The 57,671-nt window shown below is 60.3% G+C and carries 51 protein-coding genes and 1 pseudogene (2 of these 52 cut by a window edge); 33 read left to right on the forward strand and 19 right to left on the reverse strand.

Going from position 1 to position 57,671, the window contains the following annotated elements; translation table 11 throughout:
* The 4 genes from kdgD to HU736_RS05330 all read left to right on the forward strand — a co-directional run.
* Positions 1-181: the end of a 5-dehydro-4-deoxyglucarate dehydratase gene (gene kdgD, locus HU736_RS05315; protein WP_103437499.1), read on the forward strand. Its footprint begins 731 nt before the window's first position; only the last 181 of its 912 coding nucleotides appear in the window; its start codon lies beyond the left edge, outside the window; it ends in the stop codon at positions 179-181.
* A 99-nt stretch (positions 182-280) separates the two neighbouring features.
* Positions 281-1,648 (forward strand): MFS transporter, encoded by a 1,368-nt coding sequence (locus tag HU736_RS05320; protein ID WP_103437500.1) that lies wholly within the window; start codon positions 281-283, stop codon positions 1,646-1,648.
* A gap of 78 nt (positions 1,649-1,726) precedes the next feature.
* Positions 1,727-3,280: a galactarate dehydratase gene (garD, locus tag HU736_RS05325; protein ID WP_150569135.1), complete on the forward strand. Its 1,554-nt coding sequence runs from the start codon at positions 1,727-1,729 to the stop codon at positions 3,278-3,280.
* An 85-nt stretch (positions 3,281-3,365) separates the two neighbouring features.
* Complete coding sequence (locus tag HU736_RS05330) at positions 3,366-4,946, forward strand: aldehyde dehydrogenase (NADP(+)) (protein WP_103437502.1); 1,581 nt, start codon at positions 3,366-3,368, stop codon at positions 4,944-4,946.
* Positions 4,947-4,978: 32 nt separating this feature from the next.
* Here HU736_RS05330 and HU736_RS05335 read toward each other — a convergent pair whose 3' ends face one another.
* The gene (locus tag HU736_RS05335; RefSeq protein WP_103437503.1) at positions 4,979-5,728 is read right to left on the reverse strand and encodes a FadR/GntR family transcriptional regulator; all 750 of its coding nucleotides are present in this window, start codon (positions 5,726-5,728) and stop codon (positions 4,979-4,981) included.
* 205 nt (positions 5,729-5,933) lie between these two features.
* Between HU736_RS05335 and HU736_RS05340 the strand changes: the two genes are divergently transcribed.
* Positions 5,934-6,263: a hypothetical protein gene (locus HU736_RS05340; RefSeq protein WP_186697914.1), complete on the forward strand. Its 330-nt coding sequence runs from the start codon at positions 5,934-5,936 to the stop codon at positions 6,261-6,263.
* 42 nt (positions 6,264-6,305) lie between these two features.
* Here the strand turns inward: HU736_RS05340 and HU736_RS05345 are convergent, their stop codons facing one another.
* Together HU736_RS05345 and HU736_RS05350 are read right to left on the reverse strand one after the other, a co-directional pair.
* A complete protein-coding gene (locus HU736_RS05345) occupies positions 6,306-7,232 on the reverse strand; it encodes a LysR family transcriptional regulator (protein ID WP_186697912.1) in 927 nt (308 codons plus the stop codon).
* Positions 7,233-7,252: 20 nt separating this feature from the next.
* Positions 7,253-8,227 carry a quinone oxidoreductase family protein gene (locus tag HU736_RS05350; RefSeq protein WP_186697910.1) on the reverse strand — a complete coding sequence of 325 codons (975 nt, stop codon included), beginning with the start codon at positions 8,225-8,227 and terminating at the stop codon, positions 7,253-7,255.
* A 207-nt stretch (positions 8,228-8,434) separates the two neighbouring features.
* Between HU736_RS05350 and HU736_RS05355 the strand changes: the two genes are divergently transcribed.
* From HU736_RS05355 to HU736_RS05415, 13 genes are all read left to right on the forward strand, one after another.
* Positions 8,435-9,316 (forward strand): DMT family transporter, encoded by an 882-nt coding sequence (locus HU736_RS05355; RefSeq protein ID WP_186697908.1) that lies wholly within the window; start codon positions 8,435-8,437, stop codon positions 9,314-9,316.
* A 199-nt stretch (positions 9,317-9,515) separates the two neighbouring features.
* Positions 9,516-11,699 (forward strand): type VI secretion system Vgr family protein, encoded by a 2,184-nt coding sequence (locus HU736_RS05360; protein ID WP_186697906.1) that lies wholly within the window; start codon positions 9,516-9,518, stop codon positions 11,697-11,699.
* Complete coding sequence (locus HU736_RS05365) at positions 11,696-12,583, forward strand: DUF4123 domain-containing protein (RefSeq protein ID WP_186697904.1); 888 nt, start codon at positions 11,696-11,698, stop codon at positions 12,581-12,583. The genes HU736_RS05360 and HU736_RS05365 overlap by 4 nt, the downstream gene beginning before the upstream one ends.
* Before the next feature lie 10 nt (positions 12,584-12,593).
* The gene (locus tag HU736_RS05370) at positions 12,594-15,236 is read left to right on the forward strand and encodes a T6SS effector BTH_I2691 family protein (RefSeq protein ID WP_217862377.1); all 2,643 of its coding nucleotides are present in this window, start codon (positions 12,594-12,596) and stop codon (positions 15,234-15,236) included.
* Positions 15,236-16,477 (forward strand): DUF6708 domain-containing protein, encoded by a 1,242-nt coding sequence (locus HU736_RS05375; RefSeq protein ID WP_186701003.1) that lies wholly within the window; start codon positions 15,236-15,238, stop codon positions 16,475-16,477. Before HU736_RS05370 ends, HU736_RS05375 begins: the two co-directional genes overlap by 1 nt.
* A gap of 24 nt (positions 16,478-16,501) precedes the next feature.
* Positions 16,502-17,884, forward strand: a complete 1,383-nt coding sequence (locus HU736_RS05380) for a hypothetical protein (protein WP_186701002.1) — start codon at positions 16,502-16,504, stop codon at positions 17,882-17,884.
* Entirely contained in the window at positions 17,884-19,071 is a 1,188-nt protein-coding gene (locus HU736_RS05385) for a DUF6708 domain-containing protein (protein WP_186701001.1), read from the forward strand. Before HU736_RS05380 ends, HU736_RS05385 begins: the two co-directional genes overlap by 1 nt.
* Entirely contained in the window at positions 19,037-19,294 is a 258-nt protein-coding gene (locus tag HU736_RS05390; RefSeq protein ID WP_103437512.1) for a PAAR domain-containing protein, read from the forward strand. The genes HU736_RS05385 and HU736_RS05390 overlap by 35 nt, the downstream gene beginning before the upstream one ends.
* A gap of 68 nt (positions 19,295-19,362) precedes the next feature.
* Positions 19,363-20,046 carry a class I SAM-dependent methyltransferase gene (locus tag HU736_RS05395; RefSeq protein WP_186701000.1) on the forward strand — a complete coding sequence of 228 codons (684 nt, stop codon included), beginning with the start codon at positions 19,363-19,365 and terminating at the stop codon, positions 20,044-20,046.
* 137 nt (positions 20,047-20,183) lie between these two features.
* Positions 20,184-21,164 (forward strand): aliphatic sulfonate ABC transporter substrate-binding protein, encoded by a 981-nt coding sequence (locus tag HU736_RS05400; protein ID WP_186700999.1) that lies wholly within the window; start codon positions 20,184-20,186, stop codon positions 21,162-21,164.
* Positions 21,165-21,182: 18 nt separating this feature from the next.
* The gene (locus HU736_RS05405) at positions 21,183-22,544 is read left to right on the forward strand and encodes an LLM class flavin-dependent oxidoreductase (RefSeq protein ID WP_186700998.1); all 1,362 of its coding nucleotides are present in this window, start codon (positions 21,183-21,185) and stop codon (positions 22,542-22,544) included.
* Positions 22,545-22,680: 136 nt separating this feature from the next.
* Complete coding sequence (locus HU736_RS05410) at positions 22,681-23,517, forward strand: bifunctional allantoicase/(S)-ureidoglycine aminohydrolase (protein WP_103437516.1); 837 nt, start codon at positions 22,681-22,683, stop codon at positions 23,515-23,517.
* Positions 23,518-23,674: 157 nt separating this feature from the next.
* Positions 23,675-24,001, forward strand: a complete 327-nt coding sequence (locus HU736_RS05415; RefSeq protein ID WP_186700997.1) for a hypothetical protein — start codon at positions 23,675-23,677, stop codon at positions 23,999-24,001.
* 16 nt (positions 24,002-24,017) lie between these two features.
* Here the strand turns inward: HU736_RS05415 and HU736_RS05420 are convergent, their stop codons facing one another.
* The 3 genes from HU736_RS05420 to HU736_RS05430 all read right to left on the reverse strand — a co-directional run bounded on the left by HU736_RS05420 (position 24,018) and on the right by HU736_RS05430 (position 26,375).
* Entirely contained in the window at positions 24,018-24,284 is a 267-nt protein-coding gene (locus HU736_RS05420; protein ID WP_186700996.1) for a DUF1652 domain-containing protein, read from the reverse strand.
* A gap of 216 nt (positions 24,285-24,500) precedes the next feature.
* A complete protein-coding gene (locus HU736_RS05425; protein WP_186700995.1) occupies positions 24,501-25,385 on the reverse strand; it encodes a pirin family protein in 885 nt (294 codons plus the stop codon).
* Between the two features lie 108 nt (positions 25,386-25,493).
* Positions 25,494-26,375: a LysR substrate-binding domain-containing protein gene (locus HU736_RS05430; RefSeq protein WP_101319788.1), complete on the reverse strand. Its 882-nt coding sequence runs from the start codon at positions 26,373-26,375 to the stop codon at positions 25,494-25,496.
* 156 nt (positions 26,376-26,531) lie between these two features.
* Between HU736_RS05430 and HU736_RS05435 the strand changes: the two genes are divergently transcribed.
* Both HU736_RS05435 and HU736_RS05440 read left to right on the forward strand, forming a co-directional pair.
* Positions 26,532-26,933 carry a MerR family transcriptional regulator gene (locus HU736_RS05435; RefSeq protein ID WP_103437520.1) on the forward strand — a complete coding sequence of 134 codons (402 nt, stop codon included), beginning with the start codon at positions 26,532-26,534 and terminating at the stop codon, positions 26,931-26,933.
* A gap of 20 nt (positions 26,934-26,953) precedes the next feature.
* Positions 26,954-27,853: a hydroxymethylglutaryl-CoA lyase gene (locus HU736_RS05440; protein WP_186700994.1), complete on the forward strand. Its 900-nt coding sequence runs from the start codon at positions 26,954-26,956 to the stop codon at positions 27,851-27,853.
* Between the two features lie 542 nt (positions 27,854-28,395).
* Here the strand turns inward: HU736_RS05440 and HU736_RS05445 are convergent.
* On the reverse strand, positions 28,396-28,917 hold the full coding sequence (locus HU736_RS05445; RefSeq protein ID WP_103437522.1) for an MgtC/SapB family protein: 522 nt from the start codon (positions 28,915-28,917) through the stop codon (positions 28,396-28,398).
* Positions 28,918-29,045: 128 nt separating this feature from the next.
* Here HU736_RS05445 and HU736_RS05450 point away from each other — a divergent pair, with 128 nt between their 5' ends.
* The 4 genes from HU736_RS05450 to HU736_RS05465 all read left to right on the forward strand — a co-directional run bounded on the left by HU736_RS05450 (position 29,046) and on the right by HU736_RS05465 (position 34,409).
* Positions 29,046-29,285: a DUF3203 family protein gene (locus HU736_RS05450; RefSeq protein WP_103437523.1), complete on the forward strand. Its 240-nt coding sequence runs from the start codon at positions 29,046-29,048 to the stop codon at positions 29,283-29,285.
* Between the two features lie 120 nt (positions 29,286-29,405).
* A complete protein-coding gene (gene ccoG, locus HU736_RS05455) occupies positions 29,406-30,815 on the forward strand; it encodes a cytochrome c oxidase accessory protein CcoG (RefSeq protein ID WP_186700993.1) in 1,410 nt (469 codons plus the stop codon).
* Positions 30,816-30,854: 39 nt separating this feature from the next.
* Positions 30,855-32,264, forward strand: a complete 1,410-nt coding sequence (gene mapR, locus HU736_RS05460) for a GntR family transcriptional regulator MpaR (RefSeq protein WP_186700992.1) — start codon at positions 30,855-30,857, stop codon at positions 32,262-32,264.
* A gap of 57 nt (positions 32,265-32,321) precedes the next feature.
* Complete coding sequence (locus HU736_RS05465; protein WP_186700991.1) at positions 32,322-34,409, forward strand: PAS domain-containing hybrid sensor histidine kinase/response regulator family protein; 2,088 nt, start codon at positions 32,322-32,324, stop codon at positions 34,407-34,409.
* A gap of 12 nt (positions 34,410-34,421) precedes the next feature.
* On the opposite strand, the gene HU736_RS05470 is transcribed toward HU736_RS05465, so the two are convergent.
* The 9 genes from HU736_RS05470 to HU736_RS05510 all read right to left on the reverse strand — a co-directional run bounded on the left by HU736_RS05470 (position 34,422) and on the right by HU736_RS05510 (position 47,257).
* The gene (locus HU736_RS05470) at positions 34,422-35,168 is read right to left on the reverse strand and encodes an SDR family oxidoreductase (RefSeq protein WP_181107549.1); all 747 of its coding nucleotides are present in this window, start codon (positions 35,166-35,168) and stop codon (positions 34,422-34,424) included.
* A 58-nt stretch (positions 35,169-35,226) separates the two neighbouring features.
* The gene (locus HU736_RS05475; RefSeq protein ID WP_186700990.1) at positions 35,227-36,762 is read right to left on the reverse strand and encodes a DHA2 family efflux MFS transporter permease subunit; all 1,536 of its coding nucleotides are present in this window, start codon (positions 36,760-36,762) and stop codon (positions 35,227-35,229) included.
* Positions 36,759-37,952, reverse strand: coding sequence for an HlyD family secretion protein (locus tag HU736_RS05480; RefSeq protein WP_186700989.1), 1,194 nt, complete (start codon positions 37,950-37,952; stop codon positions 36,759-36,761). The genes HU736_RS05475 and HU736_RS05480 overlap by 4 nt, the downstream gene beginning before the upstream one ends.
* A 30-nt stretch (positions 37,953-37,982) precedes the next feature.
* Positions 37,983-38,456, reverse strand: coding sequence for a MarR family winged helix-turn-helix transcriptional regulator (locus tag HU736_RS05485; protein WP_101323035.1), 474 nt, complete (start codon positions 38,454-38,456; stop codon positions 37,983-37,985).
* 198 nt (positions 38,457-38,654) lie between these two features.
* Entirely contained in the window at positions 38,655-40,292 is a 1,638-nt protein-coding gene (pgm, locus tag HU736_RS05490; protein WP_186700988.1) for a phosphoglucomutase (alpha-D-glucose-1,6-bisphosphate-dependent), read from the reverse strand.
* 86 nt (positions 40,293-40,378) lie between these two features.
* On the reverse strand, positions 40,379-42,640 hold the full coding sequence (locus HU736_RS05495) for an ATP-dependent DNA helicase (RefSeq protein ID WP_186700987.1): 2,262 nt from the start codon (positions 42,638-42,640) through the stop codon (positions 40,379-40,381).
* Positions 42,637-44,289: a VRR-NUC domain-containing protein gene (locus HU736_RS05500; protein WP_186700986.1), complete on the reverse strand. Its 1,653-nt coding sequence runs from the start codon at positions 44,287-44,289 to the stop codon at positions 42,637-42,639. The genes HU736_RS05495 and HU736_RS05500 overlap by 4 nt, the downstream gene beginning before the upstream one ends.
* Before the next feature lie 25 nt (positions 44,290-44,314).
* The gene (locus HU736_RS05505; RefSeq protein WP_186700985.1) at positions 44,315-45,724 is read right to left on the reverse strand and encodes a hypothetical protein; all 1,410 of its coding nucleotides are present in this window, start codon (positions 45,722-45,724) and stop codon (positions 44,315-44,317) included.
* Between the two features lie 510 nt (positions 45,725-46,234).
* Complete coding sequence (locus HU736_RS05510; protein ID WP_101319824.1) at positions 46,235-47,257, reverse strand: zinc-dependent alcohol dehydrogenase family protein; 1,023 nt, start codon at positions 47,255-47,257, stop codon at positions 46,235-46,237.
* A 212-nt stretch (positions 47,258-47,469) separates the two neighbouring features.
* Here HU736_RS05510 and HU736_RS05515 point away from each other — a divergent pair, with 212 nt between their 5' ends.
* Together HU736_RS05515 and HU736_RS05520 are read left to right on the forward strand one after the other, a co-directional pair.
* Positions 47,470-48,384, forward strand: coding sequence for a LysR family transcriptional regulator (locus HU736_RS05515; RefSeq protein ID WP_225912974.1), 915 nt, complete (start codon positions 47,470-47,472; stop codon positions 48,382-48,384).
* Positions 48,385-48,720: 336 nt separating this feature from the next.
* Positions 48,721-48,936: pseudogene (locus tag HU736_RS05520) on the forward strand (transposase); the annotation flags it as partial.
* A 141-nt stretch (positions 48,937-49,077) separates the two neighbouring features.
* On the opposite strand, the gene HU736_RS21765 reads toward HU736_RS05520, so the two are convergent.
* Genes HU736_RS21765 through HU736_RS05530 form a run of 3 tightly spaced genes read right to left on the reverse strand, consistent with a single transcriptional unit; the run spans position 49,078 to position 52,483 of the window.
* On the reverse strand, positions 49,078-49,764 hold the full coding sequence (locus HU736_RS21765) for a hypothetical protein (RefSeq protein ID WP_225912975.1): 687 nt from the start codon (positions 49,762-49,764) through the stop codon (positions 49,078-49,080).
* Between the two features lie 56 nt (positions 49,765-49,820).
* On the reverse strand, positions 49,821-50,522 hold the full coding sequence (locus tag HU736_RS21770) for a hypothetical protein (protein ID WP_225912976.1): 702 nt from the start codon (positions 50,520-50,522) through the stop codon (positions 49,821-49,823).
* Positions 50,522-52,483, reverse strand: coding sequence for a hypothetical protein (locus HU736_RS05530; protein ID WP_225912977.1), 1,962 nt, complete (start codon positions 52,481-52,483; stop codon positions 50,522-50,524). Before HU736_RS05530 ends, HU736_RS21770 begins: the two co-directional genes overlap by 1 nt.
* Before the next feature lie 223 nt (positions 52,484-52,706).
* Here HU736_RS05530 and HU736_RS05535 point away from each other — a divergent pair, with 223 nt between their 5' ends.
* The 7 genes from HU736_RS05535 to HU736_RS05565 form a co-directional block, all read left to right on the forward strand.
* The gene (locus HU736_RS05535) at positions 52,707-53,024 is read left to right on the forward strand and encodes a type II toxin-antitoxin system PrlF family antitoxin (RefSeq protein ID WP_186700984.1); all 318 of its coding nucleotides are present in this window, start codon (positions 52,707-52,709) and stop codon (positions 53,022-53,024) included.
* Positions 53,024-53,485 (forward strand): type II toxin-antitoxin system YhaV family toxin, encoded by a 462-nt coding sequence (locus tag HU736_RS05540; RefSeq protein ID WP_186700983.1) that lies wholly within the window; start codon positions 53,024-53,026, stop codon positions 53,483-53,485. Before HU736_RS05535 ends, HU736_RS05540 begins: the two co-directional genes overlap by 1 nt.
* Positions 53,486-54,165: 680 nt before the next feature.
* Positions 54,166-55,368, forward strand: coding sequence for a zinc-dependent alcohol dehydrogenase (locus tag HU736_RS05545; RefSeq protein ID WP_186700982.1), 1,203 nt, complete (start codon positions 54,166-54,168; stop codon positions 55,366-55,368).
* A gap of 18 nt (positions 55,369-55,386) precedes the next feature.
* Positions 55,387-55,620, forward strand: coding sequence for a PLD nuclease N-terminal domain-containing protein (locus tag HU736_RS05550; protein WP_103437539.1), 234 nt, complete (start codon positions 55,387-55,389; stop codon positions 55,618-55,620).
* 186 nt (positions 55,621-55,806) lie between these two features.
* Positions 55,807-56,664: a glucose 1-dehydrogenase gene (locus HU736_RS05555; RefSeq protein ID WP_186700981.1), complete on the forward strand. Its 858-nt coding sequence runs from the start codon at positions 55,807-55,809 to the stop codon at positions 56,662-56,664.
* Between the two features lie 70 nt (positions 56,665-56,734).
* Positions 56,735-57,241, forward strand: a complete 507-nt coding sequence (locus HU736_RS05560) for a hypothetical protein (protein WP_186700980.1) — start codon at positions 56,735-56,737, stop codon at positions 57,239-57,241.
* 9 nt (positions 57,242-57,250) lie between these two features.
* Positions 57,251-57,671 carry the 5' portion of a DUF421 domain-containing protein gene (locus HU736_RS05565; RefSeq protein WP_186700979.1) on the forward strand. 23 nt of this gene lie beyond the right edge of the window, so the window shows 421 of its 444 coding nt (coding positions 1-421); the start codon lies at positions 57,251-57,253; its stop codon lies beyond the right edge, outside the window.

The raw sequence follows: 57,671 nt of genomic DNA on the forward strand, positions 1-57,671 counted from the left end.
CTTCTTCCTGCCGTACCTGGACATCCGTAACCGCAAAGCCGGCTATGCCGTCAGCATCGTCAAGGCCGGCGCCAAGATCGCCGGTTACGACGCAGGCCCAGTGCGTTCGCCACTGACCGACCTGACCGGCGAAGAGTATGAAATGCTCGCCGCCCTGATGGACAAGATGGGCCCGCAATAAGCGACCCGGCGGCCTGCCAATGCCGCAACCGGAGCGAGGCCACGCCCGCTCCGGTTTTATCGATCCCCGCACAAAAATAACTAGTGGGAGTACACCTTCATGCAAGCGACGAAAAAAACGCATGTACGTTATCTGATCTTGTTCATGCTCTTCGTCGTGACCACGATCAACTATGCAGATCGAGCGACCATTTCGATCGCCGGCTCCAGTCTGCAGAAAGATTTAGGGATAGACGCGGTCACCCTCGGTTATATCTTCTCGGCCTTCGGCTGGGCCTACGTGCTCGGGCAAATTCCCGGCGGCTGGCTGCTCGACCGCTTCGGTTCAAAGAAGGTCTACGCCTTCAGTATCTTCACCTGGTCGCTGTTCACCGTGCTGCAGGGCTTTGTCGGTTACCTACCGGTGGCCAACGCGATCATCGCCCTGTTCATGTTGCGCTTCATGGTCGGTTTTGCAGAGGCGCCGTCGTTCCCGGGTAACGCCCGCATTGTGGCGGCCTGGTTCCCGACTGCTGAACGCGGTACCGCATCGGCCATTTTCAACTCGGCGCAGTACTTCGCCACTGTCCTGTTCGCACCGCTGATGGGCTGGATCGTCCACGCCTGGGGCTGGGAACACGTATTCGTGGTCATGGGCGTACTGGGTATCGCCTTCTCGGCGGCCTGGATGAAGCTGATCTACAACCCTAAAGAACACCCGATGATCAGTGCCGAAGAACTCGACCATATCGAGCGCAACGGCGGCTTGGTCGACATGGATAAACCCAAGGCAGCCGGCGCCAGCGGGCCGAAGTGGGCCTACATCAAGCAGCTGCTGAGCAGTCGCATGATGGTCGGTATCTATCTTGGCCAGTACTGCATCAACGGCATCACCTACTTCTTCCTGACCTGGTTCCCGGTGTATCTGGTGCAGGAACGCGGCATGTCGATCCTCAAGGCGGGCATCATCGCCTCGTTGCCAGCGATCTGCGGCTTCGTCGGCGGTGTATTGGGTGGCGTATTGTCTGATGGTCTGCTGCGTCGTGGTCATTCACTGACCTTCGCCCGCAAGGCACCGATCGTGGTCGGCCTGTTGCTCTCTACCAGCATGGTCATCTGCAACTACGTCGACGCCGAATGGATGGTGGTGGCGATCATGGCCCTGGCGTTCTTCGGCAAAGGCCTTGGTGCGCTGGGCTGGGCGGTGGTATCGGACACCTCGCCCAAACAGATCGCGGGGCTGTCCGGCGGCATGTTCAACACCTTCGGCAACATCGCCTCGATCACCACGCCGATCATCATCGGTTACATCATCAGTGCTACTGGCTCGTTCAAGTGGGCACTGGTGTATGTCGGTGCCAACGCCCTGATCGCGGTGCTGAGCTACCTGGTGATCGTCGGCCCGATCAAACGTATCGAGCTGCGTGACGTGCCCAACGATGAACCGGCTCAGCCGGCCAGCAGCGAACTGGCCAGCTCGCGCCACTGAGTGATTGCGCCTGCACCTGCTGAAGCGGGTGCAGGCGTCTCGAACAAAGCCTGAGATAACTACAAGAAGGGCCTGAACATGCAGCTGATCGAAACTTCCGACTCGCCCCGCTACGTGCGTCTGCACGAGGATGACAACGTAGTGGTGGTGGTCAACGACGGTGGCCTGGGCGAAGGCGCCCGCTTTGCCGACGGCCTGACCCTGGTTGAAGCAGTACCACAAAGCCACAAGGTCGCCACTCTGGATATCGCCCAGGGCGAACCGGTGCGGCGCTACGGGCAGATCATCGGCTATGCCCTGGAACCGCTGCGCAAAGGCAGCTGGGTGCAGGAAAGCCAGCTGGCGATGCCCGCCGCCCCCGAACTCGACAGCCTGCCGCGCTGTGACGCTGTCCCTGCCCCTCTGCCGCCGCTGGAGGGTTTTACCTTTGAAGGGTTCCGCAACGCCGATGGCACCGTCGGTACGCGTAATATTCTTGGCATCACCACCACCGTGCAGTGCGTGACCGGCGTGCTCGACCATGCGGTCAAGCGCATCCGCAGCGAGTTGCTGCCCAAATACCCCAATGTCGATGATGTGGTGGCACTGACCCACAGCTATGGCTGCGGCGTGGCAATCAATGCCCGTGATGCCTACATCCCGATCCGCACCGTGCGCAACCTGGCGCGTAACCCGAACCTGGGCGGCGAAGCCCTGGTTATCAGCCTCGGCTGCGAGAAACTGCAGGCCGGCCAGGTCATGCATGAAAACGACCCCTCGGTAGACCTCAGCGACCCGTGGCTGTACCGCCTGCAGGACGCCAGCCTCGGTTTTGTCGAAATGATCGAACAGATCATGGCGCTGGCCGAAGCGCGCCTGATCAAGCTCGACCAGCGCCGCCGCGAGACCGTGCCGGCCGCAGAGCTGATCCTGGGCATGCAATGCGGCGGCAGCGATGCCTTCTCCGGTATCACCGCCAACCCCGCGCTGGGTTTTGCCGCCGACCTGCTGGTGCGCGCCGGTGCCACCGTGCTGTTCTCGGAAGTAACCGAAGTCCGCGATGCCATCTACATGCTTACTTCCCGCGCGCAAACACCGGCCGTAGCTGATGCACTGGTGCGCGAAATGGACTGGTACGACCGTTACCTGGAGCAAGGCGCGGCCGACCGCAGCGCCAATACCACCCCGGGCAACAAGAAAGGTGGCCTGTCGAATATCGTCGAGAAGTCGCTGGGCTCGATCGTCAAGTCCGGCAGCGGCGCCATTCAAGGGGTGGTTGGCCCGGGTGAACGGGTCGAGCGCAAGGGCCTGATCTTCTGCGCAACCCCTGCCAGCGATTTTGTCTGCGGCACCCTGCAACTGGCGGCGGGGATGAACCTGCACGTGTTTACCACCGGCCGCGGTACGCCGTACGGGCTGGCCATGGCGCCGGTGGTCAAGGTGTGTACCCGCACCGAGCTGGCCCAGCGCTGGCCAGACCTGATCGACATCGACGCCGGGCGCATCGCCACCGGCCGCTCGAGCATCGAAGAGTTGGGCTGGGAGCTGTTCCATTACTACCTGGACGTGGCCAGCGGCCGCAAGCAGACGTGGGCCGAACAGCACCGCCTGCACAACGACATCACCCTGTTCAACCCGGCACCGATCACCTGATCGCTTTGCCCTCTGCCGCCGCGCTTGCAGCGTGGGCCGCAGAGGGATCTGTCCTATCCATTGTGTACTTCAACAGGAGCAAGACATGCCTGAGATTCTCGGCCACAACTTCATCAACGGTCAGCGCAGCGCAGCTGGCAGCCAACGCCTGCAAAGCCTGGACGCCACTACTGGCGAAGCGCTGCCGTACAACTTCGTGCAGGCCACCGAAACCGAAGTGGACCAGGCCGCCCGCGCTGCCGCCGCAGCATTCGTCGAATTCCGCCAGCTGGCACCCGCCCGTCGCGCCGAATTCCTCGATGCCATCGCCGCCGAGCTGGACGAACTGGACGACGCCTTTGTCGCCATCGTCTGCCGCGAGACCGCCCTGCCCGCTGCCCGCATCCAGGGTGAGCGCGGCCGCACCAGCGGCCAGATGCGCCTGTTTGCACAGGTGCTGCGCCGTGGCGACTACCTCGGTGCGCGCATCGATCTGGCCCTGCCTGATCGTCAACCCTTGCCACGGGTCGATCTGCGCCAGATGCGTATTGGTGTCGGCCCGGTCGCGGTGTTTGGCGCAAGCAACTTCCCACTGGCCTTCTCCACCGCTGGCGGCGACACCGCAGCAGCATTGGCCGCAGGCTGCCCGGTGGTGTTCAAGGCGCATAGCGGCCACATGGCCACGGCCGACCTGGTCGGTTGCGCGATCACCCGCGCCGCCGAGCGCACTGGCATGCCCAAAGGCGTGTTCAACATGGTATTCGGGGGCGGCGTCGGTGAGTGGCTGGTCAAGCATCCGGCGATCCAGGCGGTTGGCTTCACCGGCTCGCTCAAAGGCGGCGACGCACTGTGCCGCATGGCCGCAGAACGTGCGCAGCCAATCCCGGTATTTGCCGAGATGTCGAGCATCAACCCGGTGATCGTCCTGCCGGGCGCGCTGGCCAAGCGTGGCGAAGCCATCGCCCGCGAGCTGGCAGGCTCGGTGTGCATGGGCGCGGGGCAGTTCTGCACCAACCCAGGCATGGTCATTGGCCTGCGTTCCGCTGAGTTCAGCACCTTGCTGGCCAATGTTGGCCAGGCGCTGGACGCTCAGGCCGGGCAGACCATGCTCAACGCCGGCGGCTTGCGCAGCTATGTCAGCGGCCTCGAGCATCTGCAGGCACATGCCGGTATCGAACACCTGGCGGGCCAGGCGCAGGAAGGCTCACAGGCGCGTGCTCAGCTGTTCAAAGCGGACGCCAGCCTGCTGGTCAATGCCGATCCACTGCTGCAGGAAGAAGTGTTTGGCCCGGCCACCGTGGCGGTCGAGGTGCAGGACAACGAGCAACTGCGCGCAGCCCTGCAAGGCCTGCGTGGCCAGTTGACCGCAACCCTGATCGGCGAGGCAGAAGACTTCGAGGCGTATGCCTGGTTGGTCCCGCTGCTCGAAGAGAAAGTTGGCCGGATCCTGGTCAACGGCTACCCGACTGGCGTTGAGGTCTGCGATGCGATGGTCCACGGCGGGCCATATCCGGCAACTTCGGATGCGCGCGGGACCTCGGTGGGGACATTGGCGATCGATCGCTTCCTGCGGCCGGTGTGCTACCAGAACTACCCGCAGGCGTTGCTGCCTGAGGCGCTCAAGGATGGCAATCCGCTGGGATTGCGTCGGTTGGTGAATGGGCAGTGGAGTGACGGCTCGCTTTAAGCTTTTTGGGGCCGCTGCGCGGCCCCAGAAATCTACACCCCTTGCGCCTCTGCAGCCTCATGCGCCTGGCGCAGCCGCTCACGGCTATTGGACAGATGCATGCGCATCGCCATCTTCGCCCCTTCGCTATCGCCCCGCACAATCGCCTCGTAGATCGCTTCGTGCTCGTGGCGCAGACGGCTCATGTAATGCGCCTGGTCATCCTGGGCAATACGCGCCGAATTGAGCCGCGTGCGCGGGATGATACTGGTGCCGAGGTGATTGATGATGTCGGCAAAATAGTGATTGCCGCTGGCCTGGGCGATCCGCAGGTGGAACTGGAAGTCTGCCGATACCGCATCGGACGCATGCGCAGCGCCTTCGTTGATCTCATCCAGGGCCGCACGCATCCCGCTCAGCTGCTCGTCGGTACGGCGCTGCGCCGCCAGCCCGGCAGACTCGATCTCCAAGGCGATGCGAAGCTCCAGCACCGCGAGCACTTCACGCAAGGTGACCACGGTGGCGGGATCGATGCGCAAGCCACTGCCAGGTGAGGCCTCGAGCACGAACGTGCCGATACCGTGACGAGTCTCGACCTGCCCGGCAGCCTGCAGCCGTGAGATAGCCTCACGCACTACGGTGCGACTGACGCCTTCCTCAGCCATGATCTGCGACTCGGTCGGCAGCTTGTCGCCGCGCTTGAGCTGACCACTGCGGATGCGTTCGGTCAGCACCGTGACCAATTCCTGGGCCAGACTGCGCGGCTTGCGCCGGGTCCTTGCCTGTACCTGCTGCTCTGTCATGCCCTGTAGTTCACCTTGAGAGACAGGCACCATGATAGCGCAAGCAGTTGTACGATCACATACGCAGACTGCGGGTTTTTATTGATACTTTGGCACTGCCTGTTTTACTCCTCGGCGCCCGTGCTGGATGGCGGCAAATTGCTGGCCCCCAAACCTCGAAAGCGAAGGCAAACTTCGTTTTCCTTCAGAAGCTTAGGACAGCATCATGCGGGTATTTCTAGCAACCATGGCCGGCTGCCTGCTGGCGACCTTCGCTATCACAGCCCAGGCCAAAGCCTTGAGCCAGAACGATCGCAACGTGTGTAGCTGGGGGTCGCAGATTGCCGCCGAGGCGCAGCAAGCCAAGCTTTCCGGGATCAACGTGTACGCCACACGCAAGCGCCTGCAGGCGCGCAAGTTCCCCAAACCGTGGATGCGCATGACCGCCTTCGGGATCACGGAACAGACCTACAACAGCCGCTCTCGACTCAAGCCTGCGGCCATCAAGAAAACCTATTTTGACCAATGCGTGCAACACGCAATTGCCAAGCGATAACGATGTAAATCAGTAGCTTATAAGAACTTCATGATAAATATTCTAGGCCTTGATTCGCCACGGCGATCCTGAATGGAATGAGCGCTGCAGCCAGTCCTTGAGTGCGCCGACGGCTGCAGTGTGCAATCGCGCCGAGGGCCGTACCAGGTAGATTCCGGCCGTGACATCCAGTTGCCAGTCTGGCAGCACGCGCACCAGCCTACCGGCGGCCAGGTCTTCGATCATCAACCAGTCGCCGCCAGCGATAATACCGACACCCCGGCGGGCAGCCTCCAGCAAGGCTTCATTGTCATTGCTGCGCAGTGAACCTGCGACCTTGACTCTTACATGCTGCGCGCCGGCCGTTAGGTTCCATTCAGGAAACGAGCGCAAGCCACTGAAACCCAGGCAGTTATGCTCGGCCAGGTCAGCAGGAACTTGAAGCGTGGGATGTTTGGCCAGGTACTCCGGCGATGCGCACAGAATGCGCAGATGATCGCAGAGCTTTTTTGCCACCAAACGGCTGTCTGCCAGCTCACCGATACGGATTGCCGCGTCAAAACCTTCAGCCACCAGATCGACAAAACGGTCTGAGTACTCGACCTCCATCGTTACCTGCGGATGCGCCAGGACGAAGTCCGCCAGCAGCCCACTCAGCCAGCGCCTGCCCATCGCCGCCGGCAGCGCCAGGCGTAGACGACCACGAACGGTCGCAGCGCCCTCGGCCGCTTCCTGCTCGGCTTCATCGATCAAGCGGCTCGCCTGGCGCAGCCGCTGCACCAGTCGCTCGCCCTCATCGGTGAAACGCAACTGGCGGGTAGTGCGTTCGACCAGACGAATTCCCAGGCGCTGCTCGAGCGCACTCAATCGCCGCGACAGCACCGACGGGTGGCGGTCGAGCTGGCGCCCGGCAGCGGCGAATGAACCTTGCTCGTGCAAGGCCAGCAAGCTTGCCAGTTCATCCGCGCGGCGGCTGTCGAAGGCGTCCATGGGCAGGCTCTCAAACAAAGTCAAGGGATCAGTATCAGCGCCCCCTCGGAACGGCCCTGCTCCAGGTCCGTATGAGCCTGGGCAACATCAGCCAGCGGGTAGCGGCGCCAGATACGCGGCAGGATGATACCTTGGCTGACAGCCTCCAGCACGTCTGCCGCGCGCTGCTGATATTCCTCGGCAGTCTGGGTATGGGCGGCCAGCGATGGCCGTGTCAGGTACAGCGAGCCCTTGGCATTGAGCGTGCTCACCTCGATGGGCGCTGGGGCACCCGAGGTCGCCCCGAACGACACCAGCAGCCCGCGCGTTCGCAGGCTGTCCAGTGAGGCCTGCAGCGAAACTTTACCGATGCTGTCATACACTACGTCCACGCCCTGCCCCGCAGTCAGTTCCTTGACTTGGGCGGCCAAGGTCGCCGCATCAAATACCAGCACGTGCGCGCAGCCTGCCTCCTTTGCGCGACCGACACTTTCAGGCCGGGAAACAACACCAATCACCGTCGCCCCCAAGTGCCTGGCCCACGCCACCAGCAACTGGCCCACCGCGCCACCAGCACCGTAGACCAGCAGCTGAGTGCCGGGACCCACTGAATAGGTAGTCTTGATCAAGTACTGTGCGGTTATGCCCTTGAACAACACTGCGGCGGCCTGTTCATCACTGACCGAGGCCGGCAACTTGACCAGACGCTCGGCCGGGTACAAGCGGCCACTGGCGTAGCTGCCAATCGGGCCGGTGGCATAGGCAACCCGATCGCCAACCTGCAATGAGGCGACGCCCTCGCCCACAGCCGTTACCCGCCCTGCACCCTCCAGCCCCAAGCCACTTGGCAGCACCAGCGGCGCAGCACCTTTGCGTTGCAGCAGGTCGAGCGGGTTGACGCCGATGGCGGTCTGTTCAAGCCAGACCTGACCCGGCCCCGGCTGCTGCGGTTGCACAGGCTCCAGTTGCATTACATCTGTGGTGCCGGTGTCGGTCAGAACGATTCGTGCGGACATGGCCAATTTCCCTGGTTGGTGGAATGCCGTTGCAGCTTAGATAGCCATATGCCGTCGAGCAATCAGGCCTGGCACAGATGATTCGTGCACACACCGAAGCAATACATCTCGAAAGTACCGTTGCGGTCCAGCCCAAGCCCGGCAAGACTACGTCCACGACCACCCGACGCAGGCTTGCTCGCCAAGCCGTTCAGGCCCCTGTTGCTTATGCACGACAAGACCACGTTCAGCGTGCCGGTAACCCACCGATCGCTGCTGCTTCCCATTCTTCTGAGTTTGCTGGCGTTTGCCGCCAACTCGGTATTCTGCCGTCTGGCCCTGCGCGAAGGCGCCATTGATGCCACCGCCTTCACGGCGATCCGGCTCGGCAGTGGCGCGGCAGTGCTCGCCGCATTGGTGTACTGCACTCGGCGGCCTCGCAATACGGCAGGCAGCTGGGCCGGAGGACTGGCCCTGTTCGCCTATGCCTGGCTGTTCTCGCTCGCCTACCTGCAACTGGGTGCAGGCACCGGCGCGCTGATTCTGTTCGGGGCAGTACAGATCAGCATGTTCGCTTTCGGCATGTGGCGAGGCGAACCGCTGCAGCGCAAGGTGCTGCTAGGGATGTTGATTGCCTTCGCTGGACTGCTTGCATTGCTGTTACCCGGCACCGACGCACCGCCGCTTGCCAGCGCGTTGGTCATGCTTACCGCAGGCATTGCCTGGGGCGCGTATTCACTGCTGGGCAAAGGGTCAGCCGACCCGCTGGCGGCCACTGCAGGCAACTTCCTGCGCAGCCTGCCGCTGGTGCTTGTCGCTGTTGTGGCAATGGCGCTGAGCGGCGCATCGCTGCGCTGGAGCGGCGAAGGCGTGCTGTATGCGCTCGGGTCAGGCGTGCTGGCCTCCGGTGCCGGTTACAGCCTCTGGTATAGCGTGGTCAAGTGCATCAGCTCGCAGCAGGCGGCGACCCTGCAGTTGTGTGTGCCGGTGCTGGCAGCGCTTGGTGGGGGGTTGTTGCTCGGCGAGCCACTGACCTGGCGCTTGGGCCTGACTTCGCTGGTGGTGCTCGGTGGGGTTGCGTTGGCGTTGCTGCCGACGCGGCGGGGCTAAGCAGCCAGCCGGGTAGCCTTTCACCCTCGATAGCGAATTTTCCTACATCCTTATCAGAAGCCGGATAGGTCCGTCAAAAGCCCTACACCGGTATGGTTGGCAGGCAATCAAAGCCGTGAAAACAGCGGCCCGCCCCCAGCCCCGTCGGCAACTCATCGGCCCTATCGGCGACGCTTGCAGACGCTGAAAAGGACGTCCCATGCCCAGCCAATCCGACCTGAGCTTCTGCTTCGAGCCTCTGGCCAGCCGCACGCCGTTCGAAGTGGTGTCATTCACTCTCGAAGAAACCCTCAGCACGCCTTTCAAGCTCACGCTGGAGCTGATCTGCTACCGAGTTGATGTCGATTTCGCCGAGCTGATTGACAAACCAGCGCTGTTCACCATTTGCCGCGACCAGCAGCCAGTGCGCTACGTGCATGGTTTGATCAGCAGCCTCAGCCAGGGCGAAAGTGGTTTCTATCGCACCCGCTATCAAGCCGTCATCGAACCACAACTGGCACGCGCACGCCTGCGCTCCAACTGGCGAATCTTCCAGCAGCAGCCCGCAGCGCAGATCCTCGCGGTCATGTTCAAGCGCCAAGGCCTGACCCAGATCGAATTCAGCACAACGTGCGAGCACCAGGTCCGCGAGTTTTGCGTGCAAGCCGGCGAAACCGACCTCGACTTCATTGCACGTCTGGCTGCAGAAGAAGGCTACATCTACAGCTTTGACCACAGCGCTACTGCCCACACCCTGCGCGTTACCGACCGGGTGATGAGCCTCGGGCAGATCAACAGAAGCGTCATCAAGCCCGCAGACGATCTACGCAGTAATGCCGATCATGACACTGCCGATCCGCTTAGCGTGCTGTATCACTCCAACAGTGGCGGCGATCCCGCCGGCCCTTGCCTGCGCAGGCTTCGCTATTGCGAGCAGGTGGCAACCACTCACCAGCAGCAGCGCGACTATACCTTCCTGCGGCCAGCCTACCGCCAACAACACGGGGTGGTTGCCAGCCAGTGGAAGCTGCCCTGTAACAAGTACGAACGCTTCGACTATCCCGGCCGCTATAACCTTGATGTGGTTGGCAAGCCGTTCACCCAGACGCGGCTGACCGCACGCCGCCACGCGGTGCGCCTGGCTGAAGTCGAAGGCGACGATGTTCGTCTGCAACCTGGGCTGAGTTTCAATCTGATCGATCATCCCCGTGAGGACCTCAACGCCCACTGGCGGGTGATCAGCGTGCGTCACGTCGGCAGCCAGTTCACCAGTCTGCAGGAAGAGGCGGCGGATGCCGATCAGGGCACACACTATGTCCAGCATGCTGAGCTGGTACCGGGCCGCATCGACTGGAAGCCCGCGTTGTTGGCCAGGCCGCGAATTGACGGGCCGCACATGGCGACGGTGGTCGGGCCGCCCGAGGAAGAGATTTATTGCGACCAGTGGGGGCGGGTCAAGGTCAGCTTTCCCTGGGACCGAGAAAGCAAGGACAACCAGTTCAGCTCGTGCTGGATCCGCGTCGCCCAGGGCTGGGCAGGCGGCAGTTGGGGGTCGATGGCCATACCGCGAATCGGCCAGGAAGTGATCGTTCAATACGTCAATTCCGATCCCGATCAGCCATTGATTACCGGCCGCACCTACTGCGCCAACCAGCTGCCGCCCTATGAACTGCCGCAGCACAAGACCCGTATGACCATCAAAAGCCAGACCCACAAAGGGCAAGGCTTCAATGAGCTGCGCTTCGAGGATGAGCTGGACCGGCAAGAGGTGTTCATTCACGCCCAGAAAGACCAGAACAACGTGGTCCGGCACAACGAAACCACCAAAGTCGGCAATGATCGCGCTGAGCAAGTCGAGCGTGATGAGACCCTCAACGTCGGCCATGACCGCACAGAGTCGATCGGCAATGATGAAAAGGTTTCGATTGGTCAGGATCGTCAGCATCAAACTGGTCGGGATGACGTCCTCGAAATCGGCCGCCACCACTGCATCACTATCGCTCAGGACCGCATCGAGCAGGTCGGCAACCACCGCCGCGACACCACAACTGCCAACCACACCGTCGATATCGGCGGGCACCTCGAACAAAAGGTCGCTGGCCACGTCGACCTGAAAGCCGGCCAAGCGATTCGCTACCAGACCCAGGACTTCGAGATCGAGGTCGCTGGCAGCTTCTCGATCAAATCGCCGGGCGGCACGTTACGCCTGGATGCTTCCGGGATAACCCTCGACGGTGTCGCGATAAATTTCAAAGGGCCTATCGGTCAAGCACCTGAGGGGAGTTCCTACGCCTTCAGCATCAGCGGCAAGCCTGAACCGGGTGAGCCTGTCTGCCTGAGTTGCCTGCTCAAAGCGATTCAAGAGGGGCGCAGTGTTGTCCGCCTCGAAGGGGTCAACGCATGAACACAACAGCCACAAATCTTGGAAACGAGATCGTCGAAGTACTGCGCAACCCGAGTTACCGCCTGACTGGCATCGTCGAGATAAGCCGCTTGAGCGAGCGAGATCGCAGCGAACTGCTGCGCCGTATCAAGGAATACGCGTTGCCATTACTTCAGCAGCCCGAATTCGCCAACCTGCAGGCGCTTGGGCCGCGCTTGATCACTCCAGCGCCCCACTACGGCCTGGACGGTCAGTGGAGCAACTACTGGGATGTCGAGCACTATGGCAAAGAGGGCATCTGCGCGTGGGTCGTCAGTGCGATGCCGCCGCCAGAATTGCTCGTGCACCTGAGCCAGGCCAATCGCACGGTTGCGCCTGATGGCAATAGCTACCTGCTGCGTTGGCACATCGCACGCAGTCTCCAGGTTCTGCATGCACGGCGCGACTTGCCGGCGGTACGCGAGTGGCTCGCGCCTGTCCATAAAATATGGCTACCGGTACCTGACCCAGGTCGCGAGCGCTGGGTATGCCTCGAGGGAGAGGATCGCGCGCCGACCAGCCAAGGCGACGCCTTCGAGCTGGACTCGGCGTGCTGGCAGGCGCTGACCGGCGACCCGCTGGAATACACCTTGGCCGACGCCATCGGCACCGCGATGGCAGCTGCGGGCATGACCGGCCAATGCCACACCATTCGCCTAGGCATTGCTCGCGCGCATTTGAGTGCAGCGCGCAAAGCTGGCCTGAGCCGCCAGCAGGACCTGATCAGCTACGTGACCATGATGACCCTCAACGGCGATGCGCTGGCTGAGTCGGCCGCATGGAAGCAAGCCGTTGCCGAAGCAAGCGAGCTCAAACGTTCGCTGGCTGACGCCCTGCAAGCCCCCCTCTCCTGCCAGCCTCGATAAGGACGCCACCATGATCAGCATGGACAAGCTCTTCGCTATTAATCAGGCTGCCTGCGACGCCCTCAGCGTGCCGCTAGCCGCAGGCCCTGCAGTCAGCTGCACCCGCACTTTCACCATTCTCCCGCTGCGCTACGCCGCCGTCGGCGGCAACTCCGGCTTGCGCGAGCGCCTGCCGCAATTGCCAGACAACCTGCATCACGCGCATCAGGCTGGCGCCTTGGCTCAGGCTGCCTACGCGATACGGCCACTGCGTGAAGGATTCCTTTACGTCATGGAAGCTCGCCGAATAGGCAACAGGTTGTTATTTCTTGACCCGTTCCGCATTTCGGCAGATGGCTCACTGGCCATCACCAGCTTCGATGATCCCTGGCAAGCCCCGCCGGCCTCGCTGACGGCGCAGGACGTGATGCGCAACCTGGCATGGGCTCTGACTATCCACGATGTGGATGACCTGGTCGGGCTGCGGCTGTTCTACAGCCCTGACCCACTGAGCAGAGCTACGCTGATGCGGCTGTTCCACCAGGCTTCCAGCTTGCCGGCCGTGAACGTGGCCAAGTATGCCGCCCCTTCCTGCTCAGTCCCTGAGTCCCATGTACTGACTTACGGTCAACTCGACCTGGTGGCCGATTTCGCCGCAGAGAACGATCCAGACCTGCGCAAGATGCTTGACGCACAGCTATCTTCGACGCCGAAGATCATGTCGCTGGTGGCCTCTCGGCAGATGCTCAAGCCAAAGCCAAACAGCGATACGCCGCGAGGTATCGCCATCGTGGTCGAGGACGCGATCGGCATTACCCAGGATCTCAATGCCTGGCGCAACGCGGGCCTGGAACACCTCAAAGGCTGGCTGGAAACCACCACGCCCGGCGCGGAACCAGACCAGCCGGGGATCAGCAACGAGCGCAAGGTGCTGGTGGCACAAGCGTTCACTCAACTGCACGCCGAGTTCAGTGAGCGCAAGGTCGGCGCCCTGCTGAGCCGCCATACCCAGACCCTGCGTGAGTACCTGACAGACGGCGAACAAAGCCTGCCGCCCGGTCAAACCCGCGAATGGTGGGCGCAGACACGCGAAGGCATTCTTGAAGTTGATGCGCAGTTCAAGCGCAAGGATCTCGAGGCGCGTGCTGCCACTGGCGAGTTTGCCAAGGCTTTCGAAGAGCGCTACTTGCCAAGGGTCGATCTGCCCGCCATGCACGTTCAGCTGGGCTGGTTCGAGACCGTCAGCCGCGAAGCGCAACGCCAGGCTGATGCTCGGGCAGGCGACCACCTGATGTGGCTGCAACATCCGCGACTGCTTGCAGCGCTGGATCTCTATGACCAGGAAGACCTCACCAGCGGTCTGTGCTTTGCGCACCAGACCGGCCTCTGCGTGCTGGGTATGGAAGGCACCGTCAAAGGCGCGCAATTGCTCAGCCGCTGGTGGCAGAGCGGTGAAGTTGAAGCGAGCAACTTGGCTATGCGCGCTTATGTGTTCAATCAGAAATCGGTTGCCGAGGTACTGGCAAAGACCCAGAGCGATATGCGCATTCTCCAAGGGCTAGCGGACGACTGGCAAAGACTGGAAACCGCACTGCAACAAGCCAAGGCACTGGCGGCGCAATTCAGCGCAATCGACGGTCATTTGGAGCAGTTAGCCCAACATGGCCACGTCAATACTGCCGGCGCACTGGCCTGGATTGGTCATCTAGGGCGTGAAGCCCTGAGCGCCGGTGCGCCCAACGCTGTGGACCGAGCACTGCATCGGCGTCTGGTAACCCTCCTCACTGCTTCGCTGGGTGAGCAAGCCCTCAACCTGCGCATGGCCGAACACGCCCAAGCCGGCCACACCCCCTCACCGGGCCGCGTTGCCGCACCGATCATGCGCCGGCTTGATCAGGCCTATGTCGACAGCCTGAGCGGCGCGCACAGCAACAGCTTCTACCGCCTGAGGGTCAGCAGCGCGCTGCTGTTGCTGGAAGCGAGTCTGTTGCTGCTGCAAGGCAGGCGAGAAGATAAGGATCGACGGTTCTGGAGCGAGGTGGCTGCGGGGGCGTTGACGAGTGCGGCGGCGGGGATGGAGTTGTTGGCGGTGGGGACAGAGAAGGTGTTTGGCGAGTTTGGTAACGGCTCCGCGATTGGGCGTGGATCAAGGATCAGCTTGGGACGTTACCGGTTTTGGGGAGCGGTTATGGCAAGCGCTGGCGGGCTCGTGAGTATTTGGTGGGATATAGATGATGCTTTACAGGTAACTGACAAGCTGTTTCTACCCCGCTCGAGAAGAAACCTGCTGTCCAGCGCATACATAGCCCGAGTGTTTGCGACTTCCACAATGCTAGCAGGGCAGGGTGGATTGGCGTTTGCTCAAGCCAGCGCCTACTTTAGATGGCGGGCGATGTCCCGGCAGGCGTCATCAGTTGCAGACCTCTTTAATTATCTTTCCGGACTATCTACACGCGTAGCCTCTCATCAAGGTGCCACTCTCCTATTTGGTAGAATGATCTGGATAGGTGGGGTTGTTGTGATAGCTGCAAGCGTCCTGATTTTTATTTTAGATGAGGATGCATTAGAAAAATGGTGCGTCAAGAGTTGCTTCAGTCGAATCGACGGGAAGAGGTTCGGTAATAATGGCGAAGAGCTTTCGGAATTATTTAACGCCATTCAAGGCGTGCTGTAATGTATTTTCTTGAATGGTTGTCGTGGCAGGGCATGCTGGAAACTCCAGCCGCTAGAAGAAATGACAGCGCGAGTGATCAACTACATAAAAAACCGCGAAACGCTCCTTACGAGAGCGATATCACGGAAGAACATATCGCTTCCCGATTAAGTGTAAGCACTACACCTAGGACAAGAGGTCCAGTCTTCGCCTGTAGCAATCATGTATTGGAGCTTCGCTGCGGTCTGTGGGAAGCCAAAAGAGGATTGCTCACCATTCTGACGGCTACCGTCGTACGGGTGCTTTCAGGTTTCTTGTACATCCTTGTCACACTTTCCATTGAACACGTTAACGCCGTATTGGAAAACACCGGAGAGCAGCACTGGAGTACTGTACTTTTAATAATAGCGTTAGGCTTTCTTACGCTAGCAGGAGGGTATCTTTACTTGAAGTACGGCCTGCGCTTTACCCGCCTCGAAATGTTCACCTCCCGGCACATGCTAATCAGATTCAATCGCACGACTCAGCAGGTCCATCTTCATAGACCAAGTTATTGCGGAGGTATTGTCACTTTGCCTTGGGAGGGTGTTATTTATTCCGGGATCAACTTGAAATCCAATGCTGCAGGGATGGGTATTCCATTAAGCCTCCACTGGCCGGTCAGCGTAACCGGTACTTTGCACCCAGAGTTCGCTTTCGTCGGCAAGATGTGCAACACCTCATCTGAAATGCACGACGAGTGGGAATTCATCCGCCGTTTTATGGAGTCAGGCCCTGACGGCCTCCCGCGCCCACGAATTACCTCACACTTCCCTTGGCCATGGCAGGCATTCACTCCGCAGTTCGAGGGGCTTACCCACTACTTTCGTCATTCTTCGCGGATCATCAAGTTAGGCCTTGTTCTTATCTCGCCCGCCTTTCTCATCCTCGGCCTAAGCCACTGGCTAAGCCTGCTGCTGTGCTGGAAACCGCGCTGGCCAAAAACCATCCGCGAAGCAGGGCTACCCGGAAAACCCATCCCGCCGCTAACCACTTTGGCCGACAGGCCGCCTCATATCCAGGAACGCCTGCGTCAGAACGCCCATCTTTGGGCCATCCGCCCGGGCCAGCGGCCGGCGAAAAAACCACGGAACCCCCGCCGTCGCCCCAAGGCCGATTCCGCGTTATCGCCAGCCGGAGCTTCTAGCCGGAATGAGACAAACGCCTCGGCACAAACTCCCTCCCCCGATCAGGGAATTGAGCGCTATGACAGTGAGCGTTGAAACAAATTGCGCAGGTACCACCTGATGTGGCTGCAGCATCCCAGACTGCTTGCAGCGCTGGATCTCTATGATCAGGAAGATCTCACCAGCGGTCTGTGCTTTGCGCACCAGACCGGCCTCTGCGTGCTGGGTATGGAAGGCACCGTCAAAGGCGCGCAATTGCTCAGCCGCTGGTGGCAAAGCGGCGAAGTTGAAGTGAGCAACTTGGCCATGCGCGCTTATGTGTTCAATCAGAAATCGGTTGCCGAGGTACTGGCAAAGACCCAAAGCGATCTGCGCATTTTCCACGGGCCAGCGGACGAATGGCAAAAACTGGAAACCGCACTGCAACAAGCCAAGGCACTGGCGGCGCAATTCAGTGCAATCGACGGCCATTTGGAGCAGTTAGCCCAACACGGTCACGTCAATACTGCCGGCGCACTGGCCTGGATTGGTCATTTAGGGCGTGAAGCCCTGAGCGCCGGTGCGCCCAACGCTGTGGACCGAGCACTGCATCGGCGTCTGGTAACCCTCCTCACTGCTTCGCTGGGTGAGCAAGCCCTCAACCTGCGCATGGCCGAACACGCCCAAGCCGGCCACACCCCCTCACCGGGCCGCGTTGCCGCACCGATCATGCGCCGGCTTGATCAGGCCTATGTCGACAGCCTGAGCGGCGCGCACAGCAACAGCTTCTACCGCCTGAGGGTCAGCAGCGCGCTGCTGTTGCTGGAAGCGAGTCTGTTGCTGCTGCAAGGCAGGCGAGAAGATAAGAATCGACGGTTCTGGAGCGAGGTGGCTGCGGGGGCGTTGACGAGTGCGGCGGCGGGGATGGAGCTGTTGGCAGTGGGGACAGAGCAGGCACTGGCATCTCTTGGCCGGAGGAGTGCCTCGGCGAGGGGAGCGAGTATCAGTCTGGGGCGGTATCGAATATGGGGCGCGGCCTTAGCCGGTGCTGGTGGGCTTGTAAGCATTGCTTTGGACGTAGCAGATGTGATCAATACAAGTAGAGGTGCCACATCCTCCAAAAACAGAAGAACAAGTTTAACCGCCGCTTACGCCATAAGAGCCGGGGCGACATCCGCCTTGATCTTGGGCCAAGCAGGCGCTGCATTCGCACAAGCTGGGCCTTTATTTGAATGGCTCGCACTCAGAAATACAGGACAGAAAAGAGCATTTTTGCAAGTAATGGTAAAGCTTTCAGCCCAGCTCGCCGCCAACAGAGCGGCAAACTTGTTGCTGAGCAGGATGATATTCAGAGGTGGATGGGTAATTCTCGCAGCTACAGCGCTAATCGTGATCATTGATGATAACGCTCTCGAAAAATGGTGCAGCAGATGCTGCTTTAGAATTGACGCAGTAGATAGGGGCTATGAAACTGACCACGAAGAGCTCTCAGAGCTATTCAGCATTGCACACGAGGATATGTAATGTATCTTATTGAATGGCAGATGTGGATGCTTTTAATTGATCGAGCACATAGCACTGACCCCAAAGCCAAAAACAGTGAATCCGCATCACAGCTGGTTTACGCTTCTGATGAAGAGAAGGATGTTCAAGCGGCACGGCAAAAAGCCAGCAGCAGGCCAAAAATGAGAGGCCCTGTATATAAATATTCAGATCACATCTTAGAGGCTCGCGCTGGAGCTTCCGAAGACAAACGGGGGCTGATAAGCATACTTTCAACTATGGTGATCGCTCTGATCATATTAGGCACTGTGGCCACAGCACACTACGCAACTGAATTGATCTCTAGCATCGCTAACGTCGACAGCACCATTGATGGTCACGCATTATTTTTGGTGACATTTTTTCTGGCGCTCACCTCCTGCTATACAGCAGCATATCTTAAATATGGGCTTAAAATCACGCGCCTGGAAATGTTCACCTCGCGGCACTTACTGGTTCGATTCAACAGACTCACCGGCCAGGTCCACCTCCACCGTCCTTTATACTGCGGTGGCGTGGTGACCTTACCATGGCACGGAATTACATCATCGGCGGCACCAGGCGGCAACGGCGGAGCTCTCACGCTTTCTCTCTTCTGGTCATCCCAAACTACCAAGATGTTATATCCGGAAATTGTATGGATCGGGAAAGTTTCCACTAACCCTCATGAAATCCAGGCCGAATGGGAGTTCATCCGCCGTTTCATGGACGAAGGCCCTGAGGGCCTCCCCCGCCCACGCATCACTTCACATTTCCCTTGGCCATGGCAGGCATTCACTCCGCAGTTCGAGGGCCTTAGCCATTACTTCCGGCATTCTTCGCAGATCATCAAGTTAGGCCTTGTTCTCATCTCGCCCGCCTTCCTCATCATCGGCCTGGGCCACTGGCTAAGCCTGCTGCTGTGCTGGAAGCCGCGCTGGCCAAAGATCATCCGCGAAGCAGGACTGCCCGGTAAACCCATCCCGCCGCTAACCACCTTGGCCGACAGGCCGCCTCATATCCAGGAACGCCTGCGTCAGAACGCCCATCTTTGGGCCATCCGCCCGGGCCAGCGGCCGGCGAAAAAACCACGCGCTACCCGTAGGCGAGCCAAGCCCGGCAACCAGTCCACTACAGACAAGGAGTCCTCCACCGATGAAACCCATCGTGCTGATCGGCCACAAACATAACTGCCCAATTCACGGCACCGGCGAAGTGGTCTCGGGCACCTCTGCGACAATGGTCGGCGGGCGCGAGGTTGCTTGTGTTGGCGACCGCATAAGCTGCGGCGCCGTCATTGCAAGCGGCTCGCCAAGTTATGCCATCGCAGGCAAGGCCGTGGCGCGACTTGGGGACACCACTGACCATGGCGGCACGCTGATCGAGGGCGACAGCGGCTGGCTGGTCGGATGAAGTATCGATGTCATTGGGCCCAGTGCACCGCCTAAGCTTGTACCTATCTGTCACTGCCGGAGCCAGCCATGCCCTCCCCTGACCCTGCAACCCGCCTCCAGCAAAGCTGGCATGACAACGCCCACGCCTGGATCGAAGCCGTGCGCAGTGGCAGCATCGAAAGCCGCCGCCAGGTCACCGATCAAGCGATCCTGCTGGCCATCCTGTCACGCCAGCCACAGCGGGTTCTCGACCTCGGCTGCGGTGAGGGATGGCTGTTGCGCGCCCTCACTGCTCGGGGTATCGAAGCTGTAGGCGTGGATGGCGACTCAACCCTGGTCGAGGCCGCACGCGCAGCCGGCTCATCACCCGTCCACCACTGCAGCTACGAACAACTCGCCAGCGGCGATGTGGGACTGGGCAAATGCTACGACGCGATTTGCGCCAACTTCGCACTGCTTCATCAGGACATCATCCCGCTGCTGAGCGCGATGACCACCTTACTGGCTCCGGGCGGCGTGCTGGTGATCCAGTCGCTACACCCATGGAGCGCCGCCAACGGTGATTATCAAGATGGCTGGCGTGAAGAATCCTTCGCTGGGTTCGAGGGTGATTGGAAGCCGATGCCGTGGTATATGCGCACGTTGACAAGCTGGCTCGCGGCGTTGGACATGGCCGGACTAACCCTCCTCCAACTACGGGAACCGCAGCATCCACAAAATCCCGTGCCGCAATCGCTAGTGCTGGTCGCAGAGCTGAAACACAAGGGATAACGCTCAAACCCTATAAACACAAAAGGATATAAAAAGAACAAAACAATCTAACAAAATGGAATTAAAAAATTGAAAGCCCTGAGCCGCCTCCCTTACGCTGGAGCCCACATTCCAGCCTTCGCTCAGGAGCACCCGCCTTGTCCAACCGTGCCTTTTCTACTCTTCGCCGTCTCTTGCTCGGCGGCCTGCTGGCCAGTGTAGTCAGCTCCATACTGCCTTGGTCACAAGCCATAGCCGACGATGCCAAGACCTTGCGTATCGGCTACCAGAAATTCAACAGCGTAAACATCCTTAAGGGCACGGGCGCCTTGGAAAAGGCGCTCGCTGCACAGGGCGTGAAGGTCAGCTGGCACGAATTCGCCGCCGGTCCGCAACTGCTAGAAGCGCTGAGCACCGGTGCGATCGACCTGGGTCACGCCGCTGATGCACCGTCGGTGTTCGCCCAGGCCGCTGGCAAGCCTGTGGTCTATCTGGCGGCTGAACAGCCCTACCCGCGCGGGATTGGGCTGGTGGTACGCGAACAGGATCACATCACCAGCGTGCAGGAGCTCAAGGGCAAGCGAGTTGCCACTGGCCGCGGCTGGAATGCCCAATACCTACTGGCCGTCGCGTTGCAGCAAGCTGGCTTGAGCTATCAGGACGTTACCCCGGCATACGTCAACAACGCCGCCGATGCCGTCGCCGCGCTGCAATCGGGTAGCGTGCAGGCTTCGACGCTGTGGGACCCGTTCCTGGCAGCAGCCGAGCAGCAACCGGGCTTGAAAAACCTGCGCGATGGCAGCGGCCTGACCAACAACCGGACCTTCTATCTCTCCACCGCAAGCTTTGCCGACCAGCACCGCGAATGGCTGAAGACCTTCTTCAGCGAGCTGGCCAAGGTCAGCCAGTGGGCCAATGCCCAGCCAGCCGAAGTCGCCAGCCTGCTGGCCCCGCAACTGGGGATCAAGCCCGAAGTGCTGGAAGTGGCCAGCGAGCGGCGCAACTACAACGCCGTGCCGATTACCCCAGCCATCGTTGCCGAACAGCAAAAACTGGCCGACACCTTCCAGGGCCTGGGGCTGATCCCGCACAAGTTGAACGTAGCTGACGCGGTGTATCCGACCGCCGTCCTGCCCTGACGCCAAGGAACGCCTCGCATGCCCCGCCCGATTCGCTTCAACGCCTTCAGCATGAACGCCGCCAGTCATCAGTCCCCCGGGCTGTGGCGCCACCCACGCAATGCCAGCGTGGCGTTCAACCGGCTGGATTACTGGACTGACCTGGCTCGTCTGCTTGAACGTGGCCTGTTCGACGCGCTGTTCATTGCCGATGTCATGGGCATCTACGACGTCTACCAGGGCGGGCCCGAAGCGGCCCTGCGTGGTGGCGTGCAGGTCCCGGTCAACGATCCCCTGCTGCTGGTCCCGGCCATGGCCGGGGTCACCGAGCATCTGGGCTTCGGCGTGACCTTCTCGTTGACCTACGAGCACCCGTACCCGTTCGCCCGCCGCATGTCGACCCTGGACCACCTGAGTAATGGCCGGGTCGGCTGGAATATCGTCACTGGCTACCTGGACAGCGCTGCACGCAATCTTGGCCTGGCTCGGCAGTTGGGCCATGACCAGCGCTATGACTTGGCCGATGAATACCTGCAGGTGCTGTACAAGCTCTGGGAAAAAAGCTGGGATGACGATGCCGTATTGCTGGACCGCGAATCGGGCCGCTACATCGAACCCTCGCGGGTCCATCCGATTGGCCATCACGGCGAGCACTTCCAGGTCCCTGGGATGCACCTGTGTCAACCCTCGCCGCAGCGCACGCCTGTGCTGTTCCAGGCCGGCGCCTCCGCGCGCGGTCAGGCCTTCGCTGCAGAGCACGCCGAGTGCGTATTCATCAGCGGGCCGACGCCGACGGTGCTGCGCCGTTATGCCGAGGGCGTGCGCCAGGCCAGCGCTGCGGCAGGACGCGGCCCTGGCGAGGTGCTGATTTACGCGCAGGCGCTGTTGATCGTTGCGGACGGCCAAGAACAAGCGCAGGCGCGCTTTGCCGAGTACCGCAGCTATGTAGATCTCGACGCCGCCCTGGCACTGCTGTCCGGCTGGACCGGCATCGACTTCGCCGGCCTCGATCCGGATGCGCTGATTGAATACGTCGAGAATGATGCGGGTCGCGCAGCCCTGGCCGCCTTTACCGCAGCCGACCCAAGCCGGCAGTGGACGGTGCGCGAAGCTGCCGAATTCATCGGCCTTGGCGGGCGCGGCCCAGTCTTGATCGGCTCCGCCAGCGAGGTTGCCGACCAACTGGAGCGCTGGATCGACCAGACCGGTGTCGATGGTTTCAACCTCACTTACGCCGTACAACCGGATGATTTGAGCAATGTCGTCGAGCTGCTGGTTCCGGAGCTGCAGCGGCGCGGCCGCTACCCTTTGGCCTACGCGGAAGGCACTCTGCGTCACAAGCTGTTCGGCCAGGGTGATCGCTTGCCGGAACAACACGCAGGGCGCAAGGTGCGTATTTAGTAATCGAATAGCGGGTATTTCAACATTTAATTTGTGGATGGCTGTGCACGGCCCCTATCCTGTCCGTGCATCCCCTGCGGCGCACCGGCCGGTGCGGTTTCCGGCACGGGGAGAGAACAACAAGTCGAGACTGTCCATGTCGAACCATTCCTACTTCGCCCCTCACGGTGGGCACCCCGCTCAAACCGAGCTGCTGACTGACCGTGCCATGTTCACCGAAGCCTATGCCGTTATCCCTAAAGGCGTGATGCGTGACATCGTCACCAGCCACCTGCCGTTTTGGGACAAGATGCGCATGTGGGTTATCGCTCGCCCTCTGAGCGGTTTTGCCGAAACCTTCTCGCAGTACATCGTTGAAGTTGCCCCGGAAGGCGGCAGTGAACGTCCAGAGCTGGACCCGAATGCCGAAGCGGTATTGTTCGTGGTCGAGGGTGAAATCGACATCACCCTGCAGGGCAAGCATCACACCCTGGCTCCTGGCGGTTATGCGTTCATTCCACCAGGCGCCGAGTGGAGCCTGCGTAACCACAGCAAGGCCAACGTCACCTTCCATTGGCTGCGCAAGCATTACCAGCGCGTCGAAGGCCTGGATATTCCAGAAGCGTTCGTCACCCACCGCGACAATGCGACCAAGATCGAGATGCCGGGCACCAACGGTGGCTGGATCACAACGCGCTTTGTCGACATGGCCGACATGCGCCATGACATGCACGTCAACATCGTCACCTTCCAGCCCGGCGGCGTGATTCCGTTCGCCGAGACGCATGTGATGGAGCACGGTCTGTACGTGTTGGAAGGCAAAGCCGTGTATCGCCTGAACCAGGATTGGGTCGAGGTCGAAGCTGGCGACTTCATGTGGCTGCGGGCGTTCTGCCCGCAAGCTTGCTATGCCGGCGGCCCGGGTCCGTTCAGCTACCTGCTGTACAAGGACGTCAACCGTCATGTGCACCTGACACTCAATCCGCAGCGCTGAATTTCTTCAGATTGAGTGAAGGTACAACGGGGCTGCTCAGCAGCCCCAACATGCCAAACCGCACTTCATTCTCAACAGACGTTCAATTAAATGAACGTCTGCCCGCCTCCAGCTTCAATATCCTGATACAAGCCTAAGCCATTCAGGAGCCTTCAAAATGCCCGCGTCCGAATGCCCACCCGAGCACCGCCCAGCCAGCAAAAGCACCTACCGCGCCGCCAGTGCCTGCCTGGAGCTGGATTACGTCCGCGACACGCTGTTTGGCCCCGTGGCACACCGCGCCGAATGCCACGTGCAATTTGCCCCGGTTAACCTACAAGGTGCGCCAGCGCTCAGGTTGCATGTTTCGCCGCCGCTGCCGGCGAAGTTACAGAGCGCCCACAGTGTGGCGTTCAGCTTCGACGGGCGCAGCTATCACGGGGTAGTACGCCAGCACGGCAAGTGCGGCGATGGCGGGATCAATCTGCTGGTCGAACTGCAGTAACCGACACGGCCAGCGATCAGGCGATCCGCTTGGTCACGATCGGCTGCTGAGCCTGCCGTTGTTGAGCGCGAAGTTCTGCTACCAAGCCAACCAGATCGCGGCAGCTGTTAATACTGTCGATCGGCACCTCGGTCAATGTCACGCAGTCCTTAAGGCTTGGGCCCTCGCCCAGGCGGATGGTCAGGCTGGCCCCGTCAGGGCAACTGACCTCGCACCGATCAGGCAGGCAGGCCTGTTCGATGATTTGCCGCATTTCCAGCATTGAAACACCTATCAACGACATGGTACGACCCTCTTCGTGGGATGGCCTGTTGTCTTTGAGTACGCCGTCTAGGGCGAGGCGTCAGCCGATGTTGCTCGCGTTCAAGCGACGGTCCATTCGCCAGAACATCCAATACGCAGCAATCCACTAGCACCTTAGTGGAAGATCATCGGGCGGCGGCGACCGTTCGTTCTGCCAGTGGCATGGCGCGACGGGCGGTCAGGCCATGACTGGCGATCAGTGCGCAGGGCCGTGTCCGCCACCCATTTTCCCAAAGCGGCCAGCCTGATAGTCGTCGAATGCTTCGGCAATCTGCGCCTGACTGTTCATCACGAAAGGCCCATAACCGATGATCGGTTCGTCAATAGGCTCACCGCTGAGCAGCAGCAATACCGCCCCTTCCTGCGTCTCAATATGAACCCCGGTGCCGGCGCGGTCGAGCAGTACCAGGCTGGCCGGACCCGCTTCGCGCTCGCCATTGACCCTGACACTACCGCGCAGTACGACGATGGCAGCGTTACGCCCTGCGGCGACCGGCAATTGCAATGCAGCGCCGGCATTGAGGTGCAGATCCCAGACGTCCATCTCGGTAAATGTGCGCGCCGGCCCGGCGGCGCCCTCGAACTCGCCAGCGATCACCCGCAGGCTGCCGGCCTGGTCGGCCAGCGGCACAACCGGGATATTCGCTGCCAGCAGTGTCTGGTAACCCGCCGGGGCACGCTTGTCCCGCGCCGGCAGATTGACCCACAGCTGCACCATCTCCAGTGCTCCGCCGCTGCGGGCAAACGCTGGCGAATGGAATTCTTCATGGATGATGCCATCGGCAGCGGTCATCCACTGCACATCCCCCGGCCCGATCAAACCGCCGGCGCCCGTGGAGTCGCGATGCTCGACTTCGCCCTGGTAGACGATGGTCACAGTCTCAAAGCCGCGGTGCGGGTGTTCGCCAACGCCGCGCCGAGCGGTAGTGGGCGCAAACTCGTGCGGGCCGGCGTAATCCAGCAGCAGAAACGGACTGATATGCCGAGCCAGTTGGTCATAGGTAAACAGGCTGCGCACCGGAAAACCATCGCCCACCCAGTGCCCGGCAGGGGCTTGATGAACGCCCAGAATGTCTTTCATGAGAGGTCTCCTTTTTGACTGGGTACAAGCTTACCTGCGGTGATAATCGTGCAATAGACGGTGTAAACAGCACTGATTGTCTCGCTGACAGGACAATCTGCGTGCCTGTCAGATGGCATGAACCATCAGAAGCTCTGTCAGCACCTGCGCCAACGAGCGCACCATCTGCTCGGCAGTTGGCCTGTGCACTATGACAATCTCGTAGCTGTCGACCTCCGGCAAGCCGTGCTCAGTGCCCAGTACGCGGTGTTCAGCCGTCGCAGCACGCGGCGGCAGCAGGCTCACCCCCATACCATCAGCAACCGCCGCCTGAATCCCGCTCAGGCTGGAGCTGGTGAAGCTGATGCGCCAGCGCCGGCCCATGCCCTCGATAGCGTTGATCATGTCATCGCGGTACAGCCCACGCGGGGGGAAGGTCACCAGAGGAATTGGATCGAGCTCGAATGCCGGCAGCCGTGCACTGTCGATCCACTGCAGGCGCTCGGGCCAACAGGCCACCCCTTCGCGGCTGTTGCGCCGTTGTTTGAGCAGCACCAGGTCCAGCTCACCATTGTCGTAGGCTTGGCTGAGGTCGCGACACAGCCCGCTGGTCACCTCGAGCTTGACCTGCGGATGGCGCCGGCTGAAGTCAGACAGCGCATTGGTCGTGCGCCCGCCGACGAAATCCTCCGGCACCCCAAGCCGCACCGTAGTGCCGACCATCGCGCCGGCCAGGGCTTCGAGCATCTGATCGTTGAGCGCGAGCATGTGCCTGGCATAGCCAAGCAAGGTCTGTCCGGCATCGGTAGGCAACACATCACGATTGCCCCGCACCAGCAGGCGATGGCCGACCATTTCTTCCAGCCGCCTGACTTTTTGACTGATGGTCGATTGAGTCGAGTGCAAGCGCGCCGCGGCAGTGGTGAAGCTGCCGCAATCGGCCACCACAACGATCGCGCGCAACAAGTCGAGATCGAACAACGCCCTATTCGATTTAACGCTGATAGACATCGCAGAATTCAATTTATAAATGATCAGCCTCGTTTGTAGCATGCCTGCTAGCACTGAACCACCTGTGCGCATGGCAAGTACTGATTAAGCCGGGACGCCTTGACGTAAACGTCAAGGCCCCAGTAGCTTAGCGGGATAAATCTTCCGAGCCCAAGCATGAGCACCCAGACCTACAGCATCTCCGACCTGTCCCGTGAGTTGGACATCACTACCCGGGCCATCCGCTTCTATGAAGAGCAAGGCCTGATCAGCCCTGAGCGGCGCGGGCTGGAGCGCATCTATAGTGCCCGCGACAAGGTCACGCTCAAGCTGATTCTGCGCGGCAAGCGCATCGGTTTTTCCCTGGCTGAGTGCCGCGAGCTGATCGAGCTGTACGACCCGCGCGGTGGCAACTTCAAACAGCTCAACAGCATGCTGGTGAAAATTGCCGAACGCCGCGCGCAGCTGGAGCAGCAAATGCTTGATATCGAGCAGATGCACCTTGAACTGGATACCGCTCAGGAGCGCTGCGAGCAAGCGCTTGCCGCCACGCCCAAACCCTCCGACAGCACGTGCTGACTCGCCACAGGAACCCTGCCATGTCATTGCCAACACACGTTCGCCTGGTTGAAGTCGGCCCACGCGACGGGCTGCAGAACGAAGCCCAGCCGATCAGCATCGCCGACAAGGTGCGCCTGGTCGATGGCCTGAGCGAGGCCGGTTTGTCCTACATCGAGGTGGGCAGTTTCGTCTCGCCCAAGTGGGTCCCGCAGATGGCCGGCTCGGCCGAGGTCTTCAGCGCGATCAAGTATCGTCCTGGTGTCACCTACGCAGCGTTGGCGCCGAACCTGCGTGGTTTTCAAGACGCGGTTGCTGCGGGTGTCAAAGAGGTAGCGGTATTCGCCGCTGCTACCGAGGCGTTCTCACAGCGCAATATCAACTGTTCGATCAGTGACAGCCTGCAGCGCTTCGAACCCATCATGGAGGCAGCGCGCAGCCATGGCGTACGGGTGCGCGGGTACGTGTCGTGTGTGCTTGGCTGTCCTTATGAAGGCCGAGTCAGCGCCGAGCAGGTTGCTCCGGTAGCCAAGGCGCTGTATGACATGGGTTGCTATGAGGTATCGCTGGGCGACACCCTCGGTACCGGCACTGCCGGTGACACACGCAGATTGTTTGAAGTGGTCTCAGCGCAGGTGCCGCGTGCACAACTGGCCGGGCACTTCCACGACACCTATGGCCAGGCCCTGACCAACGTCTACGCAAGCCTGCTGGAAGGTATCCAGGTGTTTGACAGCTCGGTCGCCGGGCTTGGCGGCTGCCCTTATGCCAAGGGCGCTACCGGCAACATCGCCACTGAAGATGTGCTTTACCTGCTGCAGGGGTTGGGAATCGAGACCGGCATAGACCTCGACCGGCTGATCGCCGTCGGCCAGCGCATCAGCCAGGTGCTGGGGCGACCGACAGGCTCGCGTGTCGCGCGGGCCCGTAGCGCACAATGAGTCACACTAATGTCATCAATGTGTGGGCCTGGTGTTACCGCCCCCACGTTCCGCAGCGGAAATTCGGGTAACAGGGAAACAATTCGACAGAATTTCTCGCAGTGAAAAGACGCAGGAAATAGCCAAGCCGTTGATTTTCAAGGGTTTTGAAAAGTTGGCACGCCACCTGCTATATCTCTGACATAACAAGAACAAAAACGTGACACCCAATAAAAACAACAGGTAACGGCTCTGACATAACAAGAACAACACGGCAGAGGCGTAGCAAGCAGATTTTTTTGGAGTAGAACTGATTTCCTGGGGGTTAACCCCGCGGCCTGACACAGAACAACAAAACTACCTCCAGGTAGCCACAGTCACGGTCGGATCAACATGATGAAAGCAGGTCAGCGCTCAAAAAAATACGTTTGCTCTTGACCCCGCATGGGGGTTGCTCGCAGCACCGAGGCAGGCTTACAAAAACAACAAAAGGCCAGTCTTCAATAATAACAACAGAGCAGGCAGCAACGATTTGAGGGGAGCTTCGGCTCCCCTCAGTGCTATCAGCCCTCTTCTTCCCGCTGCTTCTGATCATTGCCTCCTTCGACCTTGTCTACCAGCTTGGGCATGGTGCTCAGCACCAGCAGCGCCAGGATAGTACTGATCAGCGCAGTCGCCTCCCGCCCCATCCCGGCAGCCGTACCAATGGCTGCGGTCATCCATAAGCCCGCCGCAGTAGTCAGCCCCTTGACGTGGCTGGGATCCCTGCCATTGCCTTTGAGAATGGTACCCGCACCCAAAAAGCCGATACCTGCAACGATGCCCTGGATTACCCGGCTCAGCGCCTGAGCATCTGCGCCGGCCATACTCGGCGCCAGCACGAACAGTGCTGCACCCAGGGAGACCAGCATGTGCGTACGCACGCCAGCAGACTTGCCGCGATGTTCACGCTCAAAGCCCAGCACGGCGCCCAACAGCGCGGCCATCAGCAAACGCACCAGAATGCGTGTGACCTCCTCGACATTGGTCACATCGGCAAACTCGGCCTGGATAGTCTCCAAAATCGTCTCCCAGCCGCTTTCCATCAACACCCTCCTCTGCCCGTGTTGACGGTTGACCCCTCAGCCTATGCCGAAGTGCCGTTTCGATCAGCCAATGCAGCAACCAGGGCAACCGTGCGGTCACTAATAGCAACCACCCAGAGGACGCTGACATGCCTATAGAAGTTGACCAGAACAGTCGCCACTGCACGCTCATCGGCGACAAGCTGCGGATCGAGGGCACTGGCCCGGAAGTCGAGATCGTCACTGACGAGCAGTTGCGCATGTCCGTCGCTGTGCTTGCGGGGGAGCGCATACCGATCACCGAAGCGGAGGCTGACGCGCTCACTGTTATCGGTGCGGTAGATAGCCGCAGGCATCTGAAGGCAAGTGAGCCTGGCTCGGTAATCTAAGGGTTTGGCGCGGCCCACGAGATAACTGATACGGTTTTTATCGCTTTAGCTGAGTCTGTGCTGCAAACAGTCACCGGCCCATAGTGCCCGGGTCTGTTGAAGCCTGATGAGCCACGCGACATGAGCGATAAAATTCCGTACCACGTGATTGAGGTAACACCCCCAGCAGCCCAAAGAGGCAGCGGTTACAGCGGCGGCGCCGTTCATACGCGTAGCTTCAGCGGCATCTACCGCAATCTTCGGATCAGTTTTGCCGGTGCCTTGTTTGCCTTGTTCTTTGGTACGGCCTGGCTGGACTGGGGTGGCCGCCAGGCAGTGCTGTGGGATCTTGCCGACAGCAAGTTCCATGTATTCGGTACCACCTTCTGGCCGCAGGACTTCATCCTGCTGTCGGCGCTGCTGATCATCAGCGCCTTTGGCCTGTTTGCCATCACCGTGTTCGCTGGCCGGGTCTGGTGCGGCTATAGCTGTCCGCAAAGTACCTGGACCTGGTTGTACATGTGGTGCGAAAAAATCACCGAAGGCGATCGCAATCAGCGCATCAAGCTGGCAGCGGCGCCATGGAGCGTGAACAAGGTTGCCCGGCGGAGCTTGAAACACGCGCTGTGGCTGGCGATTGCCGTACTTACCGGGCTTACTTTTGTCGGCTACTTCACCCCTATCCGCCCCCTGGCGCAGGAGCTGCTGAGTTTGCAGCTGACGGGTGTTGCCCTGTTCTGGGTGCTGTTTTTCACCGGTGCCACGTACCTCAATGCCGGTTTTCTGCGCGAAGCCGTGTGCATGCACATGTGCCCCTACGCGCGCTTTCAGGGTGTGATGTTCGACAAGGATACCCTGGCCGTCGCCTATGATCCGCGTCGCGGCGAAGCGCGAGGCCCACGCAAGAAAGGCAGCTACCCGCGCGCGCAGCAGCTGGGCGACTGCATCGACTGCACATTGTGCGTGCAGGTCTGCCCGACCGGTATCGATATCCGCCAAGGCCTGCAGATGGCCTGCATCGGCTGCGCCGCTTGCATCGATGCCTGCGACGGGGTGATGGACAAGATGGGCTACCCGCGTGGGCTGATCGGCTACAAGTCCGAGCACACCTTGCAAGGCGGCTCCACCCACTGGCTGCGCCCACGCCTGCTCGGCTATGTAACCGCGCTGGTGTTCATGATCGGCGCCCTGGTGCTCGCCCTGCAGGAGCGGTCGATGGTGTCGCTGGATGTGATCAAGGACCGCGGCTTGTTCCGCGAAAACGCCTTGGGCCAGATCGAGAATATCTACTTGCTCAAAGTCATCAACAAGACCCAGCAGCCACAGCGCTACCAGCTGAGCCTGGTGGATGCGGACGGCTTCGAGCTGCACGGTAGCACCAAATTCACCTTGCGCGCCGGCGAAATGGGCGAGCTGCCGGTATCGGTCGCGATGCTTGCAGAGCACCCGAGCACTAGCGCCCAGGACTTGACCTTCGAGATCCAGGACAGCGACGAGCCAAGCATTCGCAGCAGCGCGCGCAGCCGCTTCGTCGCGCCGTTGAACCGCTGATCCCTTACACTGAGCCATCACCATGCCTGCCGACCGCCCATGAAACGCTACGAACGCTTTGCCGATGACATTGCTGAACTGATCCGCTCCGGGGTACTCGGCCCTGGCCAGCGGGTGCCCTCTGTGCGCTACGCCAGCCAGACCCACGGGGTCAGCCCGTCGACAGTGTTTCAGGCCTACTACCTGCTCGAGCGGCGAGGTTTGATCCGTGCCAGACCGCGCTCGGGCTATTTCGTCAATGTGCATGCGCCGCAGCAGATGAGTGAGCCGCAGATCATGGCGCCAGTCAGCGAGTCAACCGAGGTTGACGTCAGCGGGCTGGTATTTTCCATCCTCGACTCGATCAAAGACCCCAACACGGTCCCGTTTGGCTCGGCATTCCCCAGTCCTGCGTTGTTCCCACTGCAACGCCTGTCGCGCTCATTGGCCAGCGCCAGCCGCGCGATGGACCCGCGCATGGCGGTCACCGACCTGTCGCCAGGCAACCCGCAACTGCGCCGGCAAATCGCCCTGCGCTACATGGTCGCCGGGCTGATGTTGCCGATGGAAGAGCTGTTGATCACCAATGGCGCGCTTGAGGCATTGAACCTGTGCTTGCAGGCAGTCACCGAGCCAGGCGACCTGGTGGCCATCGAAGCGCCGGCGTTTTATGCGTGCCTGCAGGTACTGGAGCGGCTCAAGCTCAAGGCTGTGGAAATCCCCGTACACCCGCGGGAAGGCATGGACCTTGGAGTGCTTGCGCAGACCCTGGACAAGCACCCGGTCAAGGCGGTGTGGTGCATGACCAACTTCCAGAACCCGGTCGGTGCGAGCATGCCCGACCACAAGAAACAGGAGTTGGTCGAGCTGCTGCGGCGCCATCAAGTGCCGCTCATCGAAGACGACGTATATGCCGAGTTGTACTACTCGCAGCAAGCGCCCAAACCGGCCAAAGCCTTCGACACCGATGGCCTGGTAATGCACTGCGGCTCGTTCAGCAAAAGCCTGGCGCCCGGGTATCGCATTGGTTGGGTCGCGGCCGGGCGCTTTGCGCAGAAGGTAGAGAGGCTCAAATTGATGACCTCGCTGTGCGCATCCATGCCTGCGCAGGCGGCCATCGCCGATTACCTGCAGCACGGCGGCTATGACCGTCACCTGCGCAAGCTTCGTTATGCGCTGGAGGGTCAGCAGGCGAGCATGCTGGCAGCGATTGCGCGCTACTTCCCGGTACAGACGCGGGTCAGCCAGCCCTCTGGTGGGTATTTCCTGTGGCTTGAGCTGCCAGAGCAAATGGATGCGCTAAAGCTGTTTCACATGGCTGCCGCACAAGGCATCAGTATTGCCCCTGGGCCGATCTTTTCGCCGACGCGGCGCTTCGGCAACTGCATCCGCTTGAACTACGGCAGCCCATGGGATGCGAGCGCCGAGCAAGCCATGGAAACCTTGGGGCGAATTGTGCGCTCGTTCTAGCGGTGACCGACCAGTCAAGCTACAGTTGCGCAGTCATACATAGCGCAGGATGCACATATGCACGACCCTCAACTGCGTGCCTTCCGCCAGCAACTGGACGCCTTGCAGCAACGCAACAACGCCCTTGAAGCACAACTCGCGCAGCGCCAGTCAAGCGAGCAAAGTCTGTATCGCTTTGTCTTCGACACCATGGACATGGGCTGTTGCATCATTGAATTCTTCGACGGCCCGGCAGGCCCGCTGAGCGACTATCGGCATGTACTGACCAATGCAGCTTGCTTCACCCATGCCGGGATCGACCCACTGGGCAGAACTATTCGCCAGTTGGCCCCCCGTCAGGCGGACTTCTGGGTCGAGTTCTACGGCCAGGTCTTGCGCTCCGGTGAGCCAAAGCAGCTCGAGCAGACGCTGGACGCGACAGGCAGAATCCTCGCAATTACCTGTTTTCGGATCGAGCCAACAGACTCCCACCAGGTTGCCGTGTTGTTCAAAGACATCACCAAGCAACGCCATGCCGATGCAGCTTTGCAGCAACTCAATCAGCAGCTGGAGCTCAGCTCCAGTGCGGCCTTAGCCGAACGACGTCTGTTTGCCGAACTGGTCGATCACAGCATAGCCAACGTGCATGTCATTGACTGCAGCTTGCGGTGGATGGCGATCAATCACCAGGCCCGGCTGGATTTTCACCATCTCTACGGGCAAATGCCGCGAATTGGCCACTACATGCCCGAGAGCATGGCCGCAAACCTCGATGATCGCGACTTGATAATGCCGCTCTGGCAGCGCGCGCTAGCGGGTGAGCGATTGACCGTAGTCGAGGCATTTGGCCGGGGGGCAGGCAAGCGTTACTTTGAGCTGCGCTTTAACGCACTGCGCGATGCAGCGGACGTTATTCAGGGCGCGTACCTGTTTGCCTATGACGTCAGCGAGCGTGTGCTCAACCAGCAACGCCTGCGCGAGGCTGAAACAGCCCTGCGCCAGGCGCAGAAAATGGAAGCAGTGGGGCAATTAAGTGGCGGCATCGCGCATGACTTCAACAATCTGCTTGGCGCGGTCCTTGGCGCTCTCGAATTAGTTCAGCAACGGATCGACCAAGGCCGCTTCACCGAGCTGGAAAATATGCTCGAGACCGCTAATGGTTCTGCGCAGCGCGCGTCATCGCTGGTACACCGGCTGCTGGCCTTTTCACGCAAACAGACCTTGCTGCCACAGGCGACCAGGGTAGATCAGCTCGTGGCAGACCTCACCGATCTGATGAATCAAAGCATCGGCCATACGATTGAACTGCGCAGCCGTTTCGCCGATGACCTCTGGCTGACTTTTGTTGATCCGCCGCAACTCGAGAGTGGATTGCTCAACCTTTGTATCAACGCGCGCGACGCATTGCCCAGTGGCGGTTTGATCGAAATCAGCGGTGAAAATTACACCTGTAGCAGCGAGTTGGCGCAGAGGCTTGATCTGCCTGCTGGCGATTACGTACGTGTGGCAATCACCGACAACGGCACAGGCATGACCAGGCAAGTAATCCAGCGTGCTTTTGAACCCTTTTACACGACCAAGCCGCAGGGACATGGCACCGGGCTCGGGCTATCAATGGTTTATGGCTTTGTGCGCCAGTCCGGGGGACAGGTCATTATTCACAGTGACTTGGGCAAAGGCACCTGTGTCCAGCTCTACTTGCCCCGCCATCAAATCCCTATCCCTGCCTCTGGGCAGGACATAGCACAACTGCAACGGGTCGCAGCGGTTCAGCCTGGTCGGCTGGTGATGGTAGTTGAGGACCAGCCAGCCATGCGCACGGTGATCAGCGAAGTGCTTGAAGAACTCGGTCACAGCGTGCGCCTGTTCGATACCGGCACAGCCGCACTTGCAGCTTTGCAAAATGGACTGCAGTCCGACTTGTTGATCACTGATATCGGCCTGCCTGGAGGCCTGGATGGGTATAAGCTTGCCGCCGCCTACCATCAGCTGACACCCCATACCCCCGTGCTTTTCATCACCGGCTACGACCCGCAGAGACTGCCTGGCAACTCACTGCCGAGAGATTCGCAGATACTGCTCAAACCTTTTGACCTTAAGACCTTGGCCCAACGCGTCAGTCAACTGTTGGCGGCGTCAGCACCATCGCAAGCCGGTCCTGAATGACGGGGATTTCGGCTAGCGCCCGCCGCCTAGTTCGATAAAGCTGCCGGTCGAGTAGGACGCCTTATCCGACAGCAGCCAGAGAATCGCCTCGGCGACTTCCTCTGGTTGGCCACCGCGCCCCATCGGCAACCCTGCCTCAAGTTTGTGCACGCGCTCGGCATCACCGCTGAGCGCATGAAAGCCGGTGTGAATATAACCGGGCCGCACCCCATTGACGCGCACGCCTTCGCCGGCCACCTCTTTGGCCAAGCCAATGGTGAACGTATCCAACGCGCCTTTCGACGCAGCATAATCAACGTACTCCGCAGGTGAACCAAGGCGCGCCGCCAACGACGACACATTGACGATCGCCCCACCCTGGCCGCCGTGCCGACGAGCCATACGCAGCAACGCGTGCTTGGCGCACAGCATTGGCCCGACCACGTTGGTTCTCATCAGGTTGAGCAGGCGGAACTCGGACATGTCTTCCAGGCGGCTCTGCGGGCCAATGGTACCAGCGTTGTTTACCAGTGCCGTTACCGGCCCAAGCTCATGGTCAACGCGCTGGAACAGCTGGATGACCTCGTCCTCGACACTGGCATCGGCACGCACGGCAATCGCTTCGGCACCGCGCTCGCGGACCTCGGCAAGGATGCGCTCGGCTGCCTGATCGTCAGCATGATAATTGATGCAGATACGATAGCCTTGCTCAGCGGCAAGCCGCGCTGAAGCAGCGCCGATGCCACGGCTGGCGCCGGTAATCACGATAACCTTGTCCATCGATTGCCCCTGGGCGACTGATGGCACAAGGCTAACGCTTGCTTGCCTGAGTTGACAACTAATGCCCCGCAGAGGCCGGCCCGGCCTTGGCCGTAAACGGCGGCTTGGCAAACCATACCAACAGGATCAGGCCGGCGAATACCCAGGTCATCAGGGTGAAGTAGTCCACCGTCGACATCATGTAGGCCTGGCTGTTGACCATCTGCTCAAGCTGCGCGTAGCTCTGCGGGCTGGCGCCCCCCAGTTGCTCGAGCGTATGCCGAGTGGCGGGATCGTACTGGCTGATGTGCTCGCTCAAATAGGCGTGATGCTGATCGGCCCGGCGAATCCAGATCCAGGTTGTCAGCGATGCCGCAAAACTGCCGCCCAGGGTCCGCAGGAATGTCGCCAGGCCTGAGCCATCGGCGATCTGCTGCGGGGGCAGGTCAGACAGCAGAATGCTCAAGGTCGGCATGAAGAACAGCGCCACGCCGATGCCCATGAACAGCTGCACCAGGGCAATGTGCTGGAAGTCCACCTCGCTGGTGAAGCCGGCGCGCATGTAACAGCTGGCGCCGATCGCGAGAAATGCCAGGCCTGCCAGCACTCGCAGGTCGAAGCGGTGCGCATACTTGCCCACGAAAGGCGACATGATCACCGGCAGCAAGCCAATCGGCGCCACGGCCAGCCCGGCCCAGGTGGCGGTATAGCCCATCTGCGTCTGCAGCCATTGCGGCAGGATCAAGTTGATGCCGAAAAAGCCTGCGTAGCCGCCAACCAGTACGATGGTGCCGACGCGAAAGTTGCGATGGGCAAAAAGCCGCAGGTTCACCACCGGGTGGCGGTCGGTGAGTTCCCAGATGATGAAGATGGCCAGGAACACCACCGAGATCAGGCTGCCCATGATGATGAACGACGACTCGAACCAGTCCAGGTCGTTACCCTTGTCGAGCACCACCTGCAACGCCCCCACCCCAATGATCAAGGTGATCAAACCGATGTAGTCCATCGGTTGCCGACTGGTCACTACCGGTCGCGTGCGCATCTGCTGGCGCACCACGGCAGCGGCGAACAGGCCGATTGGAACGTTGATGAAGAAAATCCACGGCCAACTGTAGCTGTCAGTAATCCAGCCGCCCAAGATCGGCCCGGCAATCGGTGCAACAACCGTCACCATCGCCAGCAGCGCCAGCGCCATCCCCCGCTTGGCCGGTGGATACACTGCAATCAGCAAGGTCTGAGTCATCGGGTATAGCGGCCCGGCGACCACCCCCTGCAACACGCGAAAGCCAACCAGCTCAGGCATCGACTGGGCGATCCCGCACAGAAATGACGCCATCACGAACAACAGCGTCGCCCAGATGAACAGCTTGACCTCACCAAAACGCCGGCTTAGCCAGCCGGTCAGCGGCAAGGCAATCGCGTTGCTCACCGCAAACGAGGTGATCACCCAAGTGCCCTGCTCGTAACTGACACCGAGGTTGCCGGAAATGGTCGGCAAGGCGACGTTGGCGATGGTGGTATCGAGTACCTGCATGAACGTCGCCAGCGACAGACCAATGGTGGTCAGCAGCAGGCTTGGCGGAGTGAACTGCGCAGCCCCGTTGCCGTTCATCGCTGGGCCGTCTTGCCTGCGGCGCTGTTGTCATGGATCAAGCGCGCGATCAGCCGGTCAGCGTCGACCAGTTGGCGCTCATACACCTGTGTGCTGTAGCTGGCTTGTTGCGGAGGCTGTTGCGCCAGGGTCGGGCCGGTCTGATCGTGCAGATCGACTTCAACCACCGTCGACAAGCCGATGCGCAGCGGATGATCGCGCAGCTGCTCGGGGTTAAGCTGCACACGCACTGGCACCCGCTGGACGATCTTGATCCAGTTGCCGGTGGCATTTTGCGCAGGCAGCAAGGCAAACGCGCTGCCGGTACCGGCGCCGAGGCTGTCGATGGTACCGGTGTACTTGATGTCGCTGCCATACAGGTCGGCGCTGATCTCTACCGGCTGGCCGATCCGCATATTGCGCAGCTGGGTTTCCTTGAAGTTGGCGTCGATCCACACCTCATCCAGGGGGATCACGGCCATGGTCGCAGTGCCCGGCTGCAAGCGCTGGCCCAACTGCACGGTGCGCTTGGCAACATAGCCTGTAACGGGTGCAACCAAGGTCGTGCGAGCGTTATCCAGATACGCCTGGCGTACATCAGCAGCGGCAGCCATCACTTCCGGGTGCGAGGCCAACAGCGTGTCGTCGACCAGCGCAGTACTGGTGTTCAGCTGCTGCTGGGCGCTGTCCAAGGCACTTTGCGCGGAACTCAGGTCATCCTGGGCATGGGAGATTTCTTCACGGGAGATCGCCCCGCTGTCGGCCAGGACCTTGCGCCGGTTGTAGTTATCGCGGGCTTTCTTCAATTCCGCAGCGCGGCTTTGCATCTGCGCCTTGAGCGAGTCGACGTTACTGTACAAGCCGCGGACCTGGCGCACGGTACGCGCCAATTTGGCCTCGGAGGACTGCAAGGCAACCTCGCTGTCGGCGGGATCGAATTGCAGCAATACCTGGCCGGCCTGCACCAGATCGCCATCGTCGGCGCCGATACTGGTAACGGTGCCGGTCACCAGAGGGGTGATTTCCACCACGTTGCCGTTGACGTAGGCGTCATCGGTGCTCTCGTGCCAGCGCCCGACCAGGCTGTACCAGGCCCAGGCAGCAGCGCCACCGAGTATCACCAGCAAGAGCACGGCCAGCAGCCAGGTCTTGCGCTTGCGCGAATTTTCGGGAGCCGGGGAAGATTGGGTTGTGTCCGCAGGAGTGGCCATGACAGTACCTTGGAGAATTCGTAACAGGGATCAACGATCGCCGAAGCGGCGGATCGTCAGAGGGTCGCCGGCATTGAGCAGGACCTTGGCCAACAGGCCTTCGAGGGTCTGCAATTCTTCAGGCTGGAGCACGCCGACCAGTTCGTTCATTGCTGCTGCGCCGACTTCGGGCACGCGATCGGCCAGGCGCTGACCGTCGGCGGTCAGCGCCAGGCGCACCTGACGGCGGTCGTCAGGGCAGCGATTGCGCAGGATCAGCCCTTTGTGTTCGAGGCGGTCGAGCATGCGCGTCATTGAACCGCTGTCCAGGCCCAGGTAGCGACACAGCTCGGCCGGGGTGTCGACCTGGTACTGAGTGACGATGATCAGCACCTTGAATTGCGCGGCAGTAACCCCTTCACCCTCGAGATGCGCGTCAAGAATGCGGTCCTTGAGCAGCGCCGCTCGGCCCAACAGCATGCCGATCGTGCAGGTCTGAAAGTTTTCAGGACTGAAATGCGACATTGGCTTGCACCCCAGCTCAGACAAATGTGTGTGCAAATATTACTGCTTAGGCAGTGAATGTCAAAGCCTTGATTAGGGGGCTATGTAAATTGCCGATGATTGGCGGCAACGCCACTTCTCTGAAGGCCGCAAGGCTCGCCCACAAAAAAGGGGCACAAGGCCCCTTCTCTGCTTTCGATATTCAACTCAGCTCGCTTGTCAGGCGATAGCCGCATCCACCAGCACCTGAGCTTCCTTGACCAAGCGCTGCAAATGCGCCTCATCGATAAAACTCTCGGCGTAGATCTTGTAGATGTCTTCTGTGCCAGAGGGCCGCGCAGCGAACCAGCCGTTGGCCGTCATTACCTTGAGCCCGCCTATAGCCTGAGCGTTACCCGGCGCGTGGCTCAAAATCTGCTCGATCGGCTCGCCCGCGAGTTCAGTAGACGTCACCTGCTCGGGAGCCAGCTTGCTCAGCAGGGCTTTCTGCCGTGGATCGGCCTTGGCCTCGACTCGGGTTGCGTAGGGCTTGCCCAGCTTCGCAGTGAGGTCGGCATAGACCTGGCTCGGGTTACGTCCGGTGCGGGCAGTCATCTCCGCAGCGAGCAAGGCTGGAATAAGCCCGTCCTTGTCCGTGGCCCAGACCGATCCGTCGCGACGCAAGAACGAGGCGCCGGCACTTTCTTCGCCGCCAAAGCCCAGCGAGCCGTCGAACAGACCCGCAGCAAAGTACTTGAAACCGACTGGCACTTCGTAAAGGGTGCGGCCAAGCGCTGCAGTTACGCGGTCAATCAAGCCACTGCTGACCACGGTTTTGCCCACTGCAGCATCGCTGCGCCATTGCGGGCGGTTGCGGAACAGGTAGTCGATGGTCACGGCCAGGTAGTTGTTGGGTTGCAACAGGCCATCGGCGGTGACGATGCCGTGGCGGTCGTGATCAGGATCGCAGGCGAAGGCCACATCGAAGCGGTCGCGTAGGCCGATCAGGCCCTGCATGGCGTACGGCGAAGACGGGTCCATGCGGATCTGCCCGTCCCAGTCGACGCACATGAAGCGGAAGGTCGGATCGACCTCGGTGTTGACCACTTCCAGGTTCAATTGGTAGTGGTCGGCAATCGCCTGCCAGTAACGCACCCCGGCACCGCCCAGCGGATCGACGCCCAGGCGCAGGTTGGCCGAGCGGATTACCTCGAAATCGATCACGTTTTCCAGGTCGGCGACGTAATTGCCCAAGTAGTCGTGACGCTGGGTAGTGGGCGCTCGCAGCGCTTGCGCATAGTCCATGCGCTTTACCCCAGCCAGGTCTGCGCCAAGCAGTTCGTTGGCCTTGGCCTCGACCCACTTGGTCACGTCGCTGTCGGCCGGCCCGCCATTGGGCGGGTTGTACTTGAACCCACCGCTCTGCGGCGGATTGTGCGACGGGGTAATGACAATGCCATCTGCCAGGCCGCTCTGGCGGCCGCGGTTGTAACAAAGGATCGCGTGCGACACCGCAGGCGTTGGGGTGTACTCATCGTCCTTGGACAGCATCACCTGCACGCCGTTGGCGGCCAGCACTTCCAGCGCGCTGGCGGCCGCCGGCGCCGACAGCGCATGGGTGTCGGCGCCAATGAACAGCGGCCCGTCGATGCCTTGCTGCGCACGGTACAGGCAGATGGCCTGGGTGATCGCTAGCACATGCGCCTCATTGAAGCTCAACTCAAGCGACGTACCGCGATGCCCCGAGGTGCCGAAGGCCACGCGCTGGGCTGCCACGGACGCATCAGGGCGGCCGGTGTAATAGGCGGTCAACAGGCGGGGAATATCGACCAGCACACTGGCCGGAGCCGGCTTGCCTGCCAAAGGACTGAGCGTCATGCAGAAACCTCGAGTTCAACGAATGTGAGTGTTGGAACACGCAGTGTACTGGGAGTTGCAATGCCCTGCGATGGGGCCTGCCGGGATTATTCGCTAGCTATCTGCCACCATTTGGGAAACATCTGCTGAACACGTGTTTCAGCAAAGCGCTCGTCAATCAACAGCAACACGCCGCGGTCCTGATCGCCACGAATGACCCGCCCTGCGGCCTGGATTACCTTGCGTACGCCGGGGTACAGATAGGCGTAGTCAAAGCCGGCGCCGAACTGCCGGCCCAGGCGTTGCTTGAACTGCTCATTGATCGGGTTGACCTGCGGCAGACCCAGCGTGGCAACAAATGCGCCGATCAAGCGGGTCCCCGGCAGGTCGACGCCCTCTCCGAATGCGCCGCCAAGCACCGCAAAACCAATGCCCTCGCCATCCGGGACAAAGCGCGCCAGAAACACTTCGCGCGCAGCTTCGTCCATGCCGCTGGCCTGCTCCCAGCGCGGCAACTGCGGATAGCGCTCGGCAAGCAGTGCAGCCACCTGTTGCAGGTACTCGAAGCTGCTGAAAAAGGCCAGATAGTTGCCAGGCTTGCTGCGGTACTGCTCGGCGATCAGCTCGACGATAGGCGCCAGTGACGCCTGCCGTTCGCGGTAACGCGTCGACACCTGGCTGATGATGCGTACCTGCAATTGCTCGGCCTGGAACGGCGCGGCAACATCGAGCCAGGCCGTGTCGGCCGGCATCCCAAGCAGATCAGCATAGTAATGCCGAGGGCTGAGCGTGGCAGAAAACAACGTGACACTGCGCGCAGCGCTCAAGCGCGGCCCAAGCAGGCGGGCCGGGACCACATTACGCAGGCACAGCGTGCTCAGGCGTCTGTTACGCGGGCCATTACGCACGCTGACATCAAACAGGAAGTGCTCGTCGAACAGCTCGGCAATGCGCGTGAACTGCAGGGCCTGGAAAAAAAACTGCAGCAGCAGCGGATCAATGCCCAGCGGCGATTGGTTGAGCTGCTCCTGGATCAAGCCAACACATTGTTGCAACGCCCCGATAAAGGCTTCTGGCAGGCGCTCGCCGGCTTGATACGGTACACGCTGGTCTTTATGCAGGGCATTCCATTGGCGGTTGAGCCGATCCAGCGCGCTGCTCAGCCCTTGCGGTTTGCTTTGCCGAAGCGTCAGCAACTGGCCCTGATCGAAACTGGCGCTGTACATCGCCCGACCACGCTCGACCAGGTTGTGTGCTTCGTCCACCAGCACTGCCACGCGCCAATGATTGAGCTGCGCGAGGCCAAACAGCAATGCGTGGGCATCAAAGTAATAGTTGTAGTCCGCCACTACCACGTCAGCCCAGCGCGCCATCTCCTGCCCCAGATAATAAGGGCACACCTGATGCGCCAGCGCGACCTCGCGCAACGCTTCGCGATCCAGCAGCGGCACAGCGCCAGCGGCCTCGCGGGCAGTCGGCAGGCGATCGTAAAAGCCTTTGGCCAGTGGGCACGACTCGCCATGGCAGGCGTTGCCTGGATATTCACAGGCCTTGTCCCGAGCGATCAGCTCAAGGCTGCGCAGAGCCGACTGCGGGCTGGCAGCGGTGAGCTGGCGCAGGGCATCCAGGGCCAGTGCCCGCCCCGGGGTCTTGGCGGTCAGGAAGAACACTTTGTCGAGCTGCTGCGGCACCACCGCCTTGAGCAATGGAAACAAGGTGCCAAGGGTCTTGCCGATGCCGGTACTGGCCTGGGCCATCAGACAGCGACCGGTGCTGACGGCCTTGTACAGTGTCTCGGCCAACTGGCGCTGGCCCTGGCGAAACTGCGGGTAGGGGAAACTCATTGCCTGCAAGCCCTGGTCGCGCGCTTGCAAACGTTGCTCCTGTGCCTGTGCCCAGGCAAGAAAGCGCTGGCATTGAACCTCGAAAAACAGCTGCAGGTCTGCTGCGCTGTAGTGCTCGCTGATCAGCGTTTGGCGGTCGCTGTCGACATCCAGATACACCAGCGCTACGTCGATGCTGGGCAACTGCCGCGCCTGGCACAGCAACCAGGCGTAGACCTTGGCCTGCGCCCAATGCAACTGTCGATGGTTGGCAGGCTGGCGCGCCAGATCACCGCGGTGGGTCTTGATTTCTTCGAGGCGGTTGCGCGCCGGATCATAACCATCGGCGCGGCCACGCACCTGCAGGCTGAGGTATTGGCCTTGCAGGCTGACTTCAGCTTCATAACCCACCTTGCGGCGTGCCACTACCCGGCGATGGCCGGCGATGCCCTCCTGCGCAGTGGGTGATGGGGTAAAGCGCAGGTCGAGGTCGCCGACCTTGGCGCTGAATTCGCACAAGGCGCGCACGGCGACGGTATAACTCATGCCTGGACAGCCGCCCAGCGCACATGGCAGACGGTAACCGGCAGGCCGTGTTCGCGGCAGAATTCGATCCAGCGCAGCTGATTGTCCTGGAGCCGATCGCCCGGTCCTTTGACCTCGATCATGCGATAGCTGCCCTGCTCCGGCCAGAACTGAATCAGGTCAGGCATGCCTGTGCGGTTGTTGCGGATGTCCTGCAGCAAGCGCAGGAAGCACTGTTTCAGATGCATTGCCGGCAGGCAGCTCAGGGCCAGTTCAAGCAGCTCCGCGGGCAGCATCGACCAGAACACGAACGGCGACTGCAGGCCATATTTGGCCTGATAACACGCGCGGATCAACTCGCCATGGCTGGCATCATCGAGCCGCCCCAGGCAGCTGTCGAACAGCGCGCTGCGGCGCTCGCGAAAGTCAGCGTCATGCAAGTCCTGCGGCGCGCTTTGAAACGGGTGAAAAAATGCCCCGGTCACGGGCGCGAAGATCGGTTCCCAGCACAGCAGCCCGAACAAGCTGTTGAACAAGGTGTTCTCGACGTAGTGCACCGAGCCACCCTCCTGTGCCAGGTGCTCCTGCACGGCCCGCTCGACACCCAGCGCAGCCATCTCGGCGGGCAGTTCGAGTTCGAGGAGGGTAACCGCGCCAGCCCGCCGCCGCGGCGTCGATGGCCCGCCGAGCTTGCGCGCCAGACGCGGCAACATGCGCGCCAGGGCCTGCGTTTCGAGCGGGTTGGCAGGCGCACTGGCCATCTGCTCCGCAAGCGTATGCGCCCTGCTCCACTGCTCGCTGCGCTCGTGTACACGCACCTGGCGAATACGTGCCTCAGGGTGCCGGCTCTGCTCGTAGACCGCCAATGCCAGCTCCCATTCGGCCAGGCGTTCGCAATGCTGACCAACGCTGAACAACAACCGCGAGCGCCGCCGCGCCAGCCAGGGGTTGTCACTGTGCAGGCCATCGAGCTCCGCCAGCAAGGTTGCCGGCGCCTCGCCCTGCTCCAGGCGCTCGGCGCAGTGATGCAGGGCCATGGCCAGGTCGACTTCGGCACGTTTGCGCAGGGCGCGCGAGTCATCACTGAAGGGGACCTTCTCAAAGCGCAGCACGCCGGTATCGGCGAGCACGAAGTCTGACCAATCCTGATAGAGGTTGCCAAAAAACAGCAGGCGCAACCGATCACACAGCGGCTGCAATCGCCAGTGGATGACCTTCACGTCAAAGCCGGCGAACCATTGGGACAGCGGCTTTGGTTCCAGTTGCAGGGCTTGCAGCTGCAGCAGCAGATCAGCCTTGGCTGCTCGAGGCCTGGCCAATTGCGCGGCAAAGCATGCTGCCAGTTCGTCCTTGCGCAGCAAGGCAAACAACTGCTCAAGGGTCAGAGGTGCGCGCTCGCAGATCCAACCCAGATCCACTAGCGGTCGCAGGGCTGAGTGGGCATCACCAATCTCGGCATAGGTCAGCTTGTCAGTGCGAAACAGCTCACCTTTGCGCATCACCATTCGTACCAGCAGCGCCTGAGCGGGCTGCGGCAGGCGCTCGAACGCAATCAGAAAAGTGTGCTCGGATTCATCGAGCAGATCGTGGTAACGCTGGGCGACCCACCCCAGCACCTGGCGAAAATTATGCAGGTAGTAGAGCGGATCATCGACGGAATGGGCAATCACGGTACGGGTCAGGCAGCGGGGACAGCTACTGGTTATACATACAGATAGCCGATCCTGGCAAGCACTCCTGATCAATGGTCGTCAGCTCATCGGCACTGCGCAGCAAGCACAGGGCCATGTCGCGTCGGGCCAGGTACTCCAGCATGCGCCTGGCGGGCTGCCCCACCTGCCGCCCATACACCGCACGCAACTGCACCAGGCTCATGCCGCTTGCCTCGACCAGCCAATGCAGGACGCCATCGGGGCATGTTTTGCCCAGCAGGGCCCGATGCAGGTAGGGCATGGCCACCAGCATCCCCGGATGATAGCACTCGATAAAGCTCACCAGGCCAGCACCGTGACCGGCAAATGGGGCATGCAGCAAACAGATCAACTGCTTCTCGGTCAGTTCCAGCACCTGCATCAGACGCGCTTGCGCCATTTCGTCGGCGGCCTGTTCTGTGCGTGGTTTAAGGCCCAGCCGCAGGTTTGCGCCCTTGACCCGACGCTGGACAATGCGCACGCGCAACTGGCGAAGCTGGGTCAAGGCATCCACCTCAAAACACACCGCCAGCGGTGGCAGACACTCAGCCGCGACGAGGGGCGCTTTCAACAGCCGCTCGAGCTCAAGGTCTGCCGGCTTTTGATCGAGCAGGTCGCCAACTGCGATCACCTGCAAGGACGCACCATCGCTGCTATCAGTAGGCGCAAGCGCAGCTTGCGACGGCGTAGCGACAACGTCATGCAGCCAGGCCAGCGCCCTGATCAGGTAGGCGATATCCAGCGAGAGCGGGTGCAAGCCGGGCTCATCAGCCAGGCGCAAACAACGCCGGCACCACGCCAGGTAACGGTACCGCTGGCGGGGCGGCAGCAGGGTGATCAGTGCCAGTACGCCTTGCGCATCGCTCAGCACCTGGTTACACGCGCTGGCCATCTGCAAATGCAGGCGGCTGCCAAGCAGCGCCTCGGGCGCGCCGCCATTGAGATGACCAAACAGCAATAACGCATCGCGGGTCGGTATCCAGTCCGCGTGCTGTGTTTGCGGCCTGCGGCTGAAGGGCACCAGGTGCTGGCCCTGGATCATCAGCAACTCCACGCGCGGATCGTCCTGCAGAAACAAGGTGCTGAAACACCGCTCGTGATAGTCCAGCACGGCCTCGCTGGCCGCCGGCAGCGAGGCAACCAGCACTTTCAGCCTGAACGTCTGCGGCGCACGCTGGGCGATGGTCAGCTGAGCTGCGCGCAGCGTGCTCAGCAACAAAGCGCTGTCACGGTCTGCGCCGTGAATCACCAGCAGTTGAAACTGGCCAAGACAGTCAACCCCTCCCGCTGCGACCATAAGCCGTTGAATCAGCAGCTGCATCGAAGCGCGCAGTGCTTGCGACATATGCTCCATCAAGTGATCAAGCACTTGCGTGTAGACATATTCCAACGCTTCTTCATGGATATTGCTCATGACGGCACTCCCTGTTTCAGATCACTCATCCTCGAACTACCAAGTATGGGTAATCTCACTGTGTCGATAAACTTTTGGGAAATTTCCCACAAGCAATTGCGAAACCATGGCTTAGTTGCTGAGCTTCACATCCTCTAGGCGCAAGCGCTCGCTCGCCCCTCCTCCGGACCAGCGCCTGAGCGCCTGTGACTGCGGCGCGTGCTGTGAGCCTTGCAAGCTAATGAGTTCGTCCTGAGCGATTAACGTCACAGCTCTGGGAATAAACTCTTCATCCAAGAATTAACGAGAAAACCATCGGCAAGCAAGCACAACAATCAAGCAGCTCAATCGTAAATTAGACGGGGAAGTTTCAGCGACAGGGTAAGCTGTAGGATATTTACTTAACACGTGTAGGATTTGTCCGAAGTAACGCTTTGATACGGAATTAGCCGCAATCAACAACAAAAAAGGGCCGCAATGCGGCCCTCTCAAAGGTGGGACTGATTACCGCCAGCCTGGCGGCAGCAGGTTTCAAACCTGGCCCATGTCCAGCACCACCCGGCCACCGCATGGGCACTCGTCCATGTAGCGATGAGCCTCGACCACCTGGCTGAACGGATACACCTTGATGATCTGCGGCGTCAGTAACTGATCAGCCGTGAACTGGTTGATATCGCGTAGCGCGCGCTGCAAGGCAACCTGGTCCTGGCTGATACCCAGCTCCGGCTTGCCGATGAAGTTGCCGATGCAGTGCACGTAGAACTGGATGTTCTTCTGAAACGCAGCACACGCTGGGAATGGCGTCTGGTTGCCACCCTGCAAGCCATACAGCACCAGGCTGCCACGCGGCGCCAGAACATCGCCCAACAGCGACATTTGCGGCCCACCCAGGCCGTCGAGGACCATGTCCACGCCGCGCCCGTCGGTGTACTTGCCGATCTGCATGAGCAGATCCTGCTCCTCAGTGACGATGACTTTGTCAGCGCCCAGGCCCAGGAGGTATTCGCGCTGTTCCGGGTCCTTGGTTGCAGCAAACACCTTCAAGCCCAGCGCCTTGCCCAGCTGGACAAACGCCGGCCCGGCGCAATGGCTGGCATCAGTGACCAGCGCGGTCTGGCCGGCTTTGGCCCGCGCCAGATCAACGTAGGCGAAGTAGGCAATGAGCAAGGGCGTGTAATGCACGCTCGCTTCGACCGGAGAGAGAATGTCCGGGTAGCGGGTGATCGCCGTGCGCGGCAAGACGATAACGTCACCGTACACCGGATGATCATTGGCGCTGGTGGCCGGGAAGCTCGCTACCCGATCACCAACGGCTATATCGTCGACGCCAGCGCCTACTGCGGTGACCACGCCGGCCATTTCCTGGCCGATGCCGGCTGGCAAGCGCGCCTTGGACGGTGCCAGGTTCTGCCGCCAGAGCACGTCATACCAGCTGACGCCAATCGCTTCGACGCGGATCTGCAGCTCGCCGGCAGCGGGCGACGGCGCGCCCTGCTCCTCGATGCGGAGCACATCGGCGGCGCCGAAGGAGTGGAATCGGATCATGCGGGACATCGCATACCTCGCCTGTGTGAATCTCGTATTACCACGAACTTTATCCGGGCTTTCACCGTTAGACCATCAGTGGTGATTAATAGTCGACATGCCTGTCATTGATTGGGCCCCCTGCAAAATCGCAGATTGGCTCCCGGAAATCGGTGCAGGGTAACAGCCTTTGGCCGTAAGATTCACCCCTGCCCACCTCTGGCGATAGGCTAAGCGCATCGATGAACCGTAACGACCTGCGTCGTGTAGACCTCAACCTGCTGATCGTGTTCGAGACCCTCATGCACGAACGCAGCGTGACCCGCGCCGCCGAGAAGCTGTTCCTCGGCCAGCCCGCGATTAGCGCTGCGCTGTCGCGCCTGCGCAATCTGTTCGACGACCCGCTGTTCGTGCGTACCGGCCGCAGCATGGAGCCTTCGGCGCGTGCTCAGGAAATCTTCGCCCTGCTCTCCCCCGCGCTCGACTCGATCTCTACCGCCGTCAGTCGCGCCGCCGAGTTCGACCCGGCTACCAGCACCTCGGTGTTTCGCATTGGTTTGTCCGACGACGCCGAATTCGCCCTGCTGCCGCAGCTGCTCAAACGCATCCGCGCCGAGGCGCCAGGTATCGTGCTGGTGGTGCGCCGGGTCAACTACCTGTTGATGCCGACCCTGCTCGGGTCAGGCGAAATTTCGGTAGGCGTGAGCTATACCAGCGACCTCCCGGCTAACGCCAAGCGCAAGGTGCTGCGCCGCAGCAAGCCCAAGCTGCTGCGCGCGGACAGCATGCCCGGCAGCATCACCCTGGACGACTTCTGCGCCCGGCCGCATGCGTTGGTGTCGTTCGCTGGCGACCTGTCCGGGTTCATCGATGAAGCGCTGGATGAGATTGGCCGCAAGCGCCATGTGGTGCTGGCGGTGCCGCAGTTCAATGGGTTGGGGAGTTTGCTGGGCGGGACCGACATTGTTGCCACGGTTCCGGATTACACCGCCGCAGTGCTGACAGCAGGCGGTGGGTTGCGGGCCGAGGATCTGCCGATTGACGTGCAGAGCTTTGAGTTGCATATGGCCTGGCGTGGAGCGCAGGATAATGACCCTGCGGAGCGGTGGTTAAGGTCGCGGATACAGATGTTCTTTGGCGACCCTGAGAGCCTTTAGGGGCTTCGCGCATGCTTGTTAGCTGATCATTCTGCGTTTTTCTAGCCTCAAAAAGCCATTTAGTTCCAGCTAATTGCTACATTTGGGGCATATTTGAGGGCATGCTTTGGATGGATTGAAAAGGATGCCCCCAACCGAAGATGCTCAGCGCTTTCGGTAATCTGCCAACCACGCTGTTCCTCTTGGTGCCAAAGACTGTATTCGCAGTGATTTTTCGCTTTCCAGAGTGCTCCCGAGAGTAGGACCGCCGCTTAAGCTCACCACCTTCGAAAACCAGTCTGCTCCAACAGACCTGGCGCGTAGGATTATCGACGCTAACCAACGGCCAGAGATTACCGAGCCATGAAACGCAAGCCGAAGCCCGGCCTCCCGCGGCTATTCGACAAGCCCAAGTACCGGGAGCGGGATGTCATCGAGCGTCTATTGGGCTGGCTGAAAGAGCACCGCCGGCTGGCCAAGCGTTACTGCAAACTCGCAACAAGTCATCTCGCCATGGTCACATTGGCCTGCTGCCGGCGATGTTTAAAACATCTCTCTTCGTACAGTGCCTAGAACAAAGCTACAGCAGTATCGATGGCACTCGTTCGCTTGGACTGACTGAGTCAGCCTTGCGCTGACTGGTCGCCCAGCTCAAGGGCGTCACGGCGCGGTATCAGTGCCGCCCTACCCCGTCAGCGTGGAAGCGACAGCTGATTAGACAAAGAAGACCCCGCCCTTCAACACCTCATCGAACGCTTCCAGCGTGCTGTCCCGCTGAAGTATCCGAACTTGCCAGAGATAGAATGACCGAACCGCTTGGCCTTCAGAGGCCGGCACTTCGCGGTAGGCCGTTCCGCGCGACACCAAGGCTGCACCACAGGCCCCACTCAGCTGCGTCGGCCGCACCGGCCCCCAGCCCGCATTCCAATGGGAATAATCCGCAACCACTTGTTCGCCATCTAGGACCTCAAGCATACCGCCTTCTTGGCGCACCTCGATTTGAGCAGTCTGCACGAGAGTAGGCACAAATAATCTAGATGGATAGAGGTTCAGCTGCAGGTATCCCATGCGATCAAAGTCAACCCGTCCCGCCAAAGGCAAAGACGCCGACGGGTCTTCCAGAAGCTCATCAATAGGCATTCTACGCAGCCATATCTTTCCGTCGAGCGGCTTCGTAGGAACGCTCGACAGCGTAGGCATGTCGTGCCAGTAGGTATCGATATGTACTGCCAAGTCCTGATCCGCCACCTCACGTTCACCGACCTGCAACCAACGCACCAGCGTTACCTCAACACAACGCCCCATCGTCATCTCTACGGGAGAGCTGAGCGCAACTAACTCATCGCCGGGCCGCTCGGCCGCAACGCGGTCGACGACACCTCGCAGGATTTCCTCAATCACCTTTGAGTCCCCACTGAAGTCCCCCCGCATCAGCCCCCATGCGGGACGTGACGGACTCAGCGCAGCCAGCGCTGGATGAACGGGCAGTGCTTTAAGCGCGTAATGGCGAACGACGCCGGCCGGCAGCCCCCCCCAACTGTTCTGCAACCACCAAGGTTACGCAGATAGGCAGAAATCCCACGAAGGGCGGCACGACTCGAGTACGGCCCCACGAATCCTTCGCCCAGCGACTGCGCAAAGTGCCAGAAGTCCCCCTGCATGGGCGACTCAGGATAAGCCGTCTGGTTCTGAGTCCATTCGAACGCCATCTGGCGGACTAGCGGGAGCGAGGTCCGATTCTCTAGCCGGCTCAGATTCGTTCGTAAGTTCCTGGCCAGTTGCAGCCCCTGCATGCCATCGAAGTCAGCGGGGATCTCGAAGTCTGGAGGCGCCACTTTAAGGTCGACATCGAGCGCCTGCGCCTCAAAACCGAGGGCCTCTAAGAACAGGTTGGACAGCAGGGACGGTTTGGGTGTGCGCTTCAACAAGTCCAGATTGGCAACGTATCCGTCCACCGCCGCAGCAATCCAGAAAATGCAAAGCGCCTCGACGACTTCCGCCTCAAGCTTGCACGAGTTCAGCAATCTCAGGAGCGCAGCCTCGGTTTCTGCCGCTGTGGCAGGGGCGCCCAGTCGTTTTGCCAACTCCTGCATTGTCCACCATCGGCCTGCAGGTATTGGCCATCCGAGACGAGCAATGAGAATTCGAAGATCGTCCATCACTCCTCCTGAAGGTCTACTGTCGCCAGTTCGACTCCCCAGCGCGGCACAGTCAGGGGTAGCGTTCGAGTATCTTCGAGTACGCAATCGACCATCACCTGCGCAAATGCGACCGCTTCATCAATGCGCTTTTGCTTCGCATAGAAATAGACCATGGCTTCGCCCGGAGCCAATCGCGGCCGCTCTGGCTCACCGAACATGGAATAGGTCGTTTCACTTACGAATTCGTCGCACCGCTTCGGGTAATGCTTCTTCACAAGGTCCAACCGTGCCAGCGTCTTCTCTTCGCCCTCCATGAAGTTCATCCACCCGCCACTGTTGATCTGTGCCTCCACGAGATACTTCCAAGCCGCCTTCAGACCACTCATTTTGCGTCGGGTGTGGAAGGCGTGACCGGACATATGAAGTAAACCACGGCCCAGTCCCCGGGCCGACAACAACGGAACATCGAGCGCCTCGAGAAGCCGCTTCCCTTGACCTTTACCCTCCCAGTACCGATACCAGTCCTGGACCACCGCTTCGTCGTCGTAGCCACGACCCGAGAGACGATCCAGCAAAGCCTCCAGTTGTTCGGGCTCGAAGGTTGAGACATCACCATCAAAAGGTTTTTGATCGGTGTTAGAGCGAGTATGCTCCTCGCGATCCAGCACACCGATATCCCATCCTCCGTGAGCGATGAGTTCCTGCAGTCGCTCAGCGGCACCCGGAATACCCTCTTTGGAAAGGCGCTGCAGCACGTTGCCAACATTCGGATGCAACCCTGTGCGCATCAGCGCGTCAAGCTGCCAGCCAGACTTCACGCCCTGCTCAATGTAGGTACTCAGGCTATTCTCAGCCGCAGTCCACTGCCCCGCACTCACATGCTCTTCATATTTGGTCACTAATGCGGCAGGAGTCAGCTTGGCCAGCAACACGTCTGCCTCGGCCAACACATGTCGGGTACCACTGCCGTCCGTGTAGTCGAGCACCGAGTGGACTTGAGAAGCCACCTGCGCCAGCAGTTGGCGTGCAGCCTCTGGCGCGGGGTCGACCAGGAAGCCTATCGCATCAAGAGTCTTGCTCAACGTCGGGTCTTTGCGATGCGAAAAGCCAGTTGCCAGCTCCCAGGTCTGTCGACATAGTTCACGCGCGGGGTCCTCCAAACCATGCGCAACGGCGATTCCACACAGTTGCAGCGGCGTCTGCAAATGCACGCTGGTCTCCTGACGAACTTCCGCATCAAAAAGCTCGTGTTGGGATCTCACAAAGGTTGCGGCGGCCTCATGGGACATCTTCGTCAAACGTCCAGAGGCATACTGCTCACGGAAGGACACGGCATCGAACCACTTGAAGGTCCGTGAGGCGGACAACGTAGCCTCCGTCAGATCAGCTTCGACGTCATGGCCTAACAGGATGCTGCCGAGTCGGACATCACAGGCCACGCGATGCAGCGCTGCCCGAAAATCATCAGCCGATGATTGCCAGTCGTAGCTTTGTCGAAAATGTCGGTACTCGAGCGGCTCCAGTAACTCATAGAGGTCATGGAAATCCACAAACTCTCCTCGCCACCAGCGATTCGCAACCTGTGTCGCGACGCCCGAGAGGGCATTCAGGAAGTCTGTAATGTTTTCTCGATCCGCATAAACTGGTGCGCGTACAATGCTGAATTCAGTTTGCGCCTCTGCGGCCATGCAAAAACTCAAATGCACGGTACTGAAAAACCAGTGGTGTACTAACCTCGCCAGCCCCACCCTCCGTTTACGGTAGTCCAGCTCCAGCCAATCAATCGGGATATCCGCACTCAAGGGCGTAACAGACAGTGTGCAGCCAGCCCTGATAGCAGCAACATAGGGTGTCGTCGAGAGCTCAATGAAGTCGGGACGCTCGACAATGCTGACATTGACTTGAGCCGCAGCTCGGAGGCAGGCATCGCTGACCACATGCTTGCGCCAGCCGTCACCCATCGACGCTGCGAGTGACATCAATTCGTCCAGTTGCCCCTCTGCGGCCATCAACCGTACGCACGGCAACCACCATTCCGGATGAGCCCGTCCCGAGAAACCTCTTATGTCCCTGGAAGTGGTGTCACACATCCTGCGGCGCTATTGAGCGTCCTCCCCGCCTATGCTTGATCAGCAGAAAACCAAGATTGACCATGTAAGGATTATTCCTTACCATTGAATATGTACATCCGGGAGAACGCTCATGCCTGCCATCCACGAAATCGCGACATTGACCTCGAAGGGTCAGGTCACACTGCCCAAATCCGTTCGCCAACTGCTGGGCATTGACACCGGTGGCAAAATTGCATTCGACGTACGCGGGGGTGAAATCGTAGTCAGCCGCGTAGAAACCACCCACGAAGACCCTGCCATCGGTGCGTTCCTGGATTTGCTGGAGGCTGATATCCGAGGCGGCCGCAATCTCACCCCCCTGCCGGAAGACTTGGCGCAAACCATGCTCGCCAACGCAAACCACCCTGTAAACCTGGACGAAGATATCGACGGCGAGGTCGCGATCTGATGGTGCGACATGGCTGGACACTGTTGTTCCATGAAGGTGTGACTCTACAGCTACGCAAATTGCAAGAAGCCGCCGCCCGAGCCGAGCAGAACGACTCGCAAGGTTTTGAGAGCAACGCCAACGTCAAGCTGTTCCGGGCATTGAGCCATCTGATCATGGAGGCTGTGCCGGCCGACCCTGGCCGTGATGAGTTCCGCCAAGGCAACACGCTGGGCACCGCCTACCGACATTGGCGGCGGGCAAAAATCGGCAGGCGCTTTCGGCTGTTCTTTCGCTACGACTCGAGATCCAAGGTAATCGTCTATGCATGGGTCAACGACGAAAATACCCTACGCTCCGCAGGCAGCAAATCCGATCCCTACGCCGTATTCGAGAAAATGCTGGGCCGCGGCAACCCTCCTGATGACTGGGATGCGCTGACTGCTGCGACGCGTAGCCACTGGGACGAGCCCAAAGCGTAAGCGGCACGCTTTGGCGAGTGATAGCACGTTCAACACCGCCCTTCAGTGCGTCCACTATCGTCCACTCGTAACCACTACAGAAAGGGGTACTTCTGGGGGTACAAATTCAATTTCCCGCTCATAACTTGTTGATTAGCATGGATGCCCAAATGTTCTTTGGCGACCCGGACAGTCTGTGAAGTCAAGCAAGCCAACGCAGCAAATCTGAGCTTCCACGAGCCATTCACTGCGTAGGTATGCTTGTGCGCCAGTGCTCATCGCGGGACGAGAATGAGCTCAAGATTGGCCGGAAGGTCAGGTGCCTCCTAAAGAACAATCTGACGGCTAAAGTTTGGTTCTCCATGAATTGTCGGGGCACACCCGATGTGGCGGCACCACTGGCTGCTTCCGCCCTCACGGCCATCCATGGGCTCCACCTCCCTGCGCAAGACCTCAACTTGGCCTCATGAAGTCGTTGGTAGACAGCAACGGCAACGGCAGGCAGCGGTTTTTGCTTACCGTGAAGAACCTAAAGCCTTCAGGGAGTATCATTCGATACCAGTTGGGAGGTGATTGCTCAGCGCTTTTCACTGAAGAAATCCATACCCTGCCGCCCGGTTTATTGCTCTGAACTTTGCTGCCCATAATGCCTTCACCTGCATACCCATTATTCATTCATGCGGCTGCAGGAGTTGATCACGATGAGAGCACTGACCTACCACGGAGCCAACGATGTCAGAGTCGATACCGTCCCTGACCCCGTCATCCAGGAGACGGATGACATCATCCTCAGGGTGACCGCCACCGCCATTTGCGGCTCGGATCTCCATCTGTATCACGGCAAGATCCCGCAGACGGAAACCGGCGACATTTTCGGCCACGAGTTCATGGGCGTCGTCGAGGACGTCGGCAAAGGCGTGACTGATCTGCAAATTGGCGACCGCGTGGTGATCCCCTTTGTGATCGCCTGCGGCAGTTGCTTCTTCTGCCAGCACGACCTGTTCGCCGCCTGCGAAACCACCAACACCGGGCGCGGTTCGATCATCAACAAGAAAGGCATCCCACCGGGCGCCGCCCTGTTTGGCTATAGCCACTTGTATGGTGGTGTACCGGGGGGCCAGGCCGATTACGTGCGGGTGCCCAAGGCTAATGTCGGGCCCTTCAAGGTACCCACCACCCTGGGCGACGACAAGGTGCTGTTTCTCTCCGACATTTTGCCGACCGCCTGGCAGGCGGTCATCAACGCCGAGATTGGCCGGGGTTCTTCCGTGGCCATTTACGGTGCTGGGCCGGTCGGCTTGCTAAGTGCCGCCTGCGCCCGAATGCTCGGTGCCCAGACGATCTTCATGGTCGATGACAACGACTACCGCTTGGCCTACGCCCAGGATACCTACGGCGTTATCCCGATCAACTTCGAGCAGGATGACGACCCCGCCGACAGCATCATTCGCCAGACGCCGGGCATGCGTGGCGTGGATGCGGTCATTGATGCCGTAGGTTTCGAGGCCAAGGGGAGCACCACCGAAACGGTAATGACCGCACTGAAGATCGAAGGCAGCAGCGGCAAAGCATTGCGTCAGAGCATTGCAGCAGTTCGACGCGGTGGTGTGGTCAGCGTTCCAGGAGTCTATGCCGGTTTCATCCACGGCTTTCTGTTCGGTGACGCTTTCGACAAAGGACTGACGTTCAAGATGGGCCAGACCCACGTACAGAAATACCTGCCTGAGCTGCTCGAGCACATCGAGGCCGGGCGCCTGCAACCCGAACTGATCGTCACCCACCGTCTTGCTCTGGAAGAAGCGGCTCTGGGCTACAAGATGTTCGACCAGAAACAGGACAACTGCCGCAAGGTCATCCTCGTCCCCGGGGCTGCTGCCGGAACCTTGGGCCCTGACTACGTGTAACGCACGGGAGACAAGAATATGAACGATCTAGCGATGTACTTCTGGATCGCGATCGCGGCGAGTCTCCTGTTTGTTGACTTGTGGGCCATTGTCAGTGTGTTCAGAAGCGACAAATCCGATGCGACCAAGGCGCTATGGGCACTGCTGATCGTGGTGTTTCCCCTTGTGGGGCTAGCTATTTGGGGTATCGCTGGCCCGCGCGGGATCAAACGCGGCACAGGGCCGACCTCCGATGAACACAGCAAAGGTTGAGCATCCCGCACTCAACTGACCTAAGGGGTTGAGAAAATGATTGACCAAGCGACAGGCATGAAAAACGGCGAACGCTATCGTGTGGTAAATGTCGAGCGTGCTCATCACTTACTCATTCAGTTCAACAGTGGCTTCTCCAACCTTTCGAACTGAGGTGAGTGTTCTTAACTGCAGGAGCTTCCCACCATGAGCGACTACCCTACTCCTCCATTTCCATCCCAACCGCAAACCGTGCCAGGTTCACAGCGCAAGATGGAGCCTTATCCAGACTGTGGTGAACAGACCTATGCCGGTAACAACCGGCTTGAAGGTAAAGTCGCATTGATCACGGGTGCCGACAGCGGCATCGGCCGGGCTGTGGCCATTGCGTATGCCCGTGAGGGCGCAGACGTTGCCGTTTCCTATCTGCATGAGCACGAAGATGCGCAAGAGACTGCGCGCTGGGTTGAAGCTGCTGGCCGTCAGTGCCTGCTGCTTCCCGGCGATCTGGCGCAGAAACAACAGTGCTACGACATTGTCGACAAGACCGTGGCGCAGTTCGGTCGTATCGATATTCTGGTCAACAACGCCGCTTTCCAGATGGCTCATGAGAGCCTGGACGAGATTGACGACGATGAGTGGGTGAAGACCTTCGATACCAACATCACCGCCATTTTCCGCATTTGCCAGCGTGCGCTGCCCTCGATGCCAAAAGGCGGCTCGATCATCAACACCAGCTCGGTCAACTCTGACGACCCGTCACCCAGCCTGTTGGCATATGCCGCCACAAAAGGTGCGATTGCCAATTTCACCGCAGGCCTCGCCCAACTGCTGGGCAAGAAAGGCATACGGGTCAACAGCGTGGCACCCGGTCCGATCTGGACACCGCTGATTCCTGCCACCATGCCAGATGAAGCCGTCAGGAACTTCGGCGCGAGCTACCCGATGGGTCGTCCTGGCCAACCGGTTGAAGTCGCACCGATCTACGTCTTGCTGGCATCGGATGAAGCCAGCTACATTTCCGGTTCGCGCTATGCTGTGACCGGAGGAAAACCCATCCTGTAAGCGTGGTGCTGAGGCTCGCTATTGCGGGCCTCAGGACTTTCCCGCAGTGAGTGCGCTTGAGGAAATGGCCATGGCGAATGATGAACTGGTTTCAAGAAGTCTACCCGTCCAGGAAGACATGGCCATGCAGCAGCGCGTCTGGCGCTTCGAACGCGTGGGTTGGTATCTGCTGGTGGTCATTGTATTGCTTGGATTGGCCGGCCTCTTCGGCAATGGCCCTCTCAGTAATGCCCAGACCATCAGCGCGGATGGCCGGCTGCATGTCGAATATCAACGGCTCAGCCGAAGCGGAACGACTGACAACTTGCGTATTACTGTGCGCGGTAGCGCCCGTAAACCAATCATGTTGGAACTCGACGGTTCGCTGCTGAGCAAAGCCAGCATTGAAACCATTCAGCCTGAACCGCAAGCGTCGCTCTCACAAGGCAAGGCTATCTTGCTTGAGCTGGGTACCAGCGACGATGGGGTTGCCACTCTTTACCTGACGTTGCGCAGCGAGTATGTGGGCACGCTTGAAGGCGTGGTCAGGGCAGGTCCATCCAGTGCAGTCCACTTCTCCACCTTCCTGTTTCCTTAGGAGCCATTCATGGATTCGATCCTTCGCGCCGCAGGCATGTACATCGCATTGATGCTGTTGTTTCGCATCGCTGGAAGACGCTCTCTGGCGGACCTGACAACCTTTGACTTCGTGCTGTTGCTGATTATCGGCGAGGCGACCCAGCAGGCGTTGCTGGGTGATGACTTTTCCTTTACCAACGCCATGCTGGTCATCGCGACGCTGATCGTCCTGGATGTGGGCCTGTCGCTCGCCAAGCTGAATTCCAAACCATTAGCGCGGCTTCTGGATGGCCATGCAACGCTGGTCGTCGAGCACGGACGTTTTCTGCACCACCGCATGCGCAGAGCACGTCTGACGGAAGACGACATCCTCGAATCGGCACGTGATAGCCAAGGAGTTGAAAAAATCGAGCAGATCAAATTTGCCATTGTGGAGCGCAACGGAAAGA

Source organism: Pseudomonas shirazensis, from assembly GCF_014268785.2.
Taxonomy (GTDB): Bacteria; Pseudomonadota; Gammaproteobacteria; order Pseudomonadales; family Pseudomonadaceae; genus Aquipseudomonas; species Aquipseudomonas shirazensis.

Coding starts and splice junctions, on each gene's coding strand:
- HU736_RS05320 (WP_103437500.1), top strand. CDS start 281: ATGCAAGCGACGAAAAAAACGCATGTACGTTATCTGATCTTGTTCATG.
- garD (WP_150569135.1), top strand. CDS start 1,727: ATGCAGCTGATCGAAACTTCCGACTCGCCCCGCTACGTGCGTCTGCAC.
- HU736_RS05330 (WP_103437502.1), top strand. CDS start 3,366: ATGCCTGAGATTCTCGGCCACAACTTCATCAACGGTCAGCGCAGCGCA.
- HU736_RS05335 (WP_103437503.1), bottom strand. CDS start 5,728: ATGACAGAGCAGCAGGTACAGGCAAGGACCCGGCGCAAGCCGCGCAGT.
- HU736_RS05340 (WP_186697914.1), top strand. CDS start 5,934: ATGCGGGTATTTCTAGCAACCATGGCCGGCTGCCTGCTGGCGACCTTC.
- HU736_RS05345 (WP_186697912.1), bottom strand. CDS start 7,232: ATGGACGCCTTCGACAGCCGCCGCGCGGATGAACTGGCAAGCTTGCTG.
- HU736_RS05350 (WP_186697910.1), bottom strand. CDS start 8,227: ATGTCCGCACGAATCGTTCTGACCGACACCGGCACCACAGATGTAATG.
- HU736_RS05355 (WP_186697908.1), top strand. CDS start 8,435: ATGCACGACAAGACCACGTTCAGCGTGCCGGTAACCCACCGATCGCTG.
- HU736_RS05360 (WP_186697906.1), top strand. CDS start 9,516: ATGCCCAGCCAATCCGACCTGAGCTTCTGCTTCGAGCCTCTGGCCAGC.
- HU736_RS05365 (WP_186697904.1), top strand. CDS start 11,696: ATGAACACAACAGCCACAAATCTTGGAAACGAGATCGTCGAAGTACTG.
- HU736_RS05370 (WP_217862377.1), top strand. CDS start 12,594: ATGATCAGCATGGACAAGCTCTTCGCTATTAATCAGGCTGCCTGCGAC.
- HU736_RS05375 (WP_186701003.1), top strand. CDS start 15,236: ATGTATTTTCTTGAATGGTTGTCGTGGCAGGGCATGCTGGAAACTCCA.
- HU736_RS05380 (WP_186701002.1), top strand. CDS start 16,502: ATGTGGCTGCAGCATCCCAGACTGCTTGCAGCGCTGGATCTCTATGAT.
- HU736_RS05385 (WP_186701001.1), top strand. CDS start 17,884: ATGTATCTTATTGAATGGCAGATGTGGATGCTTTTAATTGATCGAGCA.
- HU736_RS05390 (WP_103437512.1), top strand. CDS start 19,037: ATGAAACCCATCGTGCTGATCGGCCACAAACATAACTGCCCAATTCAC.
- HU736_RS05395 (WP_186701000.1), top strand. CDS start 19,363: ATGCCCTCCCCTGACCCTGCAACCCGCCTCCAGCAAAGCTGGCATGAC.
- HU736_RS05405 (WP_186700998.1), top strand. CDS start 21,183: ATGCCCCGCCCGATTCGCTTCAACGCCTTCAGCATGAACGCCGCCAGT.
- HU736_RS05410 (WP_103437516.1), top strand. CDS start 22,681: ATGTCGAACCATTCCTACTTCGCCCCTCACGGTGGGCACCCCGCTCAA.
- HU736_RS05415 (WP_186700997.1), top strand. CDS start 23,675: ATGCCCGCGTCCGAATGCCCACCCGAGCACCGCCCAGCCAGCAAAAGC.
- HU736_RS05420 (WP_186700996.1), bottom strand. CDS start 24,284: ATGTCGTTGATAGGTGTTTCAATGCTGGAAATGCGGCAAATCATCGAA.
- HU736_RS05425 (WP_186700995.1), bottom strand. CDS start 25,385: ATGAAAGACATTCTGGGCGTTCATCAAGCCCCTGCCGGGCACTGGGTG.
- HU736_RS05430 (WP_101319788.1), bottom strand. CDS start 26,375: ATGTCTATCAGCGTTAAATCGAATAGGGCGTTGTTCGATCTCGACTTG.
- HU736_RS05435 (WP_103437520.1), top strand. CDS start 26,532: ATGAGCACCCAGACCTACAGCATCTCCGACCTGTCCCGTGAGTTGGAC.
- HU736_RS05440 (WP_186700994.1), top strand. CDS start 26,954: ATGTCATTGCCAACACACGTTCGCCTGGTTGAAGTCGGCCCACGCGAC.
- HU736_RS05445 (WP_103437522.1), bottom strand. CDS start 28,917: ATGGAAAGCGGCTGGGAGACGATTTTGGAGACTATCCAGGCCGAGTTT.
- HU736_RS05450 (WP_103437523.1), top strand. CDS start 29,046: ATGCCTATAGAAGTTGACCAGAACAGTCGCCACTGCACGCTCATCGGC.
- ccoG (WP_186700993.1), top strand. CDS start 29,406: ATGAGCGATAAAATTCCGTACCACGTGATTGAGGTAACACCCCCAGCA.
- mapR (WP_186700992.1), top strand. CDS start 30,855: ATGAAACGCTACGAACGCTTTGCCGATGACATTGCTGAACTGATCCGC.
- HU736_RS05465 (WP_186700991.1), top strand. CDS start 32,322: ATGCACGACCCTCAACTGCGTGCCTTCCGCCAGCAACTGGACGCCTTG.
- HU736_RS05470 (WP_181107549.1), bottom strand. CDS start 35,168: ATGGACAAGGTTATCGTGATTACCGGCGCCAGCCGTGGCATCGGCGCT.
- HU736_RS05475 (WP_186700990.1), bottom strand. CDS start 36,762: ATGAACGGCAACGGGGCTGCGCAGTTCACTCCGCCAAGCCTGCTGCTG.
- HU736_RS05480 (WP_186700989.1), bottom strand. CDS start 37,952: ATGGCCACTCCTGCGGACACAACCCAATCTTCCCCGGCTCCCGAAAAT.
- HU736_RS05485 (WP_101323035.1), bottom strand. CDS start 38,456: ATGTCGCATTTCAGTCCTGAAAACTTTCAGACCTGCACGATCGGCATG.
- pgm (WP_186700988.1), bottom strand. CDS start 40,292: ATGACGCTCAGTCCTTTGGCAGGCAAGCCGGCTCCGGCCAGTGTGCTG.
- HU736_RS05495 (WP_186700987.1), bottom strand. CDS start 42,640: ATGAGTTATACCGTCGCCGTGCGCGCCTTGTGCGAATTCAGCGCCAAG.
- HU736_RS05505 (WP_186700985.1), bottom strand. CDS start 45,724: ATGAGCAATATCCATGAAGAAGCGTTGGAATATGTCTACACGCAAGTG.
- HU736_RS05510 (WP_101319824.1), bottom strand. CDS start 47,257: ATGTCCCGCATGATCCGATTCCACTCCTTCGGCGCCGCCGATGTGCTC.
- HU736_RS05515 (WP_225912974.1), top strand. CDS start 47,470: ATGAACCGTAACGACCTGCGTCGTGTAGACCTCAACCTGCTGATCGTG.
- HU736_RS21770 (WP_225912976.1), bottom strand. CDS start 50,522: ATGGACGATCTTCGAATTCTCATTGCTCGTCTCGGATGGCCAATACCT.
- HU736_RS05530 (WP_225912977.1), bottom strand. CDS start 52,483: ATGTCACTCGCAGCGTCGATGGGTGACGGCTGGCGCAAGCATGTGGTC.
- HU736_RS05535 (WP_186700984.1), top strand. CDS start 52,707: ATGCCTGCCATCCACGAAATCGCGACATTGACCTCGAAGGGTCAGGTC.
- HU736_RS05540 (WP_186700983.1), top strand. CDS start 53,024: ATGGTGCGACATGGCTGGACACTGTTGTTCCATGAAGGTGTGACTCTA.
- HU736_RS05545 (WP_186700982.1), top strand. CDS start 54,166: ATGAGAGCACTGACCTACCACGGAGCCAACGATGTCAGAGTCGATACC.
- HU736_RS05550 (WP_103437539.1), top strand. CDS start 55,387: ATGAACGATCTAGCGATGTACTTCTGGATCGCGATCGCGGCGAGTCTC.
- HU736_RS05555 (WP_186700981.1), top strand. CDS start 55,807: ATGAGCGACTACCCTACTCCTCCATTTCCATCCCAACCGCAAACCGTG.
- HU736_RS05560 (WP_186700980.1), top strand. CDS start 56,735: ATGGCGAATGATGAACTGGTTTCAAGAAGTCTACCCGTCCAGGAAGAC.